Raw genomic sequence first — 41,542 nt, 5'->3', positions numbered from 1 at the left:
GGCCGGACACGCGTCGTGCGTGTCCGGCCGCTCTGCTGTGCGCGGGGCCTGTCAGGTCTTCTGTCTGTTGCTGCGGAACGAGGCCCACAGCATGTCGCCGACACCGACGACGGCCACGGCGCCGATCAGTTGGAGTACGTGACGTGTCCAGTCGATGCCCTTGGTGTCATTGACACCGATCCAGGTCGCGACGGCGTTGCCGAGGACGCTGCCGATGATGCCGAACACGGTCGTCAGCCACAGTGGGATGTCCTGCTTGCCCGGCAGGATCGCCTTGGCGATCAGGCCGAGCACCAGGCCCACGATGATTGCCCACAACCAGCTCATTTCGCCTCCTCGTGCGGCGCGGTCTGCGCACGTTCGCCCAGTCTTCGTCCGTTGCCTCTACGGCGCATGCCGGACGGGTCCGTACGTGGTGTTCCGGAGCGGTTCCGCACGGACCGACCCGCCCCCGGTCTCGAACGCGGCGCATCACCGGCGTACCGTAGAAGCGGCCCGGTCCGGGGAGCGTCCGGCACAGCGATCTGGTGGTGGAACATGATGCGGAAGCGGAGTGACGCGGAGGTCTTCCGTATCACGGGGGCGCGCCAGGGTCTCGCCGACGACGTGCGGGGCAGGCAGCGGCGCTATGTGATCTCGATGTCCGTGCGGACCCTCGCGGTGGTGCTGTCGGCAGTGCTGTGGAACGTCGAGAGGCATGTGGCCATCGTGGCGCTGGCTCTGGGTGTGCTGCTCCCTTACGTGGCGGTCGTCATCGCCAACGCGGGCCGGGAGAACGCCACTTCACTCCCTTCGACCTTCGTCCCCACGCCGATGCGGCCCGCTCTGGACGCCGCTCCCGTGGCGGGTCCGGCCGAGGCCGACGGGGAGACGGGACCCGCCGCGGATGCCCGTTATCCGCACACGCACGGCTGAGCCCACGGCGTCCCCGAAGCTCAGGAAAAGCTCAGATCAATCGTGAAGTTACGGTGCACCGCACCCCGGTCCCCGTGGCATACTTCGTACGCGCTCCGCATCCCCCGTCGGAGCGACGGACCGACGCCGGGCAGCTCCCCCCGTGGCTGCTCGGCGTCGCCTTTTCTCCGGCGGGGATGCATCGGCCGGCCGTCCGAAGCCTGGGCCTAGGCTTGAGCCCGTGAACATTTTCGAGACCCACACCGAGAGCGCCGCCCCGACGCCCATCTGTTCGGCGAAGGGCTGTCGCGCCGCCGCCGTGTGGGTGCTCGCCTGGAACAATCCGAAGCTGCACACCCCCGAGCGCCGCAAGACCTGGCTGGCCTGCGACGAGCACCGGGAGCACCTTTCCTCGTTCCTCGGCGTACGCGGATTCCTGAAGGATGTCGTGACCCTGGCGGAGTGGGAGTCCTCAGCCTCCGATGGCTGACATCGGGCGGTCGGGCTGGAGGAAGGACGGATCGTCCAGCCCGGAGCCGGCCTTCTTGCCCCACATCGCGAGCTTCCAGATCCTGGCGATCTCCTCGTCGGGAGCCGTCGAGCGCAGGGCTCCGCGCAGGTCGGTCTCCTCGCGGGCGAAGAGGCAGGTGCGGACCTGACCGTCGGCGGTGAGCCGGGTCCGGTCGCAGGCCGAGCAGAACGGCCGGGTGACGGAGGCGATGACCCCCACGCGGTGCGGTCCGCCGTCCACGGTCCAGCGCTCGGCCGGTGCGGAGCCGCGCTCGTCCTCGCCCTCGGCGGTGAGGGTGAAGCGGGTGCGCAGCGAGGCGAGGATGTCGCCCGCTGTGATCATCCCGTCGCGCTTCCAGCCGTGCTGGGCGTCGAGCGGCATCTGCTCGATGAAGCGGAGCTCGTAGTCGTGGGCCACGGCCCAGGCCAGCAGGTCCGGGGCCTCGTCGTCGTTGAGTCCGGGCATCAGGACCGTGTTGACCTTGACCGGGGTGAGGCCGGCGTCGCGGGCGGCTTCGAGGCCGTCGAGCACGTCCTGGTGCCGGTCGCGGCGGGTGAGTGTCTTGAAGACGTCGGGACGCAGGGTGTCCAGCGAGACGTTGACCCGGTCCAGTCCTGCCGCCTTGAGGGCCGCGGCGGTGCGCTTGAGCCCGATGCCGTTGGTGGTGAGCGACATTCTGGGGCGGGGCTCCAGGGCGGCGCACTGCTCGACGATGGAGACGAGGCCGGGGCGGAGCAGGGGCTCGCCGCCGGTGAAGCGGACTTCCTCGATGCCGAGATCGGTGACGGCGATCCGGATGAGCCTGACGATCTCGTCGTCACTCAGCAGCTCGGTCTTGGAGAGCCATTGCAGACCCTCTTCGGGCATGCAGTAGGTGCAGCGCAGATTGCACTTGTCCGTCAGTGATACGCGCAGGTCGGTGGCGACCCGGCCATAGGTGTCGATGAGCACTGTGGGCCCCCTCCCCCGGTGGTGTCTCGCGGTTGCGGTTCTGACAGTTCCGAGACTACGCGAGACCTGTGACAACACCATGGGCCCGTTTGGCACGAGGTGCGGTCCGGCCGCGTCGTAGGACTCTACGACGCGGCCGGACGGACAGGGTCGGGCGTGAGCGGAACGGCTCGGTGAATTCCTTCTCTCAGTGGGCTCCGACGCCGGTGAGGGACTTGACCTCCAGCTCGGCGTACTTGCCCTTGTCCGGCTCCTCCTTCGAGATCAGGGAGCCGACCCAGCCGAGCAGGAAGCCCAGCGGGATGGAGATGAGGCCCGGGTTCTCCAGCGGGAACCACGCGAAGTCGACCGTGGGGAACATCGACGTGGGCTTGGAGGAGACGACCGGCGAGAACAGCACCAGCAGGACGGACGAGGCGAGACCGCCGTAGATGGACCACAGGGCGCCCTGGGTGGTGAAGCGCTTCCAGAACAGGCTGTAGAGGATCGTCGGAAGGTTGGCAGAGGCGGCGACCGCGAAGGCGAGGGCGACCAGTCCCGCGACGTTCATGTCGCGGGCGAGCGCGCCGAGCCCGATGGAGACGACACCGATGGCGACGGTCGCCCACCTGGCGGCGCGGACCTCCTCCTTCTCGGTGGCCTTGCCCCTGCGGATGACGTTGGCGTAGATGTCGTGCGCGAAGGACGAGGAGGACGCCAGGGTCAGTCCGGCGACGACGGCCAGGATCGTGGCGAAGGCGACCGCGGAGATCACGGCGAGGAGGATGGCGCCGCCGGTGGAGCCCGCGCCTCCGCCGATCTCCAGGGCGGCCAGCGGGGCCGCCGTGTTGCCCGCCTTGTTCGACGCGATGATGTCGTCGGGCTTGAGGATGGCCGCGGCGCCGAAGCCGAGCACGATCGTCATCAGGTAGAAGGAGCCGATGATGCCGATGGCCCAGTTCACGGACTTACGGGCGGCCTTGGCCGTGGGCACGGTGTAGAAGCGGATCAGGATGTGCGGCAGGCCGGCGGTGCCGAGGACCAGGGCGATGCCGAGCGAGATGAAGTCCAGCTTCGATGTGCCGGTGGCGCCGTACTTCAGGCCGGGCTCCAGGAAGGCCGTGCCCTTGCCGCTGTTGCTCGCCGCGGTGCCGAGCAGGTCGGAGATGTTGAAGTTGAACTTCAGCAGGATCAGGAAGGTGATGAGCAGGGTGCCCGCGATGAGCAGGACGGCCTTGACCATCTGCACCCAGGTGGTGCCCTTCATTCCGCCGATGGTGACGTACACGATCATGAGCAGGCCGACCAGGGCGACGATCGCGATCTTGCCCGCGTCGCTGGTGATGCCGAGCAGCAGGGACACCAGGACGCCCGCGCCCGCCATCTGCGCGAGCAGGTAGAAGATCGAGACGACGATCGTCGACGTGCCCGCGGCGGTCCTGACGGGGCGCTGGCGCATGCGGTAGGCGAGGACGTCGCCCATCGTGTACCGGCCGGAGTTGCGCAGCGGCTCGGCGACGAGCAGCAGGGCGACGAGCCAGGCGACGAGGAAGCCGATGGAGTAGAGGAAGCCGTCGTATCCGAAGAGCGCGATGGCGCCCGCGATACCGAGGAAGGACGCGGCGGACATGTAGTCGCCGGAGACCGCGAGGCCGTTCTGGAACGCGGTGAACTGGCGTCCGCCCGCGTAGAAGTCCGAGGCGCTCTTGGTCTGGCGGCCGGCCCAGACGGTGATGACGAGGGTCGCCACGACGAACGCCGCGAACAGGGTGATGATCAGCGGCCGGTGCTCGCTCGCGCCTTCGGCGGCGAGCTGGACGCTGGGGTGGGTGAGAGCGGCGGCGCTCATGCGTCGGCCTCCATACGGGACTTGATCGCTGCGGCCTTCGGGTCGAGCTTCGCGTTGGCGTGGCGCGAGTAGAGCCAGGCGATGAGGAAGGTGGTGACGAACTGGAGGAGCCCGAAGACGAGGGCCACGTTGATGTTGCCCACGACCTTGGTGCCCATGAAGTCGCCGGCGTAGTTGGACATCAGCACGTACAGCAGATACCAGAGCACGAAGGCGATGGTCAGAGGGAAGGCGAAGGCGCGGTGCGAGCGGCGCAGGTCACCGAACTCCGCACTCTCCTGCACCTCGATGAATGCCTCGGTGGTGGGTTGGACCGGCCCCGTTACGGTCTTGGGCGGTGGGGGTGCATCGGTAGCCACGGAATCTCCTCGCGACGCGGGTGCGGTGGTGGGAAGGGTGTTCTTCAAGGGGGACCTCTGTATCGGGAGACGGTGGTACGACTCCCTGACAACGGCACGGAGAGCGGTGCGAAGCGGTTCACCGCGACCGTCCCTGTCTCCAACTCACCTCTTTGGCCGCATATCAGTAACGACACGCATCGAACTCATTTGCCCTTAGTCATTGATGCGCCGGGATGATCAGCGATAACTTCACTCGTCATGTACTCGACCGGACGCGCCAGGTGTCCGGTCGGCTGACACGGATGATGTGGAGAACCCATGGCTCATCTGGCATCCAGACGGACACGCGTACTCGCGCTGCCCGTCGGACTTGCACTCACCGCCTCGCTGGGCTTCCTTCCGACGGCGGTGGCCTCGGCCGCCCCGACGGACGGACCGTCCACCGCCGCGGTCACGACCGACGGGCCGAAGCTCTCGTACGTCGTCAACACCAAGACCGGCTCGGGCGCGGTCAAGCAGGTCAAGAAGGCCATCGCCGACGCGGGCGGCACGGTCGTCATCTCGTACGACCAGATCGGCGTCATCGTCGTCCACTCGCAGAACCCGGACTTCGCCAAGACGATCCGTCAGGTCAGGGGCGTCTCATCGGCCGGTGCCACGCGCACCAACCCGATCGTTCCCCAGGCGACGAAGGACGTGGGCTCGGCCGCGCAGCCGCTGAGCGCCGAAGAGGCCGCTGCCGCCGCGGCGGACGCGACGGCCGGTCAGGACCCGCTGGAGCCCCTGCAGTGGGATCTGCCCGCCATCAAGGCGGACAAGGCCCATGAGGTCTCGATGGGCAGCAAGAAGGTCACGGTCGCGGTCATCGACACGGGTGTCGACGACACGCACCCCGACCTCGCGCCGAACTTCGACCGCCGCGCCTCGGCGAACTGTGTGACCGGTGCGCCGGACACCACCGAGGGCTCCTGGCGGCCTCTGGCCGGGGAGAGCGACCACGGCACGCACGTCGCGGGCACCATCGCCGCGGCGAAGAACGGCATCGGTGTGACCGGTGTCGCGCCCGGCGTCAAGGTTTCCGGTATCAAGGTCTCGACCCCGAGCGGCTTCTTCTACACCGAGGCCGTCGTGTGCGGCTTCATGTGGGCGGCCGAGCAGGGCGTCGAGGTGACCAACAACAGCTATTACACCGACCCCTGGCTGTTCAACTGCAAGAACGACCCCGACCAGGGCGCCCTGGTCGAGGCGCTCACGCGCGCCTCCCGCTACGCGGAGCGCAAGGGCACCGTCAACGTCGCCGCGGCCGGTAACTCCAAGCACGATCTGGCTGCCGACGAGATCGAGGACACGACCAGCCCGAACGACACGAATCCGGTCTCGCGCACGATCGACCCGCGTGAGTGCCTCGACATCCCGACCATGCTGCCGGGCGTCGTGACCGTCTCCGCGACGGGTGCCAAGGGCCTGAAGTCCTCGTACTCCAACTACGGTCTCGGCCTGATCGACGTGGCCGCCCCGGGCGGCGACTCGACGGTCTACCAGCCGCCGGCGCCTCCGGCCGTCAACGGACGCATCCTGTCCACGACGGTGGGCGGTGGCTTCAACTACAAGGCCGGTACGTCCATGGCTTCCCCGCACGTCGCGGGTGTCGTGGCCCTGATCAAGTCGTCCCACCCGTACGCCTCCGCGTTCCAGGTGAAGGCGCTGCTGACGCACCAGGCCGACGCCACCGCGTGCGGTGCGCCGTACGACATCGAGGGCGACGGCAAGATCGACGCGGTCTGCGAAGGCTCGACGAACTACAACGGCTTCTACGGAGCCGGAATGGTCGACGCGCTGGACGCCGTCCGCCGCTGATCATCCGGATGACATGAGGAAGGGCCGGGGACGGCGGTCCCCGGCCCTTCCGCATGCTCGGTGCTACGGCTTGATGAGTACCTTCAGCGCCGTACGCTCGTCCATCGCCTTGTAGCCTCCGGGCACCCCGTCGAGACCGACGCTCAGGTCGAAGACGGGCGACGGGTCGATCGTGCCGTCCAGGACGTCGGGCAGCAGTTCCGGAATGTACGTGCGCACGGGGGCGACGCCCCCGCGCAGGGTGATGTTGCGGTCGAACATGACGTCGAGGTCGAGTCCGGTGGCGCTGCCGTGCGGGACGCCGACGTAGCCGATGGCGCCGCCGTCGCGGACGATCTCGATCGCCGTACGCATCGACTGCTCGGTGCCGACGGCCTCGATCACGGAGTGGGCGCCTTCGCCGCGGGTCAGTTCCCGTACGGCCGCGAGCGCCGCCTCACCGCGCTCGGCGACGACGTCCGTGGCGCCGAAGGCGCGGGCGATGTCCGTACGGGCGGTGTGGCGGCCGAGCGCGATGATCCGCTCGGCGCCGAGCCGCTTGGCGGCCATGACTCCGCACAGGCCGACCGCTCCGTCACCGACGACGGCGACCGTGCTGCCGGGCTTCACGCCCGCGCCCACGGCGGCGTGGTGGCCGGTGCCCAGCACGTCGGAGAGGGCCAGGAGGGCGGTGAGGAGCCGGTCGTCGGACGCGGCGGCTGCGGGGAGCTTGACGAGGGTTCCGTCGGCGAACGGCACCCTGACCGCCTCGCCCTGGCCGCCGTCGGAGCCGACCGATCCCCAGAAGCCGCCCTGCGGGCAGGACGTGGTGAGGCCCTCCGCGCAGTAGGTGCAGGTGCCGTCGGACCAGACGAACGGGGCGACGACGAGGTCACCGGCCGCGAAGCCGTTGACCCCGGGGCCCGCCTCCTCGACTATGCCGAGGAATTCGTGGCCGATGCGCTGGCCGGGCTGCCGGGCGGACTCGCCGCGGTACGCCCACAGGTCGCTGCCGCAGATGCAGGCCCGCAGAACCCGCAGGACCACATCGGTGGGCTGCTGGATCGTCGGGTCCGGCACCTCCTGCACGCGGATGTCGTGGGGAGCGTGAATGACGGTGGCACGCATGGGTGGGAGTCCTCGCTGATCTCAGATGCTGATACTCCGCTCACGGTACGCCTCCGTGCCGCCCCCTGCGGAATCCGCACGGTGGGCGAGGATCCCCGTGGTCAGGAGGTACTGCGCCGCGATGTACGTCAGCATGATCCAGAAGTCCGGGACGGGCAGCTGCGGCCAGTCCGCGATGCCGGTGGCGATCAGCGCGTCGGAGAGCAGGAAGAGCGCCCCGCCGGCCGCCGCGTACCGCCCGGCGGTGCCCGCCCGCCAGGCCATGGCGGTGAGCAGCAGGCTGTAGCCGGTCATCGGGATCCGCATGTCGGCCGGCAGGCCGGGCCAGATGAGCACGAGGAATCCGGCGAGCACGAGCGCGTACCCGATGCCCGCGGTCAGGGAGCCGCGGGCGCGGCCGAACAGCCGCAGGTAGCAGATGTGGCCCGCCGCGAAGGAGCCCATGCCGATCAGGAAGGCGACCTCGTGGTCGGGCAGCAGCAGGACGTCCCCGCCCCAGCCGAAGAGCAGTGCGGCGATGAGCAGCCGGGGCCCGCGGCGGGCGGCTGCGTACGCGGCGAGCAGCGGCATCAGCAGGGGCTTGGCGACGAGGTGCGCGAGCGGGATGCCGGCCAGCACGCCGAGGAGGTCGACGGCGGCGGCGACGAGGAAGGCGACGAGCAGCGGCCGGGCGAGCCGGTCCCCGCGGTGCGGGGCCCGGTCGCTCATCGGGTGGGCTCCGTGACGGCGACGGGCTCGGCGGCGGGCGCGACGACGGGTGCGGTCGCGGGCTGCCAGCCCGGTCCGCGGAAGATCCGTCCGGCACGCTCGCGCCAGGTGTGCGCGGCGCGGACGTCACGGGCGATGGCCGCGTACTCGTGGGTCGCCACGCGCAGCGGGTTGTTCGTGGTGATGTTCTTGGTGAGCCCGAAGACGGGCCGCTCGGTCTCGGGGGTGAACGAGCGGAACAGCCGGTCCCAGACGATCAGGATCCCGCCGAAGTTGCGGTCGAGGTAGCCGCCCTGCGAGGCGTGGTGCACCCGGTGGTGGGACGGCGTGTTCAGTACGTACTCGAAGGGCCTGGGCAGCTTGTCGACGCGCTCGGTGTGCACCCAGAACTGGTAGACGAGGTTGACCGCCGAGCAGAAGGCGAGCGCCGCCGGGTGGACGCCGAGGGCGATGAGCGGGACGTAGAACGGCCAGACGGTCAGCGAGGTCCAGGGCTGGCGGAGCGCGGTGGTGAGGTTGAACTTCCGGCTGGAGTGGTGGACCACGTGGCAGGCCCAGAGGACCCGGATGACGTGGTGGCCGCGGTGCGACCAGTAGTAGAAGAAGTCCTGGGCGAGCAGCATCAGCAGGACCGTCCACCACAGGACGGGGACGCGGAGCGGGGTCAGCTCGTAGACCGCGGTGTAGATCGCGACGATGGGTATCTTCCACAGCAGGTCGAAGACCAGGCTGCCGAGACCCATGGTGACGCTGGTGGCGGCGTCCTTGGCGTCGTATCCGGCGGCGTCCTCGTCCGGGTGGAACCGGTAACTGACCATTTCGACCACGGTGAGCAGGACGAAGGCCGGTATCGACCACAACACGACATCGGGCAGGTTCGGCTCCATGCGAGCACCGTAGAGGTGCAGGTCGGCTGCGGCTAGACGTTGTTACCCACAAGTATGCGAGACGTGATGTCAGCAGTCTTTGGTGGCTTCTGCCAACACGCCCCCTTCTATGCCCCCACCGCCCCCAGCAGCGCCCCCGCCCCGTAGGTCACCGCCATCGCCACCGCTCCCCCGGCCATGTTCCGCAGCACCGCGGGCCCGGGTGACGCGTCCCCCAGCCGGGCGCTCCACCATCCCGTCACTGCCAGGGCGGCCAGCACCGCCACCACGGTGACCAGCAGCCGCAGCGAGGCCGGCGGCAGCACGATGGCCAGCAGCGGCAGCAGCGCCCCCGCCGTGAACGCCAGGAAGCTCGCGCCCGCCGCGTGCCACGGGTTCGTCAGCTCGTCCGGGTCGATGCCCAGCTCGACCTCGGCGTGGGCGCGCAGGGCGTCGCGTTCGGTGAGCTGGAGGGCGGCCTCCCGGGCCACTTCCGTGCTCAGGCCCTTGCCCTCCAGCAGGCCGGTGAGTTCGGCGAGTTCGGCCTCGGGGGTCTCCGTCAGCTCCCGCCGCTCCGTCGCCAGCGCGGCCTTCTCCGAGTCGCGCTGGGTCGAGACCGAGACGTACTCGCCCGCCGCCATCGACATGGACCCGGCCAGCAGCCCGGCCAGACCCGCCGTGAGCAGCGCGCTGCGGTCCCCGGTGGCCCCGGCGACACCGACGACGAGGCCCGCGGTGGAGACCACGCCGTCGTTGGCGCCGAGGACCGCGGCGCGCAGCCAGTTCAGCCGTGCGCCGAGTCCTTGCCCGTGGGCCTCGTCGTGGGCTTCGTCATGAACGTCGGTGTCCGTCATCCGGGGATGGTCTCACTCCGGTCTCTCACCAGACGCGGACCGACCCGCCCGGTGCGAAGGCGGGGCTGGTGGCGTCGGCCGGGACCTCCTTCAGCGGTTCGGCGATCTCCTCGGCCGTCGGTCCCACCGTCGCGGCGATCCGGTCGAGCGCCGCCAGGTCGAAGCCGTAGACACGGGCGGCGTTTGTGCCGGCCATGGCCGCGATCTCGTGCCTCGGCAGTCCCGCGTACGCGATCCGCAGCCCTTCCCTGGAGTACGGGGCGGTGCCCTCGTCGTGCGGGTAGTCGCTGCCCCACATGATCTTGTCGAGGCCGATCCGGTCACGCAGCGGGACCTCGTGCGGACGCATGAAGCTGGCGCCGACGAAGCAGTTGTCGCGCCACACCTCGCCGGGACTCGCGCCCATCGAAGCCGCGAGACCCGCACCGAACTTGGACTCGGCGGTGGCCGTCCGCGAGGCCGCGGCCACGAGGCGCCCGTGGTAGTAGTCGAGCATCTCCACGACCCCGGGGATCCAGCCGGAGCCCTGTTCGGTGAGGACCAGTTTCAGACCGGGGTGGCGGCGGAACGCGCCGCCGAAGATCAGGTGCCACAGCGCCCGGTGCGAGAACCACGTGGTCTCCACCATGAAGACGGCGCGCGCCGCCGGTTCCTCGCCCAGCGGCGGGGAGGCCGAGCCGCCGTGGTGATTCACCGGTACGTCCAGCTCCTCGCAGACTGCCCACAGCGGGTCGTACACCTGGGAGTACAGTTCCGGGATGCCCGAGCCCGGCGGGGCGCCCGGCAGCAGGATGCCGCCGGTGAGGCCCGCTTCCTTGGTACGGCGCACCTCGCGCACCGCCTCCGCCGGGTCGTTGAGGAGGATCTGTGCGACGCCCGCGCGCCGGCCGGGCGTGTCCGCGCAGAAGTCGGCGAGCCACCGGTTGTGGGCGCGCAGGCCGGCCCAGCGCTGTTCGTACTCCTCCCGGGAGGGCGCGGGGGCCATCAGGGAGGCGGAGGGGAAGAAGGGCGGGATGGTGTTGGGGAAGACGACCTCGGCGACGATGCCGTCCGCCTCCAGTTCGGCGAGGCGGCGGGCGGAGTTCCAGTTGCGGTCGGCGGTGTCGGCCACCAGGTCCTCGTACGGATTGACGTACGTCGCGGCCCAGGCGTCGAAGTCGTCGTGGTGCTTCGACTCCAGGTACGGCCGGTAGTCGAGGAGGTCGGCGCCCGCGTGGCAGTCGGCCGAGATGACGGTGTAGCGGTCGGTCATGACGCCCCCAGTACGGGGAAGTCGTGGCCGGTCAGCCAGTGGCGGCCCACTTCGCGCGAGCGCGCCCACGAGGCATCGACCGCGCTCTGGTCGTCGCTCTGGCCCAGGTCCTGCGGGGTCGGGCCGATGCGCCGGGCCAGTGGGGCGAGTTTCGCCGTGTCGAAGCCGAAGACCTCGGCGGCTGCCAGCCCCAGCATCCGGCGGGTCTCGGCGACCGGGATGTCGTGGAAGGTGTTGCGCAGCCACTGGTTGGTGTTGGGCCAGGTGCCTTCGGGGTGGGGGAAGTCGCTGCCCCAGAGGATGTTGTCGACGCCTATCTCGTACCGCTGGGCCAGTTCGCGACGCTTGGTGTTGGTGGCGCAGACGAAGACCTGGCGGTCGAGGTACTCGTGCGGCGGGCGCTTCAGCTCGGCGAACGGGGAGAGTTTCTTGCCGCCGTGCGCGCCGAGGTAGAGGCGGTCCATGAACCACAGGAGGTTCGGCAGCCACCAGCATCCGGACTCGGCCACTCCGAACTTCAGCCCGGGGTGACGTTCGAAGGCGCCCGACCAGAGCAGGAACCAGAGGGGGCGCGAGGGCCACCAGGTGACCTCGGAGACGTAGATGCCGAGGTGGTCGCCGTACTCGTGGCGCGGGGCCGCGCCGGAGTGGGTGAGGACCGGCATGGCCGTCTCGGCCGCCGCCGCCCACACCGGGTCGTAACGGCGGTCGTGGTACGGGGCCTTGTCGACCCACATCGAGGGGATCATCAGCGCCCCGAGCCCGGACTCCTTGGCCCGGTGGATCTCGGCGACGACCCGGTCGACCTCGCCGGTGACGGGTAACAGGGCGACTCCGCAGTGGCGTTCGGGGTGCTGGGAGACGAAATCGGCGAGCCAGCGGTTGTGCGCCTGCGCGCCCGCCATGCCGAGTTCGGGGTCCTGGTCGCCGGAGAGCCCGAGGCCGACACCGAAGGGCGCGGCGGTACGGCTGTCGACGGCGTCCGCGTCGGGGAAGACGACCTCGGCCGCCACCCCGTCGCCGTCGAGTTCCTTGAGACGCTGCGTGACGTCCCAACCGCCTCTGAGGCCCTCCTCGTTGTCGTGGAACCACTGGTCGGCGAATGCCTCGTTGCGTACGCCGAGCCGGGTCATCTCCTCGCGGCGGCGGTCGCGGCCCGCGAGGAACTCTTCGAACTGGCGGTGGAAGCGGGTGTCCAGGTAGGGCCGGTACTCCTCGGTGGGCAGTCCGGCGTGGCAGTCGGAGGAGATGATCAGGTACGGGTCGTCGGTCATCGCTCGCTCCTCAGTCGAGTACGAAGCTCTCCAGGTAGGCGGGGTTGGCGCGGTCGAGCATCGACTGCGACCTGGCGCGGATCTGCCGGTCGCTGTGCTCGCTCGGCGGCAGCATCCAGAAGCGGTCGGCGCGGATGCCGTCCACGACGGTCCGCGCGACCTCGTCGACATGCGTGAACCGCACCTCGTGGCCCGCCTCCTTCATGGCGGCCTCCCACTGGCCGAGGCTGCGGTAGGGGGTCTTGCGGGGCTTCTCCTTGGCGTACCGCTCCGGGCGGTTGCGGTGCGACTCCCACAGGCCGGTGCGGAGCATGTGCGGGCCGGGGAAGAGCACCGAGGCGCCGACCTCCGTGCCGTCCGCCCGGAGGTGGGCGTAGAGCGACTCCGTCATGGTGACGACGGCGGCCTTGGTGACGGCGTACACGGACGCGGTGGGCAGCGGGGCGATACCGCCGTCGCCCGACGAGGTGTTGACGACATGACCGGGGGCGCCGCCCGCGATCATGCGCGGCACGAATGCCTGGACGCCGTGGAAGACGCCCCACACGTTGACCGCGAACGCCCACTTCCAGTCGTTCGGCTCGTGCTCCCACATGCGGCCCTCGGCCCCGGAGCCGACCCCCGCGTTGTTGCAGAGCACATGGACGGCGCCGAACGTGTCGTACGCGGAGTCGGCGAGCGCCTCGACGGAGTCGCGTTCGCTGACGTCGGTGGCCCGGGCGAGCACCTGGGCGCCACCCTCGATCAGCTCGTCGGCGGCCTTGCGCAGCGCCTCCTCCTCGACGTCGGCGAGGACGACCTTCAGCCCTTCCGCGGCGAACTTCCGTGCCATCGCGAGGCCGATGCCGCTCGCGGCGCCGGTGACGACGGCGACCTGCCCCTCCTCCAGCCTCATCGGACGCTCCCTTCCGGCGGGCCGTCGAGGATCTGCTGCGGATCGTCGTAGCGCTGGTGGATGTACGGGAGCAGCGCGTCGGCGCTCACCCGCTCGACGGCCCTGCCGCGCTGGTCGCTGGTCTTCTCGCCGAGCGTGATCTCGATCAGCCGGAGTACGGGGAGGTCGGCGACCGGGTCGTACACCGATTCGCGCAGCACCACATCGCCCGTGATCCGCTCCAGTCTGCGGACCTTCTCGTTGCGGGTGCAGTGGATCAGGACGGGGTCGCCTTCGAAGCCCACGCCGTCGACGGCGGGCAGGAACTTGAAGTAGAAGTCGAGCTTCGTCGTCGGTTCGGGGAGCGGGAGCGTTCCGTCGACCGCGCCGCGCACCTCGACGAACGCGATGCCGTGCCGGGCGAGCACGGCGCGGACGACGAGGCCGTCGCGTTCGACGGTGACCTCGCCCAGCTTCTTCGGTTCGCCGAAGACCTCACGGCCGCCGGTCAGCGCCCGTTCGTGGGTCATCGGCATGACGAGCGGATACCAGCCCTCGTGCCCGTCGTGCACGGCGGCGACGGCGACGGAACCCGCGCCCAGCGGATAGCCGGGGAGGTCGACCTTGCTGATGTTGGCGCGCACCAGGGGGCGTTCGGCCGGTTTCAGGGGTGGCGGCAGGACGGCCGCCACCGCGTCGGGGTCGCTCTCCCAGAGCGCGACCACACCGGTGGACCAGATGTCGGGGAGCTTGGAGCCGGCTGCGCGGGCCGCCGCGATCTCGGCCCCGGTGCGCGCGCCGTACCGTACACGTGCCATGTCGTACCGCCCTTCGTTCGGTAGCCTGTAACACAGTTACACCGGGAGCGATGAGCGGTAAAGAGCCGTGCACGTACGGGAACGGGGAGCTCCATGCCACGCACCGCCCTGACACGCGATGAGGTGCTCGACGCAGCCGCGGCCCTCGTCGTCCGGCACGGGCCGGGCGCGCTCACCATGCGCAGGCTCGCCACCGAGCTCTCCACCGCCGTGACCTCGATCTATTGGCACGTCGGCAACCGCGAATCGCTCCTGGACGCCCTGGTGGAGCGCACCGTCCAGGAGATGGGCGCGATCCGCCCCGCGGGCCGTACCCCGGTCGCCCGGATCGTCTCCATCGCCCGGGGTCTGCGCCGCGAGCTGCGTGACCGGCCCCATCTGATCGCGATGGTCCACGAACGGGGACTGACGGAGCGGATGTTCCTGCCCGCCCAGCAGGCCCTGGTCCACGAGGTGCACGCCGCGGGGCTGCGCGGCGCACGGGCCGCCGAGGCGGTGCGTGCCGTGCAGTTCCAGGTCGTCGGCTTCCTGCTCGTCGAGCGCAACCGTGAGCGCTCGCCGGTCCAGTCGCCGGGCGAGGAGGAGCTGTGGGGCGCGGCCACCGCCGGGCACGATCCGGCGCTGGCGCGGGCGCTGGCCCGGCCCGCCGACCCGGAGCGGCTGTTCACGGTCTCCGTACGCGCGTTGGCGCAGTCCCTGATCGGCTCCGGTCACGCTTCGGAGACGGCCGAATAGGGGACTGTCAGTCGCGGCCCGTATTCTCTGTGACCATGCTCGACGACCGCCAGACTGCAGCGCCGTGGCCGACCGCCTACCCACAGGGGTACGCGGTCGTCGACGTGGAGACCACCGGACTCGCGCGCGACGACCGGATAGTGTCCGCTGCCGTCTACCGGCTCGACGCCCAGGGCAACGTCGAGGACCACTGGTACACGCTGGTCAACCCCGAGCGGGACCCCGGCCCCGTCTGGATCCACGGGCTGACCAGCGATGTCCTGGAAGGCGCCCCGCTCTTCCCCGAGGTGGCGGCGCAGTTGTCCGAGCGGCTCGCGGACCGGGTGCTCGTCGCGCACAACGCGGCGTTCGACTGGTCGATGATCGCCCGGGAGTACGCCCGCGCCTCGGTCGTCGCCCCCGTGGAGCAGCGGCTGTGCACCATCGCCCTCTCCAAGGAGCTGCGGCTGCCGCTGCCCAACCACAAGCTGGAGTCGCTCGCCGCGCACTACGGCGTGGTGCAGCAGCGCGCCCACCACGCCCTCGACGACGCCCGGGTGCTCGCCGAGGCTTTCCGCCCGAGCCTGCACGCGGCGGCCCTCGGCGGAGTGCGGCTGCCGCTGCTGGAGTGCCGGCCGCTGACCGAGTGGTCCGACTCCCCGGTCACCCCGCGGATCGGCTACCAGGCTTCGCACGGTCAGAACAGCTGGCGGGCCTCGCGCAAGCGCCCGGCCTGCCCGTATCCGAATCCGGGGCGGTACGACAAGGACAAGCCCCTCGTGCAGGGGATGCGGGTGGCGTTCTCCGGGGACACCTCGATCGACCGCGAGCTCCTGGAGGACCGCGCCGTGGAGGCCGGGCTCCACGTGGCGACCAGTGTCTCCAGACTGACCAGCCTCCTCGTCACCAACGACCCGGACGCTGCGACGTCGAAGACGGTGAAGGCGAAGTCGTTCGGCACGCCGATCCTGGAGGAGAGCGCCTTCACCCATCTGTTGCGGGACGTGGCTCCGGCACCGTCATCGGAGTGAACCGGGCGCGACTCGCCCGCCATCCGCTCGCCCGCCGCCGTCTCGCGTCCCAACCTGTGGCGCATGGCACGTTGCGAGGTTTGCGGAAACGACTACGGCATGTCCTTCGAGGTGCACGCGCAGGGCGCGGTGCACGTCTTCGACTGCTTCTCCTGCGCCATCCACCGCATGGCGCCCATCTGTGAGCACTGCCGGGTCCAGGTCATCGGACAGGGCGTCGAGGTCGAGGGCCACTGGTACTGCGGCGCCCACTGCGCCCGGGCCGAGGGAAGGGCGGGCATCGTGGACAAAGTGTGACGGGCCGCCCGGCCCCACCCCCACCCCTCCGTACCGCACCCCATGACCCCGGTTGTACCGTCATGGGGTGTACCGCTTCCTGTTGACCCGGCAGTGGGTGATTCTCACCCTGCTCACGCTCGTACTGATTCCGACGATGGTCGAGCTGGGTTTCTGGCAGCTTCACCGGCATCAGCACCGGGTCGCTCAGAACTCGCTGATCTCCCAGAACCTCAAGGCGAAGCCGGTCCCGGTCACCGAGCTGACCTCCCCCGGGCACACCGTCCCGCGAGCCGACTACTGGCGCACGGTCACCGCCACCGGCACGTTCGACACCGCGCACGAAGTCGTCGTACGACGCCGGACCTCCGACGACGACCGGATCGGGGCGCATGTCCTGACCCCGCTCGACCTCAGGGACGGCGGCACCGTCCTGGTCAACCGCGGCTGGGTGCCGACCGACGGCGACCAGCGGTCCTTCCCGGAGGTGCCGGCCCCGCCCAGGGGCGAGGTGACCGTCACCGGCCGGCTCAAGGCCGACGAGACGACGGGCAGCAGCGGCATCAAGGACCTGTCGGGTCTGCCGGACCGCCAGGTCATGCTGATCAACAGCGCCCAGCAGTCCGAGCTGCTGTCCAGGCCGGTACTCGGCGGGTATCTCGAACAGACCGGACCCGCGCCCTCCGGCGACACCCCCGAACAGATCGCCTCCCCCGACGACAGCTCCATCGGCGCACACATGGCGTACGCCGTGCAGTGGTGGCTGTTCGCCGCCGGGGTGCCGGTCGGCTGGGTGATTCTCGTACGCCGGGAGAAGCACGACCGCCAGGAGGCCGCGGCAAAGGGCGAGAGCGCCGAGGAGCCCGGACAGCCCGCCACCGCCGGCGCGACGGTCTGACGAACCGCACCCGCCGCCCCCGGTCTGCTTAACAAGCCGCAGGTTCGGGAACACGCCAGAGCGTGACCCCACGCATCGAGGACTACGCCCTCATCGGCGATCTCCAGACCGCCGCCCTGGTCGGCAGGAACGGTTCTGTGGACTGGCTCTGCCTTCCCCGCTTCGACTCGGGCGCCTGCTTCGCCGCGCTGCTCGGCGACGAGGACAACGGCCACTGGCGGATCGCCCCCAAGGGCACGGACAGCACGGACACCTGCACACGACGCGGCTACGCGGGCGACTCCCTCGTCCTGGAGACGTTCTGGGAGACCCGGACCGGCACCGTCAAGGTGACCGACTTCATGCCCCAGCGCGACAAGGCACCGGACCTCATGCGGATCGTCGAGGGCGTCAGCGGCACGGTGGACATGAGCTCCGTGCTCCGGCTGCGCTTCGACTTCGGCTCGGTCGTGCCCTGGATGCGCCGCTCGCACGGCCACCGGGTGGCTGTCGCGGGCCCCGACTCCGTATGGCTGCGCAGCGACCCGCCGGTCAAGACCTGGGGGCAGCAGTTCTCCACCTGCTCCTCGTTCACGGTGGCGGAGGGCGAGAAGGTGGCGTTCGTGCTCACCTGGCACGCCTCGCACGCGCCGCGCCCGAAGCTGATCGATCCGTACAAGGCGCTCAGGCACACACTGACCGACTGGGCGAAGTGGTCGGCGCAGTGCACCTACAAGGGCAGGCACCGCGAGGCAGTGCTCCGCTCCCTCATCACCCTGAAGGCGCTCACCTACGCCCCGACGGGCGGCATCGTGGCGGCCCCCACCACCTCGCTGCCCGAGGAGATCGGAGGCGTACGGAACTGGGACTACCGCTTCTGCTGGCTGCGGGACTCCACACTGACGCTCGGCGCCCTGCTCGCGGCCGGATATCTCGACGAGGCCGCGGCGTGGCGGGACTGGCTGCTGCGGGCCGTCGCCGGGGACCCGGCGGACCTGCAGATCATGTACGGCCTGGCGGGCGAGCGAAGACTCCCCGAGACGGAGCTGCCGTGGCTGCGCGGTTACGAGCACTCCCGGCCGGTCCGCACGGGCAACGAGGCGGTCAGACAGCGGCAGCTCGATGTGTACGGAGAGGTCATCGACTCGCTCAGGCTCGCCCGCGACGCCGGTCTGGAGAACAAGTCGCACGCGTGGAACCTGCAGCTCAGCCTGCTCGGCTTCCTGGAGTCCACCTGGCGCGAACCGGACGAGGGCCTGTGGGAGATCCGCGGGGAGCGCCGCCACTTCGTGCACTCCAAGGTGATGGCCTGGGTCGCCGCCGACCGTACGGTGCGCACCCTGGAGGAGACACCGGATCTGCCGGGTGACGCCGACCGGTGGCGTGCGATGCGGGACGCCGTGCACGCGGAGGTCTGCGAGAAGGGCTACGACCCCGTACGCAACACGTTCACGCAGTCGTACGGCTCCAGGGCGCTGGACGCCGCGACGCTGCTGATCGTGCGGACCGGATTCCTGCCGCCGGACGACCCCCGGGTCGTCGGCACGGTCGACGCGGTGCGGGAGGAGCTGGGCAGCGACGGTCTGGTGCGCCGCTACAGCACCGACGGGGTGTCCGTCGACGGGCTGCCGGGCGGTGAAGGCGCCTTCCTCGTCTGCTCGTTCTGGCTGGCGGACGCGCTGCTGCGGACCGGCCGCGCGGCCGAGGCCGAGGAGCTCTTCGAGCGGCTGCTCACCCTGCGCAACGACCTGGGGCTGCTCGCCGAGGAGTACGACACGGCTGCCCGCCGCCAGCTGGGCAATTTCCCGCAGGCGTTCAGTCATATCGGACTGGTGAACACCGCGGTCGCACTCGCCGCACAGGACCCGGCAGGATAGGGCCATGGATCTTGGACTGAAGGACCGTGTGTACATCGTCACCGGCGCGACCCGCGGGCTGGGCAACGCCACCGCGCGCGCCCTGGCAGCGGACGGCGCGAAGGTGATCATCACCGGGCGGGACGAGAAGAGCGTCACGGCGGCAGCCGCCGAACTGGGCCCCGACGCCGTGGGGCTCGCCGCCGACAACGCCGACCCGGCAGCCGCACAGCGCCTCGTGGACACCGCGAAGGAACGGTTCGGCCGGCTGGACGGCATTCTCATCAGCGTCGGCGGTCCCGCTCCCGGCTTCCTTGCGGACAACAGCGACGAGCAGTGGCGGACCGCCTTCGAGTCGGTCTTCCTCGGGGCCGTACGCCTGGCCCGCACGACGGCCGCCGCGCTCGGCGAGGGCGGGGTCATCGGCTTCGTGCTCTCCGGCTCGGTCCACGAGCCGATCGCCGGTCTGACCATCTCCAACGGCCTGCGCCCGGGCCTGGCGGGCTTCGCCAAGTCCCTGGCCGACGAGCTGGGCCCGCGCGGCATCCGTGTCGTGGGGGTCCTGCCCGCCCGGATCGACACCGACCGGGTGCGTGAGCTCGACGCCCTGTCCGGCGACGCGGAAGCCTCCCGTACCGCCAACGAGGCCCGGATTCCGCTGCGCCGGTACGGCACGCCGGAGGAGTTCGGGAAGACCGCGGCCTTCCTGCTCTCCCCCGCCGCCTCCTATCTGACGGGCCTCATGGTGCCCGTCGACGGCGGCTCCAGGCACGGTTTCTGACCGCTCGCGCGATCGCTCCCTGCCGGGCCCGTCCCGGCGTCAGCTCACCCGTTCCGCACGGTGCTTGACGGCCTTCAGCCGGACCTCGGCCGGCAGCTCGTTCAGCCCGGCGGAGTCCCTGGCGTGGGCCAGCGCCTCGTCGGCGAGGCCGCGCAGCGCCTGGTCCGGGGCCCCGTGAGCGTCCATCAGCAGCCGGATCCTGGCCTGCGGCGCGGAGCGCCGGCCCGTCAGGACGACGTGGGCGCGCGAGACGCCTTCCAGGTTGCCCGCCTCCTCGGCGAGCACACCTTCCAGGGCGCGGCCCCGGAGCAGTGCCCCCTCGCCGTCCCCGCTGTCGACCAGCACCTCGGCGAGGCGGGCACGGCGCAGCTGGGCCAGCAGCCACCACAGGGCGAGGACGACCACGACCGCGAGGACCGCGATCACTGTCGGCCACCACCAGCCGTCGTCGCGCCAGCGGTCCCGGTCGGCCTCGCTGAGCAGCACGTCGTTCTTCCCGTCCCACGGCCAGGACGGGAACGAGGCGCCGAGTCCCACGGCGAGCACGGCGCCGCCGCCGACGATCAGCACCAGCCCGGCCAGGCCGAGCAGTACCCGGTTGACGGTCCTGAGCACGCCGTTCACCCCTTCTTCGCCGGCCGGCGGACATGCACGGAGAGGCTCGGCGGCTTGGCCAGGCCCAGCTCCTTGATGCCCGTCCCTAGTACGGAGTCCAGGTCGGCCCGTACGTCATCGAGTTCACGGAAGTGCGATACGGCGCGCACCGCCACCTTGGTCCGGCCCATCCGGACCCGCACGGACTGCACACCGGCCACTTCCACGGCGCGGTCGCGCAGGACCATGGCGGCGGCGGTCCGGTCGAGCGCCGCCCTGACGTCGACGTGGTCGCGGCGCATCGGGAGCAGGTCGCGCAGTCCGGGAGTGGCGGCGAGGAGGGCCAGCCACAGCCCGAGCGCCACAGCGACGCCGGCGCCGGTCAGCACCCAGGTGTCGTCCAGCGGCCGTTCGGCCAGCTCGTCCGCGAGGGAGCGCCGCCACTGCATCGCGGGGTGGTCGGCGCGTACCGCCGCGATGTCGTAGAGCAGGAGTCCGGCGCCGCCGAGCACCACCAGGGCGAGCACGGCCGCGGGGATGCGGCGCGCGGACCAGAACCTGCCCGCCCTGCCGCCGTGCTCCAGCGTGGGTACGGGGTCGTGCTCGGCGGCCGATGTCGACTGGTCGAGTTCTTTGACACCGCCCTTGGCCAGGGGGTCGGCGGTGGGCAGCCGTTGCGTGCCGTTCTCGGTGCTCCCGCTGTTCCCGCCGCTCTCGCCGTGCCGGGGCTGCTCGCTCATCGGATCCTCCCCTGCGCCGTGGCGCCCGGTCCTGTGGCGTGGAGCCGCTCGACCTGCACGGCCACCTCGGGCACTTCCATCCCCGCCAACGTCTTTACCCGTTCCGTGACACGACGACGCACGGCCCCGCACTGGCGGCCGATGTCGGAGGGGTATCCGAGCTCGAGACTGACCCGAACCCGGGCGGCGTCCCGGTGCACGGTCACGGTGGCACGCGGGGCGGCGCCCTCGGCGGGCGCCTCGGTGACCGCCTCCTTGGCGGCCTGGGCGGCGATCTTCGCGACGACCCTGTCGGCGATCCGGGTCTCCCCGCGTTCCGCGGCGGCGACCCGGTCAGTCACCGCCGTCACCGTCGCCGGTCGCCGCGCTCGCGACTCCGGAAGAAGTCGCCGGGTTCCAGATCGCCGTCCAGGAAGCGGCCGGCGATGAAGCCGACCGCGCCCAGCGCGGCAACCAGCAGAAAGGCTCCGAACCCGCCGAAGTACCCGGCGAATCCCAGCGCCATGCCGGCCAACAGGCCGACCACAGCCATGCTCATCGTGCGCTCCTCAACTGCCTTTCGGCGCAGGGCTACTGAAGACGTGGCTCGGGCTGGTCCTCGTCGTCCTCCTCATCCGGCAGCTTGACGTCGCTGACCGCGATGTTGACCTCGACGACTTCCAGGCCGGTCATCCGCTCGACCGCCGCGACAACGTTCTCCCGTACCTCGCCCGCGACATCGGCGATCGACACGCCGTAGTCGACGACGATCTCCAGATCGAGTGCGGTCTGCGATTCGCCGACCTCGGCCTTGACACCACGGGTGACGGACTTGCCGCCGCCGGGGACACGGTCGCGTACCGCGCCGAAGGTACGGGACAGTCCACTGCCCATCGCGTGGACGCCGACCACGTCGCGCGCGGCCATTCCGGCGATCTTCTCGACGACGCCGTCGGCGATGGTCGTGCGGCCACGGGTCGCGGGGTCTCCCCCGCCACGCCTGGTCAGCGGAGACTTGCCGTCTCCGGCGGATTCCTTGTCGGGGGTGCGCTGCTGGCTCTCGGTCATCGCCGCTCTTCCCTTCGGGACAGGGTTGGACTTCGCTGCCCACGTTAAGTGCGCTTGCCCCGTTCCGCGCCGTGGATGCGGCAGGGTGGGCCCATGACGACGGCGGAAAGCCCCCAGCGGGCCGACGGATGGACGGCTGCGGTACGGCAGCGACTCGGCCTGGGCCGGTTGCTCCCTCTGGGCGGTCCCGGGGACGGAACGTGGATCGCGGAGCGGGCGGCGGCCAGGGTGCTGCGGGGGGCCGCCGCCGGATCGGGAGCCGCTCTGGGGAAGCTCAGGATCGGGCCGGCGGACGCGGAAGCCGCCTCGGGAACGGCACCGGCACCGGACGGCGCGGTCGCGCCCAGTCCTCCGAGCGCGTACCCGGCCGGGCCGCTGCGGATCGAGGCGGAGTTCTCGGCCACCATGGACCGGCCGCTGCCCGCCATGGCGGAGGCGCTGCGCTCGGCGCTGCTGGACACGGCGGGGCAGCGGCTCGGCCTGGTGGTGACGGAGATCGATCTCCGGGTGACGGCACTGCTGGACACGGCGCCCGAGCCAACGGCGGTACCGGCCGTCGAGGTCCGTGCGGCGGGGGCGGACGGGGTGGCGGGGGCAGCGGCGGCCGCGGTGCCCGGCGTCGTGACGCTGACCCGGGTGCTGGGCAGCCCCGTGCACACCGGTGAGGATCACGTCCGGGTGGAGCTGGCGACGGCCGGGGACCACCGGGCCCTGGACGTGGCCCGGGCGGTGCGCACGGCGGTGACGGCGGCGGTGGAGGGCCACCCGCCGGTGAGCGTGCTCATCACCGCCGTGGTCGAGCAGGGCTGACGTCAGTCGGTGACGCCCGCCAGGTCGCGCAGCCTGCGGGCCTGGGCGGCCCGTTCGGCGGTGCGCTGCTCCTCGTACGTACGGGAGGCGGCGCCGCTCAGCAGGGCCTTCGTCTCGACGACGGCGTCGCGCGGTGCGGCGAGGAGGGCGGCGGCCAGATCGCGGGTGGCCTCGTCGAGCTGGCCGGCGGGGACGACGAGGTTGGCCAGGCCGGTGCGTTCGGCCTCCTCGGCGTGCACGAAGCGGCCGGTGGCGCAGATTTCGAGCGCGCGTGCGTACCCCACGAGGTTCACCAGGGGGTGCGTGCCCGTGAGGTCGGGCACGAGACCGAGGCTGGTCTCGCGCATGGCGAACTGCACGTCCTCGGCGGCGATCCGCAGATCGCAGGCGAGGGCGAGCTGGAAGCCGGCACCGATCGCGTGGCCCTGGACGGCCGCGATCGACACGATGTCGTTGCGGCGCCACCAGGTGAACGCCTCCTGGTACTCGGCGATGGTCGCGTCGAGCTCGGTCTCCGAGCCGCGCGCCATGTCGAGGAAGGACGGCTCACCGTCGAACCCTTCCGGGGTGAACGCCTGCCGGTCGAGTCCCGCGGAGAAGGACTGGCCTTCGCCGCGCAGCACGACGACCCGCACGCTGCCGGGCAGTGCCCGTCCGGCCTCTGTCAACGCCCGCCACAGAGCGGGAGACTGAGCGTTGCGCTTGGCCGGATTGGTGAGAGTCACTGTGGCAACCGCGTCATCGACGGTGAGCCGTACGCCGTCCTTGTCGAGCACAGAGTCGAGCGAGGTCATGGGACGCCTCCGGATCGGGTGCTGTCAGCACTTCACTGGTAAGTGACTGAACAGTAACCACCCGGACGACCCTGCGGCCGACCGGGTGGCCACCACGATTTCCGGTGAGCCCCGGGGCGTGTTCCATGAACCGCCCCGACCGTCTCGACGGTCAGGCCGTAGTGGCCTTCTTGCCTCGTGTCGCTCCGCCGCGTCCCCGCAGCGTCACTCCGGACTCACTGAGCATCCGGTGGACGAATCCGTAGGAGCGGCCGGTGTCTTCGGCCAACGCCCGGATGCTCGCACCGGAGTCGTACTTCTTCTTCAGGTCTGCCGCGAGCTTGTCACGCGCGGCGCCGGTAACCCGGCTGCCCTTCTTCAGAGTCTCGGCCACCCGTGCCTCCTCATAGGAAGTGCGCTCTGGACTCTCATGATCACCCCTCCCGCGCTTCCTGGCCACCCATTCGGCAAGGTCTGTGCGAGCGGTTTCCAGGTCCGAGGGCACGTCAACACGAGCGGAATCCCTTATTCCGCAGGGCTGTGCGGACAGCTGGGGAACGCCGCCGGAAGAACCGCCAGGTCAGGGCCGTGGGCAATCGGAGGCCCCACATGGGTGCGCCCGGCAGGTATCTGCCGGGCGCCACGCCGAGGTACGAGAGCCACTCACACAGATGGTGGATCACACATAGGCCGAATGATCCATACGGAGTGGATCAGTGAGTGGATCAGCTCGCGCCGGCCCTCACGGGAGGGGTCAGGCCAGGGCCACCAGGTCCCGGTAGTCGGCACCCCACAGGTCCTCGACACCGTCGGGCAGCAGGATGATCCGCTCCGGCTGGAGCGCCTCGACCGCGCCCTCGTCGTGCGTCACGAGGACGACAGCGCCCTTGTACGTGCGCAGCGCACCGAGGATCTCCTCGCGGCTGGCCGGGTCGAGGTTGTTCGTGGGCTCGTCGAGGAGCAGCACATTGGCGGAGGAGACGACCAGGGTCGCCAGGGCGAGACGGGTCTTCTCACCACCGGAGAGCACTCCGGCGGGCTTGTCGACGTCGTCCCCGGAGAACAGGAACGAACCGAGCGTCTTGCGGACCGCGACGAGGTCGAGGTCGGGCGCGGCGGAGCGCATGTTCTCCAGGACCGTGCGCTCCGGGTCGAGGGTCTCGTGCTCCTGGGCGTAGTAGCCGAGCTTGAGACCGTGGCCCTCGATGATCTCGCCGGTGTCGGCCTTCTCGGCGCCGCCGAGGAGGCGGAGCAGGGTGGTCTTGCCCGCACCGTTGAGGCCCAGGATGACGACCCGGGAGCCCTTGTCGATGGCGAGATCCACATCGGTGAAGATTTCGAGCGAGCCGTACGACTTGGACAGGCCCTCCGCCATGAGCGGGGTCTTGCCGCACGGCGAGGGGTCGGGGAAGCGCAGCTTGGCGACCTTGTCGGAGACCCGGACAGCCTCCAGGCCCGAGAGCAGGCGGTCGGCGCGCTTGGCCATGTTCTGGGCGGCGACCGTCTTGGTGGCCTTGGCGCGCATCTTGTCGGCCTGCGCGTTGAGGGTCGCGGCCTTCTTCTCGGCGTTCTGACGCTCGCGCTTGCGGCGCTTCTCGTCGGCCTCGCGCTGCTGCTGGTACAGCTTCCAGCCCATGTTGTAGACGTCGATCTGGGCGCGGTTGGCGTCGAGGTAGAAGACCTTGTTGACGACGGTCTCGACGAGGTCGACGTCGTGGGAGATCACGATGAAGCCGCCGCGGTACGTCTTGAGGTAGTCGCGCAGCCAGACGATCGAGTCCGCGTCGAGGTGGTTGGTGGGCTCGTCGAGGAGCAGCGTGTCCGCGTCCGAGAAGAGGATGCGGGCCAGCTCGACGCGTCGGCGCTGACCGCCGGAGAGCGTATGGAGGGGCTGGCCGAGCACCCGGTCGGGCAGGCTGAGCGCGGCGGCGATGGTGGCGGCCTCGGCCTCGGCGGCGTACCCGCCCTTGGTGAGGAACTCCGTCTCCAGGCGCTCGTACTTCTTCATCGCCTTCTCGCGGGTGGCGCCCTGGCCGGTGGCCATGCGCTCCTCGTTCTCCCGCATCTTGCGCAGGATGGTGTCGAGTCCACGGGCGGAGAGGATGCGGTCGCGGGCCAGGATGTCGAGGTCGCCGGTGCGCGGGTCCTGCGGGAGGTAGCCGACTTCGCCGGAGCGGCTGATGGTGCCGCCGGCGGGGGTGCCCTCACCCGCGAGGCACTTGGTGAGCGTGGTCTTGCCCGCTCCGTTGCGGCCGACGAGGCCGATGCGGTCGCCCTTGGCGATACGGAAGGATGCGGATTCGATGAGGATGCGGGCGCCGGCGCGCAGCTCGATGCCGGATGCGGTGATCACGGGGAAAACTCCAGGGGCGTTTGGACAGCGGAGGGCGGACTACGGGTTCACGACTCGACGCCGTCTAATGCACAAGGAGAATTGCCATAGGGCCATTCTACTGGCGGTGTGCAACTCCTTTTCCGCGTGCTGCGCGGCATTGTCAGTGCCCGGTGGAAGACTGAGACGCAGATCACATCCATCGGAGCAGTGGGACGCGGAAGAAGGTGAGCGTCATGGCAGGCGCAGCGAACGGCGTGCCGACGATCTATCCGACGATTCTGTACGCGGACGCGAAGGCCGCGATCAGGACCCTGACCCAGGCCCTCGGCTTCGCCGAGGAGGCGGTGTACGAGGGGAAGGAGGGCGAGGTGCTCCATGCCGAGCTGTCCTGCGGCAACGGCAGGGTGATGCTCGGCTCCAAGGGGGGCGAAGGCGCCTTCGCCAAGGCGATGGTGGGCGCGGGGCCGGCCGGGGTGTACGTCGTGGTGGACGAGGTCGACGAGCACCACGCACGGGCGGTGGAGCACGGGGTGGAGATCCTGATGCCGCCCACGGACCAGGACTACGGCTCCCGTGACTACATGGCGCGGGACGCGGAGGGCAACGTGTGGAGCTTCGGGACGTACGCCCCGGGGTCCTCGGACTGACCCCGGGGGCGTTCGTACCGCGCTCGTGCTCCCCGGCCGCGGGCCGGGGTGCGGGTCCTACGCGCCGCCGGTGTGGACCTGGAAAGCCGCGCGGCGTACCGCTTTGGCCAGTGCGGGGTCCGGGTGTGCGGCAGCCAGCGCGACCAGTACCTGGACGGTGCGCGGGTGGCCGACGGCGCGGATCTCGTCGAGCAGGGCCGGGACCGTGCCCTGGACCGCGGAGTCGAGGTGGCGCACCAGCAGTCCGGTCTCGCCGTGGTCGGCGACCGCCGCCGCCGTGTCGACCCAGAGCCAGGTGGCTTCCTCCCGGCTGAGGACTTCCTGCGCGTCGTCGGGGTCCGTGCCCTCGTACTCGGCGAGCCAGAGCAGGGCGTAGGGCCTGAGCGAGGTGTCGGTGACGACGGAGCGCACCACGGGTTCGGCGGGGGCGCCGACGACGCGGAGCGCTTCGAAGGCGAGGCCGCGCAGGAGGGCGTCCTCGCCGCGGGCCACGGCGAGCAGTTCCGTGACGGCGCTGCCGACGGGGCGTGCGGCGAGCCAGGCGCGGTATTCGGTGCGGGCAGGGCCGGGGGTGAGCCGGGCGCAGCCGAGCAGCATGTCGGCCGCGGACTGCTCGATGTTGCCGGCGGGGCTCTGGGCGGCGACACAGATCTGTTCCAGCTTGACCCAGACCGCCCAGTTGCCGAGCGGGGTCAGGGTGGCGTGTCCGGAGCCGAGGGTGAGGGCTCCCACGGCGGCCAGCCCTTCCAGCGCCCAGTCGAGCAGCAGCGCGTTCAGGTCGACGGGCGGCTCGACGGTGGGTTCGGCAGGGGGCGGCTCGGCGGCGAGGGGCTCGGCGGGTGGCGCCGCCGCGTAGGGCACCTCGCAGCGCTCCTCGTGGAGTTCGGCGACGCGCTGGCCGAGGAGATCGAGAAGTGCGGGCACGGTGACCGGGCCTGCCGAGAGCTGGAGGAGGGAGAGCACCTGGGGCACCGCCTCGACCGCTTCGGCGACGGTGGTGGCCTCGATGTCGCGGGGGGCGGCGTGGACGAGCGACCAGGCGTCGAAGAGCGCCACCCAGCCACGGAGCACCGCGGAGTCGTCGCGTTCCCAGGCGCGCAGCCGCCAGCCGGGGCGGACGGTGCCGCCGTGCAGTTCGACCAGTCCGGCGAGCCTGGCGCGGTCCCAGCCGGCCCGTACCTGGGCCGGGGACAGTTCCAGTGCTGTCGCGGCCCGGTCGAGGGCGTGGGCGGTCAGCGGGGCCGTTCCCGGACTCGCGCCGTCGGCGGCCCAGTGGGCGATCCGTACGGCGTCGGCGAGCACGGTCCTGGCCTGACGGGCCAGTTCCGCCGGGGGCGGGGTGCCCTCGGGAGGGCGGGGGGCCGGCCTGGTGCGCCGGGTGGTCACGGCCTTGCGGGCGGTGGCAAGGGGTCGCGGGCGGACAAGTCGCAGCCTGGAGTCGCGCGGGGTACGGGACGTCACGGGGAGCAGTCTTGCCTCTGACGGCCCGAAAGCCCAAACGGAAGCCGGGTCAACGGTTTTCGGGGGCCTGCGGCGGGCCCTCACCAACCGGGCCTTTTCATCACAACGTCTCACATCAGAGGGGTGAGGAAGCGCCGGAGCGCCTCTTCGTAGCGCGCCGGTCCGGCATTCCACATCGCCGCATGCGGAGCGTGCGGTACGGCGTGCAGGGAGACCAGGTCGGGGCGGAGGGCCGCCAGTTCCTTCGATGCCGCCCACGGGGCGAGGGTGTCGTCGGGACCGTGGAAGATCAGCGTCGGGGCGTGCAGGGCGGTGGGGACGGAGGTCTCCAGCAGCGGTGCGCCGCGGAGCCCGGTCTGGCCCTCGGCGGCGCGGACCGCGAGGGGCAGCAGTGCGGAGGGGATGCCCCGGGCGGCGGCGAGGGCGCGCAGGGTGGTCCGCCAGTCGAGGACCGGTGAGTCGAGGACGAGGCCGCTGATGCGCTCGCGGAGCGCGCAGTTGACGGCGGCGTGCAGGGCCATCGTCGCGCCGGTGGACCAGCCGTGGATGATCACGCTCTCCGCGCCGTAGCGCAGGGCGTAGCGGATCGCGGCGTCCAGGTCGCGCCATTCGGACTCGCCGAGGTGACCGAGGCCGTCCGGGGAGCGGGGAGCGCCGACGTCGCCGCGGTAGGCCAGGTCGAGCACGGGCAGCTGCTGGGCGTGCAGGAACCCCATCACGTTCATGGGGTGTTCCCGGGTGGTGCCGAGGCCGTGCACGGTGATGACCCAGGTGTCCCGGGCGGCGGGCACGAACCAGGCGGGCAGGGCGCCGAGCTCACCGGGGATCTCGACCTCCTTGTAGTCGAGTCCCAGTGCGCTGCCCGGGTCCCCGCTGTACAGCTCGGGCGTGATGCGGACCTTGGTGCCCGGTTCCAGGCTTCCGTGGACGACGCGCTCCAGCCTGCGGACGACGGTGTCGGCGCCGTTCGGCGCCTCGTCGGCCACCGGGCCGACGACGGCGTGGACGCCGGGGCCCACCAGTCCGTACGTACCGGGGCGGAGCGCGGCGAAGGAGCGGGTCAGGGTGACCTGTCCGGCCGCCGTGGAGTGCACGGTGAGCCTGCGGTCGGCGGGGAAGGGGCGTCCGGACGGCACCTTGAGTGCGGTGTCGCCCGCGTACCGGCCGGCCGCGACCGCTGCCGCGCCGACGCCGAGGATCGTGGTGACGGCCACTGCCGTCGCTGTTGCCGGGCGCATGCTTCAGTGTCGTGGCCCCCGCGGCGCGGTGCCAGTGGGCGTGGGCCGTCCGGTGCCCGCGGCTGTGCACGCCGCCGAACAGCCCGGCAGATCACGGGAGGTGTCAGCCGGGCTGGCCGTAGCCCTTCAGGGCTTCCCCCACCTCGCGCAGCTGGGCCTCGGTGAGCAGGGTCGGCCGGTGGCCGGGCACGGAGCTCGCCGTGATCCAGAGGCGGCACAGCCATTCGAGCTGGGCCGTGCGGTCGAACGCCTCGTCGAGGGTGTCTCCGTAGGTGACGGTTCCGTGGTTCTGGAGGAGGCAGCCCGTGCGGTCGCGCAGGGCGGTGAGCATGTTCTCGGCCAGTTCCGGTGTTCCGTATCGCGCGTAGGCCGCGGTACGGACGGGGCCGCCGAGCATGGCGGCCGCGTAGTGGACCAGGGGGACCTCGGGAACGAGGGTGGAGACGGCCGTGGCGTGGACGGCGTGGGTGTGGACGACGGCGGCGGCGCCGGTGCTGCCGTAGACGGCCAGGTGGAGCGGGAGTTCGCTGGTGGGGGCGAGGGTTCCGAGTACCTGGCGGCCTTCGAGGTCCACGCCGACCGCGTCCTCGGGTCCGAGCCGGTCGTAGGGCACGCCGCTGGGGGTGACGAGGACGACCCCGCCCACGCGGGCCGACACGTTGCCCGAGGTCCCGACGACGAGGCCGTCGGCCGCCGTTCTGCGGGCCGTCGCGACAACGCCGTCCCAGGCCCGCCGTATCGCTTCCTGATGCTCGTCACGCTCATCGCTCATGCGGAAATCCTATGAGTCGGGGGCGATCGGGCGCCGGGAGAGCCGCTCGGGTGACCAGGATCTCCTCAGTGGGGAAAAGTGGCTGAAAAGGTTCCCCAACGGGCAGCGATAGAGGGCCGCAGCCGGGCCACGGACGGGGTACGCCTCCGCCCCCCACACAAACGGAGTGCCGACACTCCGTTCGGGGTCACCACAGCGCCCTTCTCAGTTCACCTTCCGTTCACCCAGGTTGCCTACGGTCCACGTGCCACTGACGTCGAGCGATTGCCTGGGTAAATGGAACACATCACACTGCTGCTTGCGATTGTGATCGTGACAGCTCTCGTGTTCGATTTCACGAACGGTTTCCATGACACCGCCAACGCGATGGCCACCACCATCTCGACCGGCGCCCTGAAGCCCAAGACAGCGGTGGCGATGTCCGCCGTTCTCAATCTGATCGGCGCTTTCCTGTCGGTGGAGGTCGCGAAAACGATCTCCGGCGGGATCGTCAACGAGGACGGCCTCAGAACCGAGGTCATCTTCGCGGCGCTCGTCGGCGCCATCCTGTGGAATCTGCTGACCTGGCTGGTGGGCCTGCCCTCCAGCTCCTCGCACGCACTGTTCGGTGGCCTCATCGGCGCCGCGGTCATGTCGGCCGGCTGGGGCTCGATCGACGGCGGCACCGTCGTCACCAAGGTTCTGCTGCCGGCCATCGCCGCACCGCTCGTCGCCGGTCTCGCGGCCCTGCTGGCCACCAGGCTGACGTACCGGATCAACCGGAAGGTCACCGACGAGGGTCAGCTGAAGTCGACCGCCAAGGGCTACCGCGCCGGCCAGATCGCCTCGGCCGGGCTCGTCTCCCTCGCCCACGGCACGAACGACGCGCAGAAGACCATGGGCATCATCACCCTGGCCCTCGTCACCGGCGGCGTCCTCGCCCCCGGCTCCAACCCGCCGGTCTGGGTCATCGTCTCCGCCGGTGTCGCCATCGCCCTGGGTACGTACCTCGGCGGCTGGCGCATCATCCGCACCATGGGCAGCGGCCTGACCGAGCTCAAGCCGCCGCAGGGCTTCGCCGCCCAGACCAGTGCGGCCACGGTCATCCTGGCCTCCTCCCACCTCGGTTTCTCCCTCTCCACCACCCAGTCCTGCTCCGGCGCCGTCATGGGTGCGGGCCTCGGACGCAAGGGCGGTGTGGTCCGCTGGTCGACCGCCACCCGGATGTTCATCGCGTGGGGCCTGACCCTGCCGGCCGCCGGCCTGGTCGGCGCGATGGCCGAGCTCCTCACCAAGCAGGGCAGCTGGGGAGTCGCCGTCGTCGCCGTCCTGCTCGTCGCGGGCTCCGGCACCATCTGGCTGCTGTCGCGCCGCAAGCCGGTCGACCACACCAACGTGATGGACACCGAGGACAACGAGCCCGCGGGCGTCGTCACCACGGCCATGGCCGCCGTCACGCCGCCGCCCACCGGCGGCGCGGCCATGGAGATCAAGACCACCATCCCGGCCCCGGCCGGTACCACCGCCGACCCGGCCCGCCCGGCCACGGTCTGACAGGGCAGGGAACACCACCATGAAAATCGACTGGGCAGCTCTCGCCTCCGTCTTCGGCGTCAGCCTCGTGGTCACCGTGGCGCTCGTCGGCCTCTTCACCCTCGGCATCGTCGGCCTCTCCAAGCAGGCGTCGACGGCGACGGCGGGCGGCTCCGGCGGCTCCTTCGCACTGGCCCGCACCGGCGCGTACGCCTGCTTCGGCCTCTGCGCCGCGGCGGTCAGCTACGGGATCTACCTGATCGTCGTCTGACCTGCGACGGCCGCGAAGGACGCGGCCGCACAAGTACGTAATCCCAGTTGACCTGCGGGGGCTTCCCCGCAGGTCAACTGCGAGTTGACGGGCGTTCGCACAGCGTGGTGGACTGCCCGAGCCGTTTACGGCGACAGAAGAGGAAGCCGGTGCGAATCCGGCGCGGTCCCGCCACTGTCACCGGGGAGCACTCCCCCCACACCGGAAGTCACGGTCCTCAAGCGGACTGGAAGGCCGGGGGGAACTGCGGATCCGGAAGCCAGGAGACTCTCGTCGCCGGTCACGTCGAACCAGGGCGCGGACCCTGAGTGAGGACATATGTCATGCCCGGCTGCTGTGCGCCACATCCTGTGTCACCCACACCCAGAACGTCCCGTGCATCGGCGGGCTGAGCCATGCGTGCCGACCGCATCTTCGCGTACGGCGCCACGGCCGGTCTGATCGGCGATCTGCTGCTGGGTGATCCCCGCCGGGGCCACCCCGTCGCCGCGTTCGGGCTGGCCGCCGCAGAGGTCGAGAACCGTCTGTGGCGCGACCACCGAGGGTGGGGCGCCCTCCACACGCTCGTCTGCGCCGGAGGCGCCGCGGGCGCCGCCGCGCTCACCGCCCGCGCCGTACGTGACCGGCCCGCCGTCGCCGTCGCGCTGACCGCCGCCGCCACCTGGTCCGTCATCGGCGGCACCTCGCTGGGCCGCGAGGCCCGCGCCATCGGCGGTGCGCTCGCCGCCGGGGACATCGAGGTGGCCCGGGAACGGCTGCCGCATCTGTGCGGGCGCGACCCGCACTCACTCGACGGGCCGCAGATCGCCCGCGCCGTGGTCGAATCCGTCGCCGAGAACACCTCGGACGCCGTCGTCGGCGCCCTCGTCTGGGGTGCGCTGGGCGGTGTGCCGGGTCTGGTCGGCTTCCGGGCCGTCAACACCCTCGACGCCATGGTCGGGCACAAGTCGCCCCAGTACCGGCGGTACGGCTGGGCCTCGGCCCGCCTCGACGACCTCGCCGGCTGGCCCGGGGCACGCCTCACCGCCGCACTCGCCGTGACCGCCGGGGGGCGGCCACGGCAGGCGGTACGGGCGTGGCGCGCGGACGCGCGCAAGCACCCGAGCCCCAACGCGGGTCCCGTCGAGGCCTCGTTCGCGGGCGCCCTCGGCGTACGCCTCGGCGGGACCCTCGCGTACGGCGGCCGGGTCGAGCACCGGCCCGTGCTCAACGGGGAGGCCGGCCGCGCGGTGGAGACCGCGGACATCGAACGCGCGGTGCGGCTGTCGCGCCGGGTGAGTGCTCTGGCCCTCGGCGTCTGTGTGGCCGGACGGCTGACCGTGGGACGGCTGATCGCAGGACGGAGAAGGATATGAGCGGCGGGCTGCTGGTCGCCGGCACCACATCGGACGCGGGCAAGAGCGTCGTCACGGCGGGAATCTGCCGGTGGCTGGTGCGGCAGGGGGTGAAGGTCGCACCGTTCAAGGCCCAGAACATGTCGCTCAACTCCTTCGTCACCCGTGAGGGTGCGGAGATCGGGCGCGCCCAGGCCATGCAGGCACAGGCCGCCCGGGTGGAGCCGACCGCGCTGATGAACCCGGTGCTGCTCAAGCCGGGCAGCGACCGGTCCAGTCAGGTCGTCCTGATGGGGAAGCCGGTGGGCGAGATGAGCGCGCGCGGTTACCACGGCGGGCGTCAGGAATCGCTCCTCGGGACCGTCGTGGACTGTCTGGAGCAGCTGCGGGGCACGTATGACGCCGTGATCTGCGAGGGGGCGGGCAGTCCGGCCGAGATCAATCTGCGGCGTACGGACATCGTGAACATGGGCATCGCGCGGGCGGCGCGGTTCCCCGTGCTGGTGGTCGGGGACATCGACCGCGGGGGTGTGTTCGCCTCGTTCTTCGGTACGACGGCCCTGCTGAGCGCCGAGGACCAGGCGCTGGTCGCGGGCTATCTCGTCAACAAGTTCCGGGGCGATGTGTCGCTGCTGGAGCCGGGCCTCGACATGTTGTACGAGCTCACGGGGCGGCGGACGTACGGGGTGCTGCCGTTCGCCCATGGGCTCGGGATCGACGAGGAGGACGGTCTGCGGGTGTCGATGCGCGGCACCGTACGGGAGTCGGCCGTCGAGGCACCGCACGGTGAGGACGTGCTGCGGGTCGCGGTGTGCGCGGTGCCGTTGATGTCGAACTTCACCGATGTGGACGCCCTGGCCGCCGAGCCGGGTGTCGTGGTGCGGTTCGTGGACCGGGCGGAGGAACTGGCCGACGCGGACCTGGTGATCGTGCCCGGTACGCGCGGCACGGTGAAGGCGCTGGCATGGCTGCGGGAACGCGGGCTTGCGGACGCGCTGGTGCGGCGGGCCGCCGAGGGGCGCCCGGTGCTGGGGATCTGCGGCGGGTTCCAGGTGCTCGGTGAGCACATCGAGGACGAGGTGGAGTCGCGGGCCGGGAAGGTCGACGGGCTGGGACTGCTGCCGGTACGTATCCGGTTCGAGCGGGAGAAGACACTGGCCCGGCCGGTCGGGTCGGCGCTCGGGGAACCGGTCGAGGGGTACGAGATCCACCACGGGGTCGCCGATGTGCGGGGCGGCGAACCGTTCCTGGACGGGTGCCGGGTGGGGGCCGTGTGGGGGACGCACTGGCACGGGTCGCTGGAGAGCGACGCGTTCCGGCGGCGGTTCCTGGCGGAGGTCGCGGCTGCCGCGAGGCGGCGGTTCGTGGCCGCGCCGGATACGAGCTTCGGGGTGCTGCGGGAGGAGCAGCTGGACCGGCTCGGGGATCTGGTGGAGGAGCACGCGGACACGGATGCGTTGTGGCGGTTGATCGAGGGTGGGGCGCCGGCGGGGCTGCCGTTCGTGCCGCCGGGGGCGCCGGGGGTGGGGGCGGTGGCCGGTGCGGGTGCGGTGGCCGGTGCGGGTGCGGGTGCGGGTGCGGGTGCGGGTGCGGGTGCGCCTGCGGCGGGCGTTCCCCTACCCGCCCCTTCCCGAAACCGGGGCTCTGCCCCGGACCCCGCGCCTCAAACGCCGGCGGGGCTGAGAGTGGCCGGGGACGGGCTGGGAGTAGCCCAGCCGTTGGATGTGCATGTCGATGAGGAGACTCTGTGAGTACGCCGTATCCGTTCACCGCCATCGTCGGGCAGGACGATCTGCGGCTCGGGCTCCTGCTGAACGCCGTCAGTCCGGCCGTAGGCGGGGTCCTCGTGCGCGGGGAGAAGGGGACCGCCAAGTCCACCGCCGTACGCGCCCTCGCGGCGCTCATGCCCGAGGTTTCCGTGGTTCCCGGGTGCCGGTTCTCCTGTGATCCGGTCACTCCCGATCCGGCGTGTCCCGACGGGCCCCATGAGGCCGGGGCAGGTGTGTCGCGCGCCGCGCGGACCGTCGAGCTGCCCGTCGGGGCCTCCGAGGACCGGCTCGTCGGGGCGCTGGACATCGAGCGGGCGCTCTCCGAGGGTGTGAAGGCGTTCGAGCCCGGGCTCCTCGCCGACGCGCACCGCGGCATCCTGTACGTCGACGAGGTCAACCTGCTCCACGACCACCTCGTGGACCTGCTGCTCGACGCGGCGGCCATGGGCGCCTCGTACGTGGAACGCGAAGGCGTCTCCGTACGGCACGCGGCCCGTTTCCTCCTCGTCGGGACGATGAACCCCGAAGAGGGCGAACTGCGGCCCCAGTTGCTGGACCGGTTCGGGCTGACCGTCGAGGTCGCGGCCTCCCGTGACACCGATCAGCGGGTCGAGGTCGTACGGCGCCGGCTGGCCTACGACGACGACCCGGCCGGATTCGCCGCCAAGTGGGGGCACGAGGAGCGGGAGTTGCGCGAGCGGATCGCCGCCGCGCGCGCCCTGTTGCCCCATGTCGTCCTGGGCGACGGCGTGTTGCGGCAGATCGCGGCGACGTGTGCGGCCTTCGAGGTCGACGGGATGCGCGCCGATATCGTCATGGCCCGCACCGCCACGGCACTGGCCGCCTGGGCGGGGCGCGACGAAGTTCTCGCCGAGGATGTGCGCCAGGCGGCGCTGCTCGCGCTTCCCCACCGGCGCAGGCGCAATCCCTTCGACGCGCCGGGGCTCGACGAGGACAAGCTGGACGACACGCTCCGGGACGCCGCCCAGGATGAGGGCGAGGGTGACGGGGAGCCGGATCCGGAGCCCGACGGGCCCGGTGACGGTGGCGGTGGTGGCGGGGTGCCGCCGCAGAGCGATGGGCCCGAGGGTCCCGCCGGGGCCGACACGCCGGACCGGGCGCCGGAGAGCGGCGGCGACGCGCCCGGCCAGGGGAGGCAGGGCGGGGGCGGTGAGCAGCAGCCCGTACGCGCCGCCGAGCCGTTTCGTACGAAGATGCTGAGCGTGCCCGGTCTGGGCGAGGGCGCGGCGGGGCGGCGGTCCCGGGCGCGTACCGAGCACGGCCGTACGACCGGGGCGCGACGGCCCCGGGGTGCGCTGACGAAGCTGCACCTGGCGGCGACCGTGCAGGCTGCCGCGCCGCATCAGCGGGCGCGGGGGCGGTCGGGCCGGGGGCTCGTGGTCCGGCGTGACGATCTGCGGCAGGCGACGCGGGAGGGGCGCGAGGGGAATCTCGTGCTGTTCGTCGTGGACGCCTCCGGGTCGATGGCGGCCCGGCAGCGGATGAGCGCCGTGAAGGGTGCGGTGATGTCGCTGCTGCTGGACGCGTACCAGCGGCGGGACAAGGTCGGCCTGATCACGTTCCGGGGCAAGGACGCCGAGGTGGTGCTGCCCCCGACCTCGTCGGTGGACGCGGCCGCCGCGCGGCTGGAGTCGCTGCCGACCGGCGGGCGCACCCCGCTGGCCTCCGGGCTGCTGAAGGCCCATGACGTGCTGCGGGTGGAACGGCTGCGCGATCCCTCGCGGCGGCCGTTGCTGGTCGTGGTGACGGACGGGCGGGCGACCGGGGGTCCCGAGCCGGTGGCTCTGGCGGCGCGGGCCGGGCGGCTGCACGCGGCCGAGGGCACCGCGTCCGTCGTCGTGGACTGCGAGTCGGGGATCGTACGGCTCGGGCTCGCCGCACAACTGGCCCGGGAGCTCGGAGGGACCGCCGTCACGCTCGACGAACTGCGGGCCGATTCGCTCGTCGGGCTCGTCAAGGACGTATCTGCAGCCGGGAGGGCCGCGTAATGCCACAGGGACAGCCGACATCGGTGCCGGAGGACGGACTCACCACCCGTCAGCGGCGTAATCGTCCGCTTCTGTTCGTGCATACCGGAATCGGTAAGGGGAAGTCGACGGCGGCCTTCGGGCTCGCGCTGCGCGCCTGGAATCAGGGCTGGCCGATCGGGGTGTTCCAGTTCGTGAAGTCGGCGAAGTGGAAGGTCGGCGAGGAGAACGCCCTGAAGGTGCTCGGTGCGAGCGGCGAGGGCGGCACCGTCGACTGGCACAAGATGGGTGAGGGCTGGTCGTGGGTGCAGAGGGACAACCAGCTCGACAACGAGGAGAAGGCCCGCGAGGGGTGGGAGCAGGTCAAGCGTGATCTGGCCGCCGAGACCTACAAGCTGTACGTCCTCGACGAGTTCGCGTACCCGATGCACTGGGGCTGGATCGACACCGACGAGGTGGTCCAGGTGATGCGCGACCGTCCCGGTACGCAGCATGTGGTGATCACGGGGCGCAACGCTCCGGAGAAGCTCGTCGAGGCCGCTGATCTGGTGACCGACATGTCGAAGGTCAAGCACCCGATGGACGCGGGTCAGAAGGGCCAGAGGGGCATCGAGTGGTGAGTGTTCCCCGACTGGTCATCGCCGCTCCGGCGTCCGGCAGCGGCAAGACCACCGTCGCCACGGGGCTGATGGCGGCCTTCGCCGGCCGTGGGCTCGCCGTGTCCCCGCACAAGGTGGGCCCCGACTACATAGACCCCGGGTACCACGCGCTGGCGACCGGGCGTCCCGGGCGCAATCTCGACGCGTACATGTGCGGGACGGAGTTGATCGCCCCGCTGTTCGCGCATGGGGCGAGCGGCTGCGATCTGGCCGTGGTCGAGGGGGTCATGGGGCTGTACGACGGTGCCTCGGGCCAGGGTGAACTGGCGTCGACCGCGCAGGTGTCGAAGCTGTTGCGGGCGCCCGTGGTGCTCGTGGTCGACGCCTCGTCGCAGTCCCGGTCGGTCGCCGCGCTGGTGCACGGTTTCGCCTCGTGGGACCCGCAGGTGCGGATCGGCGGGGTGATCCTGAACAAGGTGGCGTCCGACCGTCACGAGGCGCTGCTGCGGGAAGCGCTCGACGAGTCCGGGCTTCCGGTGCTCGGGGTGCTGCGGCGCTCCGAGCGGATGGCGACGCCGTCGCGCCATCTGGGTCTTGTGCCGGTCGCGGAGCGGGCGACGGACGCCGTCGATGCCGTACGGGCGATGGCGGAGCGGGTCAGGGCCGGGTGCGATCTGGACGCGCTGCTTGCGCTGGCCAGGACGGCGCCCGCGCTGCCCGACGAGGTCTGGGAGCCGGAGCCGCAGGCGGTCGGCCCACAGGCAGGCCCCAGGCCGGTGGTCGCCGTGGCGGGCGGGGCCGCGTTCACGTTCGCCTACGCCGAGCACGCCGAGCTGCTCTCGGCGGCGGGCGCCGATGTGGTGGTCTTCGATCCGCTGCGCGACGAGAAACTCCCCGCGGGCACGGCGGGGCTGGTCGTGGGCGGCGGTTTCCCCGAGATGTACGCGCCCGAGCTGTCGGCGAACGAGCCGCTGCGCACGGCGGTTACGGAACTGGCGCTGGGCGGCGCCCCGGTGGCCGCCGAGTGCGCCGGGCTGCTGTATCTGGCGCGTGAGCTGGACGGCCGTCCGATGTGCGGGGTGCTGGACGCGGAGGCCCGGATGTCGCAGCGGCTGACGCTCGGATACCGGCAGGCGGTCGCGGTCTCCGACAGTGTGCTGGCGGTGGCGGGGACCAGGATGCGCGGTCACGAGTTCCACCGGACGGTACTGGAGCCCGGCGCCGGAGCCACGCCCGCCTGGGGGATGCACCAGCCCGAGCGGCGTGTGGAGGGCTTCGTGCAGGGCGGCGTGCACGCGAGTTATCTGCACACCCACTGGGCGGCTTCGCCCGGTGTGGCCGGGCGCTTCGTGGAGAAGTGCCGGGGGTGAGCGGCGGATGAGTGCGGGCGCCGCGGTCCGTCCGGCGGCGCCGCACTCACTCGGCGATGCCCACGACCAGCCAGATGAAGCCCACCCCTGCGACGGTGCACAGCAGTGTGGTGCGGGCCGGGTGGGTGTGGTGCGCCTCGGGAAGGATCTCGGCGGCGGCGAGGTAGAGCAGGGCGCCGCCGAAGAAACCGAGATAGCAGCCGAGCAGTTCCTCCGGAAGGGTGAACAGCAGCGTCGTCGCCGCGCCCACGATCGGGGCCAGCGCGTCGGCGAAGAGCATCAGCAACGCCTTGCGGCGCGCGTTCCCGTAGAGCCTGGTGAGTGTGTACGTGTTGAATCCGTCGGCGAAGTCATGGGTGATGACGGCGAGTGCGACGGCGACGCCCATGCCGCCGCCGACCTGGAACGCCGCGCCGAGCGCGATGCCGTCCATCAGGCTGTGGCCCACCATCGCCGACGCCGCCGTCATGCCGACCTGCGGCACCCTTTCGTCGCTCGCGCCGTGTGCCGCATGGCGTCCGGCGAGCAGCCGCTCGACCAGATGGGCCACCAGGAAGCCGCCCACGAACAGCAGAAGGGCCGCCGGGACCCCGAACACCTCGTTGCCCGCGGCCTCGATGGCCTCCGGCAGGAGGTCGAGCCCGACCACGCCGAGCATCAGCCCGCCCGCGAGGCCGAGCACCAGGTGGCGGCGGTCGGTGACGCGTTGAGCGACCCAGCCTCCGGCCAGAGTCATCAGGAACGCGCCGAGCGCGACGAACACCGCCATGGCCCCTTGCTAGCCGATCGCCCCCCTCGCGCGCATCTCAGGGCGCCCTCACCTGTCTTGGCTCCCGTGGCCCGCGCCGCGGGTGTGCTCGTACGAAAGGACTCCGTACCGTGAACCGCCCCGCCTCCCTCGTCGTGGGTGTCGGAGCCCGCAAGGGCGCTCCGCCCGACGAGGTCTTCGAGCTGATCGTCGGGACCCTCCGCGCGGCCGGGCTCCGCGCCGCCGATGTCGCGGAGCTGGCCACCGTCGATTCGAAGGCGGCCGAGCCGGGGATCGTGGACGCCGCTGCCCGGCTCGGGGTGCCCGTGCGCGCCCACGGGGCGCGGGAGCTGGCCCGGGTCCGCGTACCTCATCCCTCCGGTGCGGTACGGGACGCGGCGGGTACGCCGTCGGTCGCCGAGGCCGCCGCGCTGGCCGGCGGGGGCGAACTGCTCGTACCGAAAACGAAGTCGGCTCCGGGCCCCCGGCGTGCGTCTTCGGTGACGTGCGCGGTGGCCCGGCGGCCCGACACGGAATCGATGTCCGCTGCCCCCGTGACGTACGGGGCGGAGCCGTTCACCATGGCTGCCATGAACCCCCCCACGAAGGACCTCGAAGTCACCGGGCCCGACCTGCGGCACCACGGTGACGCGGAAGTACGCGGCCGTGATCTGACCGACCTCGCCGTGAACGTACGGACCGGGACGCCGCCCGACTGGCTGCGGGAGCGGATAGCCGCGTCGCTGGGCTCGCTCGCCGCCTATCCGGACGGGGTCCCGGCGCGGGCCGCCGTCGCCGCGCGGCACGGGCTGCCGGTGGAACGGGTGCTGCTGACGGCGGGCGCGGCCGAGGCGTTCGTCCTGATCGCCCGGGCGCTGCCGGCCCGGAGACCGGTCGTCGTGCACCCGCAGTTCACCGAGCCGGAAGCGGCGCTGCGAGCGGCCGGGCACGAGGTGGGGCGGGTACTGCTGCGCCCCGAGGACGGCTTCCTGCTGGATCCGGCCGCGGTGCCCGAGGACGCCGATCTGGTGGTGATCGGCAATCCGACCAACCCGACGTCGGTGCTCCACCCGGCGGACGTACTGGAGAAGCTGGCCCGCCCCGGGCGGACGCTGGTGATCGACGAGGCGTTCATGGACGCGGTGCCGGGCGAGCGGGAGGCACTGTGCGGGCGCACGGACGTCCCCGGGCTCGTCGTCCTGCGCAGTCTCACCAAGACCTGGGGTCTCGCCGGGCTCCGCATCGGTTATGTGCTGGCCGACCCGGCGACGATCACCGTGCTCCAGGAGGCGCAGCCGCTGTGGCCGGTGTCCTCCCCCGCGCTGGCGGCGGCCGAGGCGTGCATGGAGCCGAGGGCGCTCGCCGAGGCGGCGGGCGCGGCCGGCAGGATCGCGGTGGACCGGGCCCATCTGCTGGCCGGTCTCGCGGAGTTCGGCGAGGTACGGGTGGTGGAACCTGCCGCGGGGCCGTTCGTCCTGCTCCGGGTGGAGCGGGCGGCGGAGATCCGGGAGCGGCTGCGGTCGCTCGGGTTCGCCGCGCGGCGCGGGGACACCTTCCCGGGGCTCGGGCCCGAGTGGCTGCGGCTGGCCGTACGGGACCGTGTGACGACCAACCGCTTCCTTCAGGCGTTCGACCAGGCTCTCCAGGCGCTGCCCAGGAGACCCGTCGGCTGAGTGGCGTCAGGGCCCCCTGAGCCTGGACGGGCCGGTCCCTCCCTCGCGGCCCGTCCAGGCTTAGACCGACCGGCAAATGGGGGGTGGAAGAAGGAGCGGGGCTGGGTGCGTGCAGCTGCAAGGCGGAGGATTGAGGCAACGCGGAGCGTTGTTGATTGACGACAACGCCGCAGATGCGCGTGCCCAGCCCC

The 41,542-nt window shown here is 71.4% G+C and carries 43 protein-coding genes and 1 riboswitch; of the genes, 19 read left to right on the top strand and 24 right to left on the bottom strand.

Going from position 1 to position 41,542, the window contains the following annotated elements; all coding sequences use genetic code 11:
• Positions 1 to 51 precede the first annotated feature (51 nt).
• Entirely contained in the window at positions 52 to 327 is a 276-nt protein-coding gene (locus ACWGO0_RS32540; protein ID WP_453543285.1) for a GlsB/YeaQ/YmgE family stress response membrane protein, read from the bottom strand.
• Positions 328 to 537: 210 nt separating this feature from the next.
• On the opposite strand from ACWGO0_RS32540, the gene ACWGO0_RS32535 reads away from it, so the two are divergent.
• Complete coding sequence (locus ACWGO0_RS32535) at positions 538 to 915, top strand: DUF3099 domain-containing protein (protein ID WP_453543282.1); 378 nt, start codon at positions 538 to 540, stop codon at positions 913 to 915.
• 220 nt (positions 916 to 1,135) lie between these two features.
• Positions 1,136 to 1,384, top strand: a complete 249-nt coding sequence (locus ACWGO0_RS32530; RefSeq protein ID WP_453543279.1) for a hypothetical protein — start codon at positions 1,136 to 1,138, stop codon at positions 1,382 to 1,384.
• Here ACWGO0_RS32530 and moaA read toward each other — a convergent pair.
• From moaA to ACWGO0_RS32515, 3 genes are all read right to left on the bottom strand, one after another.
• Positions 1,367 to 2,356 carry a GTP 3',8-cyclase MoaA gene (gene moaA, locus ACWGO0_RS32525; RefSeq protein WP_453543276.1) on the bottom strand — a complete coding sequence of 330 codons (990 nt, stop codon included), beginning with the start codon at positions 2,354 to 2,356 and terminating at the stop codon, positions 1,367 to 1,369. The two genes, ACWGO0_RS32530 and moaA, sit on opposite strands and share 18 nt — an antisense overlap.
• Positions 2,357 to 2,543: 187 nt before the next feature.
• A complete protein-coding gene (locus ACWGO0_RS32520; RefSeq protein ID WP_453543273.1) occupies positions 2,544 to 4,184 on the bottom strand; it encodes a solute symporter family protein in 1,641 nt (546 codons plus the stop codon).
• A complete protein-coding gene (locus ACWGO0_RS32515) occupies positions 4,181 to 4,543 on the bottom strand; it encodes a DUF485 domain-containing protein (RefSeq protein ID WP_453543271.1) in 363 nt (120 codons plus the stop codon). Before ACWGO0_RS32515 ends, ACWGO0_RS32520 begins: the two co-directional genes overlap by 4 nt.
• A 300-nt stretch (positions 4,544 to 4,843) precedes the next feature.
• Between ACWGO0_RS32515 and ACWGO0_RS32510 the strand changes: the two genes are divergently transcribed.
• Entirely contained in the window at positions 4,844 to 6,382 is a 1,539-nt protein-coding gene (locus ACWGO0_RS32510; RefSeq protein WP_453543268.1) for a S8 family peptidase, read from the top strand.
• A 63-nt stretch (positions 6,383 to 6,445) separates the two neighbouring features.
• Here ACWGO0_RS32510 and ACWGO0_RS32505 read toward each other — a convergent pair whose 3' ends face one another.
• The 8 genes from ACWGO0_RS32505 to ACWGO0_RS32470 all read right to left on the bottom strand — a co-directional run bounded on the left by ACWGO0_RS32505 (position 6,446) and on the right by ACWGO0_RS32470 (position 14,135).
• Entirely contained in the window at positions 6,446 to 7,489 is a 1,044-nt protein-coding gene (locus tag ACWGO0_RS32505; RefSeq protein ID WP_453543265.1) for a zinc-dependent alcohol dehydrogenase family protein, read from the bottom strand.
• A gap of 21 nt (positions 7,490 to 7,510) precedes the next feature.
• Positions 7,511 to 8,197, bottom strand: coding sequence for a lysoplasmalogenase (locus ACWGO0_RS32500; RefSeq protein WP_453543262.1), 687 nt, complete (start codon positions 8,195 to 8,197; stop codon positions 7,511 to 7,513).
• Positions 8,194 to 9,084 (bottom strand): sterol desaturase family protein, encoded by an 891-nt coding sequence (locus ACWGO0_RS32495; protein ID WP_453543259.1) that lies wholly within the window; start codon positions 9,082 to 9,084, stop codon positions 8,194 to 8,196. Before ACWGO0_RS32495 ends, ACWGO0_RS32500 begins: the two co-directional genes overlap by 4 nt.
• A gap of 107 nt (positions 9,085 to 9,191) precedes the next feature.
• The gene (locus ACWGO0_RS32490) at positions 9,192 to 9,917 is read right to left on the bottom strand and encodes a VIT1/CCC1 transporter family protein (protein WP_453543256.1); all 726 of its coding nucleotides are present in this window, start codon (positions 9,915 to 9,917) and stop codon (positions 9,192 to 9,194) included.
• A gap of 25 nt (positions 9,918 to 9,942) precedes the next feature.
• Positions 9,943 to 11,169 carry an amidohydrolase family protein gene (locus ACWGO0_RS32485; RefSeq protein WP_453543253.1) on the bottom strand — a complete coding sequence of 409 codons (1,227 nt, stop codon included), beginning with the start codon at positions 11,167 to 11,169 and terminating at the stop codon, positions 9,943 to 9,945.
• On the bottom strand, positions 11,166 to 12,443 hold the full coding sequence (locus ACWGO0_RS32480) for an amidohydrolase family protein (RefSeq protein WP_453543250.1): 1,278 nt from the start codon (positions 12,441 to 12,443) through the stop codon (positions 11,166 to 11,168). Before ACWGO0_RS32480 ends, ACWGO0_RS32485 begins: the two co-directional genes overlap by 4 nt.
• A 10-nt stretch (positions 12,444 to 12,453) precedes the next feature.
• A complete protein-coding gene (locus ACWGO0_RS32475; protein ID WP_453543248.1) occupies positions 12,454 to 13,338 on the bottom strand; it encodes an SDR family NAD(P)-dependent oxidoreductase in 885 nt (294 codons plus the stop codon).
• Entirely contained in the window at positions 13,335 to 14,135 is an 801-nt protein-coding gene (locus tag ACWGO0_RS32470) for an acetoacetate decarboxylase family protein (protein WP_453543245.1), read from the bottom strand. Before ACWGO0_RS32470 ends, ACWGO0_RS32475 begins: the two co-directional genes overlap by 4 nt.
• A 93-nt stretch (positions 14,136 to 14,228) precedes the next feature.
• Between ACWGO0_RS32470 and ACWGO0_RS32465 the strand changes: the two genes are divergently transcribed.
• The 6 genes from ACWGO0_RS32465 (at position 14,229) to ACWGO0_RS32440 (ending at position 19,670) form a co-directional block, all read left to right on the top strand.
• Complete coding sequence (locus ACWGO0_RS32465; protein WP_453543242.1) at positions 14,229 to 14,870, top strand: TetR/AcrR family transcriptional regulator; 642 nt, start codon at positions 14,229 to 14,231, stop codon at positions 14,868 to 14,870.
• Between the two features lie 29 nt (positions 14,871 to 14,899).
• Positions 14,900 to 15,880 carry a DEDDh family exonuclease gene (locus ACWGO0_RS32460; RefSeq protein WP_453543239.1) on the top strand — a complete coding sequence of 327 codons (981 nt, stop codon included), beginning with the start codon at positions 14,900 to 14,902 and terminating at the stop codon, positions 15,878 to 15,880.
• 63 nt (positions 15,881 to 15,943) lie between these two features.
• On the top strand, positions 15,944 to 16,177 hold the full coding sequence (locus ACWGO0_RS32455) for a hypothetical protein (RefSeq protein WP_328909420.1): 234 nt from the start codon (positions 15,944 to 15,946) through the stop codon (positions 16,175 to 16,177).
• Positions 16,178 to 16,244: 67 nt separating this feature from the next.
• Entirely contained in the window at positions 16,245 to 17,054 is an 810-nt protein-coding gene (locus tag ACWGO0_RS32450) for an SURF1 family cytochrome oxidase biogenesis protein (protein WP_453543236.1), read from the top strand.
• A 62-nt stretch (positions 17,055 to 17,116) separates the two neighbouring features.
• The gene (locus tag ACWGO0_RS32445) at positions 17,117 to 18,910 is read left to right on the top strand and encodes a glycoside hydrolase family 15 protein (protein ID WP_453543233.1); all 1,794 of its coding nucleotides are present in this window, start codon (positions 17,117 to 17,119) and stop codon (positions 18,908 to 18,910) included.
• A 4-nt stretch (positions 18,911 to 18,914) separates the two neighbouring features.
• Positions 18,915 to 19,670 carry an SDR family oxidoreductase gene (locus ACWGO0_RS32440; RefSeq protein ID WP_453543230.1) on the top strand — a complete coding sequence of 252 codons (756 nt, stop codon included), beginning with the start codon at positions 18,915 to 18,917 and terminating at the stop codon, positions 19,668 to 19,670.
• Between the two features lie 39 nt (positions 19,671 to 19,709).
• Here the strand turns inward: ACWGO0_RS32440 and amaP are convergent, their stop codons facing one another.
• From amaP to ACWGO0_RS32415, 5 genes are read right to left on the bottom strand one after another with little or no spacing between them, the layout of a single operon-like run.
• On the bottom strand, positions 19,710 to 20,285 hold the full coding sequence (amaP, locus tag ACWGO0_RS32435; protein WP_453543227.1) for an alkaline shock response membrane anchor protein AmaP: 576 nt from the start codon (positions 20,283 to 20,285) through the stop codon (positions 19,710 to 19,712).
• Positions 20,286 to 20,290: 5 nt separating this feature from the next.
• Positions 20,291 to 21,004, bottom strand: coding sequence for a DUF6286 domain-containing protein (locus ACWGO0_RS32430; RefSeq protein ID WP_453543224.1), 714 nt, complete (start codon positions 21,002 to 21,004; stop codon positions 20,291 to 20,293).
• Positions 21,001 to 21,354, bottom strand: coding sequence for a hypothetical protein (locus ACWGO0_RS32425; protein WP_453543221.1), 354 nt, complete (start codon positions 21,352 to 21,354; stop codon positions 21,001 to 21,003). Before ACWGO0_RS32425 ends, ACWGO0_RS32430 begins: the two co-directional genes overlap by 4 nt.
• A complete protein-coding gene (locus tag ACWGO0_RS32420) occupies positions 21,351 to 21,542 on the bottom strand; it encodes a hypothetical protein (RefSeq protein ID WP_073720205.1) in 192 nt (63 codons plus the stop codon). The genes ACWGO0_RS32425 and ACWGO0_RS32420 overlap by 4 nt, the downstream gene beginning before the upstream one ends.
• A gap of 32 nt (positions 21,543 to 21,574) precedes the next feature.
• Positions 21,575 to 22,051, bottom strand: a complete 477-nt coding sequence (locus ACWGO0_RS32415) for an Asp23/Gls24 family envelope stress response protein (protein ID WP_453543218.1) — start codon at positions 22,049 to 22,051, stop codon at positions 21,575 to 21,577.
• Positions 22,052 to 22,144: 93 nt separating this feature from the next.
• On the opposite strand from ACWGO0_RS32415, the gene ACWGO0_RS32410 reads away from it, so the two are divergent.
• Positions 22,145 to 22,861, top strand: coding sequence for a hypothetical protein (locus ACWGO0_RS32410; protein WP_453543215.1), 717 nt, complete (start codon positions 22,145 to 22,147; stop codon positions 22,859 to 22,861).
• 2 nt (positions 22,862 to 22,863) lie between these two features.
• Here ACWGO0_RS32410 and ACWGO0_RS32405 read toward each other — a convergent pair whose 3' ends face one another.
• The 3 genes from ACWGO0_RS32405 to ACWGO0_RS32395 all read right to left on the bottom strand — a co-directional run bounded on the left by ACWGO0_RS32405 (position 22,864) and on the right by ACWGO0_RS32395 (position 25,987).
• Positions 22,864 to 23,655, bottom strand: a complete 792-nt coding sequence (locus ACWGO0_RS32405) for an enoyl-CoA hydratase/isomerase family protein (RefSeq protein ID WP_453543212.1) — start codon at positions 23,653 to 23,655, stop codon at positions 22,864 to 22,866.
• 151 nt (positions 23,656 to 23,806) lie between these two features.
• On the bottom strand, positions 23,807 to 24,028 hold the full coding sequence (locus ACWGO0_RS32400) for a helix-turn-helix domain-containing protein (RefSeq protein WP_383783391.1): 222 nt from the start codon (positions 24,026 to 24,028) through the stop codon (positions 23,807 to 23,809).
• Positions 24,029 to 24,388: 360 nt separating this feature from the next.
• Positions 24,389 to 25,987, bottom strand: a complete 1,599-nt coding sequence (locus tag ACWGO0_RS32395; RefSeq protein ID WP_453543208.1) for an ABC-F family ATP-binding cassette domain-containing protein — start codon at positions 25,985 to 25,987, stop codon at positions 24,389 to 24,391.
• A gap of 215 nt (positions 25,988 to 26,202) precedes the next feature.
• Between ACWGO0_RS32395 and ACWGO0_RS32390 the strand changes: the two genes are divergently transcribed.
• Positions 26,203 to 26,616 (top strand): VOC family protein, encoded by a 414-nt coding sequence (locus ACWGO0_RS32390; RefSeq protein WP_453543205.1) that lies wholly within the window; start codon positions 26,203 to 26,205, stop codon positions 26,614 to 26,616.
• Between the two features lie 57 nt (positions 26,617 to 26,673).
• On the opposite strand, the gene ACWGO0_RS32385 is transcribed toward ACWGO0_RS32390, so the two are convergent.
• The 3 genes from ACWGO0_RS32385 to ACWGO0_RS32375 all read right to left on the bottom strand — a co-directional run bounded on the left by ACWGO0_RS32385 (position 26,674) and on the right by ACWGO0_RS32375 (position 30,087).
• Positions 26,674 to 28,002 carry a hypothetical protein gene (locus ACWGO0_RS32385; protein ID WP_453543288.1) on the bottom strand — a complete coding sequence of 443 codons (1,329 nt, stop codon included), beginning with the start codon at positions 28,000 to 28,002 and terminating at the stop codon, positions 26,674 to 26,676.
• Positions 28,003 to 28,187: 185 nt separating this feature from the next.
• On the bottom strand, positions 28,188 to 29,315 hold the full coding sequence (locus ACWGO0_RS32380; protein WP_453543202.1) for an alpha/beta hydrolase: 1,128 nt from the start codon (positions 29,313 to 29,315) through the stop codon (positions 28,188 to 28,190).
• A 103-nt stretch (positions 29,316 to 29,418) separates the two neighbouring features.
• Entirely contained in the window at positions 29,419 to 30,087 is a 669-nt protein-coding gene (locus ACWGO0_RS32375; RefSeq protein WP_453543199.1) for a class II aldolase/adducin family protein, read from the bottom strand.
• A 276-nt stretch (positions 30,088 to 30,363) separates the two neighbouring features.
• Here ACWGO0_RS32375 and ACWGO0_RS32370 point away from each other — a divergent pair, with 276 nt between their 5' ends.
• The 7 genes from ACWGO0_RS32370 to ACWGO0_RS32340 all read left to right on the top strand — a co-directional run bounded on the left by ACWGO0_RS32370 (position 30,364) and on the right by ACWGO0_RS32340 (position 38,930).
• Positions 30,364 to 31,620, top strand: a complete 1,257-nt coding sequence (locus tag ACWGO0_RS32370; RefSeq protein ID WP_453543196.1) for an anion permease — start codon at positions 30,364 to 30,366, stop codon at positions 31,618 to 31,620.
• 19 nt (positions 31,621 to 31,639) lie between these two features.
• Complete coding sequence (locus ACWGO0_RS32365) at positions 31,640 to 31,870, top strand: hypothetical protein (protein WP_453543193.1); 231 nt, start codon at positions 31,640 to 31,642, stop codon at positions 31,868 to 31,870.
• 99 nt (positions 31,871 to 31,969) lie between these two features.
• Positions 31,970 to 32,161, top strand: a riboswitch (cobalamin riboswitch).
• A 104-nt stretch (positions 32,162 to 32,265) separates the two neighbouring features.
• The gene (locus ACWGO0_RS32360; protein WP_453543191.1) at positions 32,266 to 33,225 is read left to right on the top strand and encodes a cobalamin biosynthesis protein; all 960 of its coding nucleotides are present in this window, start codon (positions 32,266 to 32,268) and stop codon (positions 33,223 to 33,225) included.
• Complete coding sequence (locus ACWGO0_RS32355) at positions 33,222 to 34,955, top strand: cobyric acid synthase (RefSeq protein WP_453543188.1); 1,734 nt, start codon at positions 33,222 to 33,224, stop codon at positions 34,953 to 34,955. The genes ACWGO0_RS32360 and ACWGO0_RS32355 overlap by 4 nt, the downstream gene beginning before the upstream one ends.
• Complete coding sequence (locus tag ACWGO0_RS32350; RefSeq protein ID WP_453543185.1) at positions 34,952 to 36,982, top strand: putative cobaltochelatase; 2,031 nt, start codon at positions 34,952 to 34,954, stop codon at positions 36,980 to 36,982. The genes ACWGO0_RS32355 and ACWGO0_RS32350 overlap by 4 nt, the downstream gene beginning before the upstream one ends.
• Positions 36,982 to 37,581, top strand: coding sequence for a cob(I)yrinic acid a,c-diamide adenosyltransferase (gene cobO / locus ACWGO0_RS32345; protein WP_453543182.1), 600 nt, complete (start codon positions 36,982 to 36,984; stop codon positions 37,579 to 37,581). Before ACWGO0_RS32350 ends, cobO begins: the two co-directional genes overlap by 1 nt.
• Positions 37,575 to 38,930 carry a cobyrinate a,c-diamide synthase gene (locus tag ACWGO0_RS32340; RefSeq protein ID WP_453543179.1) on the top strand — a complete coding sequence of 452 codons (1,356 nt, stop codon included), beginning with the start codon at positions 37,575 to 37,577 and terminating at the stop codon, positions 38,928 to 38,930. Before cobO ends, ACWGO0_RS32340 begins: the two co-directional genes overlap by 7 nt.
• Before the next feature lie 46 nt (positions 38,931 to 38,976).
• On the opposite strand, the gene ACWGO0_RS32335 is transcribed toward ACWGO0_RS32340, so the two are convergent.
• A complete protein-coding gene (locus ACWGO0_RS32335) occupies positions 38,977 to 39,699 on the bottom strand; it encodes a ZIP family metal transporter (protein WP_453543176.1) in 723 nt (240 codons plus the stop codon).
• A gap of 110 nt (positions 39,700 to 39,809) precedes the next feature.
• Between ACWGO0_RS32335 and cobC the strand changes: the two genes are divergently transcribed.
• The gene (cobC, locus tag ACWGO0_RS32330; protein ID WP_453543173.1) at positions 39,810 to 41,351 is read left to right on the top strand and encodes an Rv2231c family pyridoxal phosphate-dependent protein CobC; all 1,542 of its coding nucleotides are present in this window, start codon (positions 39,810 to 39,812) and stop codon (positions 41,349 to 41,351) included.
• Positions 41,352 to 41,542: the final 191 nt, after the last annotated feature.

The sequence above is a fragment of the Streptomyces sp. NPDC055749 genome, assembly GCF_053617235.1.
The sequence above is the reverse complement of the archived record's forward strand: the minus strand, read 5'-3'. Positions and strand labels throughout refer to the sequence as shown.

Excerpts from the sequence above, each read along its gene's own strand:
- ACWGO0_RS32365 (WP_453543193.1), top strand. The coding sequence starts at position 31,640 with ATGAAAATCGACTGGGCAGCTCTCGCCTCCGTCTTCGGCGTCAGCCTC.
- ACWGO0_RS32410 (WP_453543215.1), top strand. The coding sequence starts at position 22,145 with ATGACGACGGCGGAAAGCCCCCAGCGGGCCGACGGATGGACGGCTGCG.
- ACWGO0_RS32455 (WP_328909420.1), top strand. The coding sequence starts at position 15,944 with ATGGCACGTTGCGAGGTTTGCGGAAACGACTACGGCATGTCCTTCGAG.
- ACWGO0_RS32485 (WP_453543253.1), bottom strand. The coding sequence starts at position 11,169 with ATGACCGACCGCTACACCGTCATCTCGGCCGACTGCCACGCGGGCGCC.
- ACWGO0_RS32540 (WP_453543285.1), bottom strand. The coding sequence starts at position 327 with ATGAGCTGGTTGTGGGCAATCATCGTGGGCCTGGTGCTCGGCCTGATC.
- ACWGO0_RS32505 (WP_453543265.1), bottom strand. The coding sequence starts at position 7,489 with ATGCGTGCCACCGTCATTCACGCTCCCCACGACATCCGCGTGCAGGAG.
- ACWGO0_RS32390 (WP_453543205.1), top strand. The coding sequence starts at position 26,203 with ATGGCAGGCGCAGCGAACGGCGTGCCGACGATCTATCCGACGATTCTG.
- ACWGO0_RS32440 (WP_453543230.1), top strand. The coding sequence starts at position 18,915 with ATGGATCTTGGACTGAAGGACCGTGTGTACATCGTCACCGGCGCGACC.
- ACWGO0_RS32430 (WP_453543224.1), bottom strand. The coding sequence starts at position 21,004 with ATGAGCGAGCAGCCCCGGCACGGCGAGAGCGGCGGGAACAGCGGGAGC.
- ACWGO0_RS32495 (WP_453543259.1), bottom strand. The coding sequence starts at position 9,084 with ATGGAGCCGAACCTGCCCGATGTCGTGTTGTGGTCGATACCGGCCTTC.
- ACWGO0_RS32490 (WP_453543256.1), bottom strand. The coding sequence starts at position 9,917 with ATGACGGACACCGACGTTCATGACGAAGCCCACGACGAGGCCCACGGG.
- ACWGO0_RS32355 (WP_453543188.1), top strand. The coding sequence starts at position 33,222 with ATGAGCGGCGGGCTGCTGGTCGCCGGCACCACATCGGACGCGGGCAAG.
- ACWGO0_RS32405 (WP_453543212.1), bottom strand. The coding sequence starts at position 23,655 with ATGACCTCGCTCGACTCTGTGCTCGACAAGGACGGCGTACGGCTCACC.
- ACWGO0_RS32420 (WP_073720205.1), bottom strand. The coding sequence starts at position 21,542 with ATGAGCATGGCTGTGGTCGGCCTGTTGGCCGGCATGGCGCTGGGATTC.
- ACWGO0_RS32500 (WP_453543262.1), bottom strand. The coding sequence starts at position 8,197 with ATGAGCGACCGGGCCCCGCACCGCGGGGACCGGCTCGCCCGGCCGCTG.
- ACWGO0_RS32335 (WP_453543176.1), bottom strand. The coding sequence starts at position 39,699 with ATGGCGGTGTTCGTCGCGCTCGGCGCGTTCCTGATGACTCTGGCCGGA.
- ACWGO0_RS32465 (WP_453543242.1), top strand. The coding sequence starts at position 14,229 with ATGCCACGCACCGCCCTGACACGCGATGAGGTGCTCGACGCAGCCGCG.
- ACWGO0_RS32380 (WP_453543202.1), bottom strand. The coding sequence starts at position 29,315 with ATGCGCCCGGCAACAGCGACGGCAGTGGCCGTCACCACGATCCTCGGC.
- cobO (WP_453543182.1), top strand. The coding sequence starts at position 36,982 with ATGCCACAGGGACAGCCGACATCGGTGCCGGAGGACGGACTCACCACC.
- ACWGO0_RS32360 (WP_453543191.1), top strand. The coding sequence starts at position 32,266 with ATGCGTGCCGACCGCATCTTCGCGTACGGCGCCACGGCCGGTCTGATC.
- ACWGO0_RS32520 (WP_453543273.1), bottom strand. The coding sequence starts at position 4,184 with ATGAGCGCCGCCGCTCTCACCCACCCCAGCGTCCAGCTCGCCGCCGAA.
- ACWGO0_RS32510 (WP_453543268.1), top strand. The coding sequence starts at position 4,844 with ATGGCTCATCTGGCATCCAGACGGACACGCGTACTCGCGCTGCCCGTC.
- ACWGO0_RS32480 (WP_453543250.1), bottom strand. The coding sequence starts at position 12,443 with ATGACCGACGACCCGTACCTGATCATCTCCTCCGACTGCCACGCCGGA.
- ACWGO0_RS32415 (WP_453543218.1), bottom strand. The coding sequence starts at position 22,051 with ATGACCGAGAGCCAGCAGCGCACCCCCGACAAGGAATCCGCCGGAGAC.
- ACWGO0_RS32475 (WP_453543248.1), bottom strand. The coding sequence starts at position 13,338 with ATGAGGCTGGAGGAGGGGCAGGTCGCCGTCGTCACCGGCGCCGCGAGC.
- ACWGO0_RS32370 (WP_453543196.1), top strand. The coding sequence starts at position 30,364 with ATGGAACACATCACACTGCTGCTTGCGATTGTGATCGTGACAGCTCTC.
- ACWGO0_RS32470 (WP_453543245.1), bottom strand. The coding sequence starts at position 14,135 with ATGGCACGTGTACGGTACGGCGCGCGCACCGGGGCCGAGATCGCGGCG.
- ACWGO0_RS32535 (WP_453543282.1), top strand. The coding sequence starts at position 538 with ATGATGCGGAAGCGGAGTGACGCGGAGGTCTTCCGTATCACGGGGGCG.
- ACWGO0_RS32375 (WP_453543199.1), bottom strand. The coding sequence starts at position 30,087 with ATGAGCGATGAGCGTGACGAGCATCAGGAAGCGATACGGCGGGCCTGG.